The following is a 54,142-nucleotide window of genomic DNA, read 5'->3' as shown; positions in this document are numbered from 1 at the left end:
TTTCCTCGTGGGGTCGCTGGGCATCGCCACGAAGCAGTTGTGGCTGCTGTACGTGGGCTACGGCCTGCTGGGCGGCATCGGTCTGGGTATCGGGTACATCTCCCCCGTCTCCACGCTGATCAAGTGGTTCCCGGACCGGCCGGGTCTGGCGACGGGGTTGGCGATCATGGGGTTCGGTGGTGGGGCGATGGTGGCCTCTCCCCTGTCGCGGCAGTTGCTGTCGTTCTACGACCCGGGCTACGACCCGTCGAACGCGGGTTCGACGGCGTCGGGTAGCGCGCTGGTGTGGTTGTTCGTGACGCTGGGCCTGGGCTACTTCGTGATCATGATGTTCGGTGTGGCGAACGTGCGGGTGCCGGCCGAGGATTGGCGTCCGGCGGGCTTCGATCCGGCGTCGGTGGCGGCGAAACCGCTGGTCACCACGGCGAACGTGTCGGCGGCGAACGCGGTGAAGACCCGGTCGTTCTGGCTGTTGTGGGTGGTGCTGTTCTGCAACGTGACGGCGGGCATCGGCATCCTGGAGCAGGCCAGCCCGATGATCCAGGACTTCTTCCGGGACAACGGGACGTCGGCGGTGTCGGTGGCGGCGGCCGGTGGGTTCGTCGGTCTGCTGTCGCTGTTCAACATGGCGGGCCGGTTCGTGTGGTCGTCGACGTCGGACGTCATCGGGCGTAAGCCGATCTACCTGGTGTATCTCGGCGTGGGCATGGCGATGTACGCGTTGCTGGCCCTGTTCGGGCACACGGCGACGGCGTTGTTCGTGCTGTTCGCCTGCGTGATCCTGTCGTTCTACGGTGGCGGGTTCGCGACGGTGCCGGCGTACCTGCGGGACCTGTTCGGCACGTACCAGGTGGGTGCGATCCACGGCCGGTTGTTGACGGCCTGGTCGGCGGCGGGTGTCGCGGGGCCGTTGATCGTGAACGGGTTCCTCGACGCGCAGGGCAAGCCGGGCACGTTGACGGCGGCGGCGTACCGGCCGGCGCTGTTCACGATGGTGGGTGTCCTGGCGGTGGGCTTCGTGGCGAACCTGCTGGTGCGGCCCGTGCCACAGCGCTACCACGAGCCGGCGGAGCAGGACGCGGACGTGGACGAGAACGAGGCGACGGCGGGAAGTGGGACGCGATGAGTGACGACAGTCGTAACGGGCAGCAGGCCCGGTTGTGGATTTCCTGGCTGGTGGTGGCGGTGCTGCTCGGCTACGGGGTCGTGCAGACGGTGATCACGGCGGCGAAGCTGTTCACGCACTGAGAGCGGTGAGCCGGGGCGCGTGTCGCGCGCCTCGGCTCACAGGCCGCCGGAGACCCGCAGCACGGTGCCGGTGGCGTAGGAGGCGTCCGGGCTGAGGAGCCAGGCGATGGCGGCGGCGATCTCGTCGGGTTCGCCGGCGCGGCCCATCGGGATGCGGCCGGCGGCGCGGTCGGCGCGGTCGGGTACGCCGGAGTCGGTGTGGATGTCGGTGCGTACGAGGCCGGGGGCGACGCCGTTGACGCGGATGCCGCGCGGGGCGAGTTCCTTGGACAGGCCCACGGTGAGGGTGTCGGTGGCGGCCTTCACGGCGGCGTAGTGGACGTACTCCCCCGGGCTGCCGAGGGTCGCGGCCGCCGAGGAGACGTTGACGATGGCGCCGCCGTCGGTGAGGCGGCGGGCGGCCTGTTGGGCGCAGAGGACGTACCCGATGAGGTTGACGTCGACGACGCGGCGCAGGTCGTCGACGCGCAGGTCGGTGAACGGGCCGATGAGGCTGGTGACGCCGGCGTTGTTGACCAGGCCGGTGAGGGGGCCGAGTTGCGCGGCGGCGTCGAACAGGGCGGTCACCTGGTCGGGGTCGGTGGTGTCGGCGCGTACGGCGATGGCCTGGACGCCGGTGGCGTGCAGGTCGGCCAGGACCGCTGCGGCGGCGGTGTCGTCGCGGCGGTAGCACAGGGCGAGGTGGTGGCCGGCGGCGGCGAGACGGCGGGCGGTGGCCGCGCCGATCCCGCGGCCGCCGCCGGTGATGACGGTGACGGGTGCCACGGTGCCTCCGGTGCTGTCGGGTGGGTTGGGGCGACGCTACCGCGACCGACGCGGGTGAGTCGTCGAGGGTCACACGCGGCGGGGGTGGTCGACGAGTGTCGGCGCTGCGGGTGTGATCGCTTACGCTCACCGCGCGTTCGATCGGACAACGGAGGTGCGCGGTGGCGGGTGTGGGTGTCGGCGATGTCGTGGACGACTTCGAGCTGCCGGATGAGACGGGCACGCCGCGGCGGCTGTCGGAGTTCCTGGCGTCGGGGCCGGTGGTGCTGTTCTTCTATCCCGGGGCGATGACCCGCGGGTGTACGGCGGAGAGCTGCCACTTCCGGGACCTGGCGGCGGAGTTCACGGCGCTGGGCGCGTCGCGGGTGGGTATCAGCCGCGACGACGTGGCCAAGCAGGCGGAGTTCTCGAAGCTGCACGGCTTCGACTATCCGCTGCTGTCGGATGTGGACGGCACTGTCGCGAAGGCGTTCGGGGTCCGGCGGCGGGTGCCCTTGGGGGCGCTGAGCACGAAGCGGATGACGTTCGTCATCGGTACCGACCGGCGGGTCATCGAGGTGATCCACAGCGAGGTCAGCATGAACGACCACGCGGATCGGGCGTTGCGGGCGCTGGGTGGCTGAGCCCCGTGCGGTGGGTGTCGCAGCGAGCTGGTATCAAGACAGCAATCAAACAGGTGTACGGAAGAGGGTTGTGATGGATGCCGGCCAGGGTTTGTCCACTGACGAGGTGCAGAGCATCCGGGAGGCGTTGGCGGCGGGCCGTAAGCCGAGGGTGGTGTTCACCGCGGCGGCGGGGCAGATCGCCGGTCAGGTCGGTCAGGTCGTCGAGTTGACCGATCCGGAGGTGTCCGACGAGTTCGTCGTGGTGCGGTTCGGCCGCGACGAGTTGCCGTTCTCCCCCGCCGATCTGGCGGTGGCGCCCAAGGGCGCCGGTCGTCGGGTGGCGGAGCCGAAACCGGAGCCGGAGCCGGAGGTGACGCCCGTGCCGGCCGCGCCGGAGTTCGTGTTGGACACGCCGCGGGTGCCCGCGCCGCGACAGGAGGAGCCGAAGGTGGAGCAGGCCGAGAAGCCGCCGGCGCGGCGGGCGGTCAAGGCCGCGAAGCCCAAGAGCCCCGCGGGCCTCACGGTGACGCTGGCGTACGCCGACGGGGAGTGGACCGTCGCCGCGCAGCAGGGCAGCAAGGCTCTGGCGAAGCCGTACGTGGTGAAGCCGGCCGAGGCGTTGAAGATGGTGGCGCTGGTGGACGTGCCCGGTGTGCAGGAGGCGGTGGAGCAGATCATGGGCGCCGAGCGGGCCGAGGCCGAGCAGCAGGCGGAGAAGCTGCGCGCGGAGCTGGCCGAGATCGAGGCCCGGTTGGCGGAGCTGCGCGAGGCGAGCTGAGGGTGCTCACCGGCCGGCGTGGTGTTCCACCAGGCGGGTGAGCAGGCGGGTCAACTGGCCGCGTTCGGCGCTCGTCAGGGGTGCGAGCAGGTCGTCCTGTACGCGGGCGACGGTGTCGGCCATCCGGTGGGCTTCGCGGGTGCCGGCGTCGGTGGGGCTGATGACGTTGCGGCGGCGATCGGCCGGGTCGGGGGCGCGTACCACGAGCCCTCGACCGGCCAGGTCGTTGATGGCGGCCACGACGTCGCTGCGGTCGATGCCGCAGCGGCGGCCCAGGTCGGCCTGGCTGGCGGGGCCGTCCTCGGTCAGTGTGGCGAGTAGCCGGAAGTGGTAGCCGCGTAGGTCGTGTGTGGCGAAGCCCGCGCTGACGAGCCGGCCGGCGTGTGCGGCGGCCTGGTTGAGCAGCCAACTCGGGGCGGTCCGCAGCCCGGCGGGTGACTGCGGGGCGGTGGCGTCCATGGCGGGAGCCTAACAGTAATCGTTGGCACGACCCACAAACCGTGTTACGTTGGCTCCACCAACGTTGGTTTGGCCAACGTTTTCGAAGGAGGCATCGTGTCCACTCTGAACGGTCAGGTCATCGGTCAGGCCCACTTCGCCACCCGGGCCCTGCTCGAACGTGCCGTCGCACCCCTGGGCGTCGACTTCGACCAGGTCCTCGCGCTCAACGCCCTCGCCGCCGGCCCCGTCGCGCGCCCGCAGCTCGTGCGACGCATCGCGACCGCCCGCAGGATCGCCGAATCGGTCGTGCACGAGGCGATCGTCGGCCTCGTCGACGCCGACCTGGCACGGCTCGACGACAGCGCCGAGCCGCAGGTGCGGCTCACCGACGCCGGCCACGCCGCCCAGGTCCACGTCACCGAGGCCGTCGGGGGCATCACCGCCCGGCTGTACGCGGACATCCCCGCCGCGGAGTCTCGCACCGCGGCGCAGGTCCTCACCCTCGTCACCGAACGCGCGAACGCCGAACTGGCGGCGATCCCGGTCTGAGCACGACGCCGTCACCAGGCGGCCGGTTCCGCCTCCTCGGGTGCCGGCCGCCTGCCGTTAAGGGCGCTGCCCGAGCTGCGCCACCACGGCCCGCTGCAGCACCGCTGTCGTGCCCAGCACCGTCCCGGCCGGCCCGTCGGCGGTGTCCGCCACGAGGTAACTGCGCTCACCCAGGTAGTCGAACGTCCGCTCATCGAAGATCCACTCGTCGCGGCGGTTCCGCTCGGTGTGCGCGACGGCTATCCCCCGCCGCCCGGCCGCGTCGGTCACCCCGTGCACCACCTCGACCCCGGGGATCTTCGCCGCGGCCCGGTAGAGCGCGGCGCTCGTGCGCGGTGACACCAACGACTCGCGCAGGATGTCGCCGATCGCGGTGAACGCCGCGCCGTCGCGGCTGTTGCCCCGGCCCCGCTGCGCCCGCTCCCGATACAGCTTCGCCAGCAGGGCGTCCGGGTCGTCGGGCAGGTCGACGAGCACCGCGTTCGGCGTCACGTCCGGGAGGGTCTCGCGTCGCGGGATCACACCGATGATCGGCGCGTCGAAGAACGGCTGCCGCAGCAGGCCGTCACCCCGCTCGTCCCGGGGGATCCAGATCTCCCGCTCGTGCACCGGTTGCAGCCGCGCCGGACCGTCACCGAACTCGGCGAAGGCGCCCTCGCTCCTGATGTAGACGTAGCCGCCCTCGCTGGGCGGCGGCAGGGGCTTGTCGGCGGCGGCCACGGCCATCCGGTTCAGCAGCAGCGTCGCCCCGGCACGTTCTCCCTGCTCGACGGGGACGACCAGTGGCGCAGCATCCGGCGCCCACGGCTGCGCGATCACCCCCGCGACGGCCAGCACACCCGCGACCGGCACGAGCACCAGCACCCGTCGGGGCCGCCGCGCCGGCCGCCGCGCCTCGGTCAGCAGATGGCGCCGCAGTACCTGTCGGCGCGCCGACGGCAGAGCCGGCACGGACGGGGCGAGGGGCTCTCTCATCGGTACTCTCCCTGCTCGACGGGGACCATCCGGGTGCCGGTCAACTCCTGCTGCGCCAGCGTCCGCAGCCGGGCCCGGGCCCGCGACAACCGGGAGCGCACGGTCCCGACGGGTACGCCCAGCGCCTCGGCCGCGGCCGCGTAGTCCAGCTGCGACCACACGCACAGCAGGAACACCTCCCGTTCCGCGCGGCGCAACGCCCGAAGGGCAGCCATGGCCGCGGCCACCTGATCGCGTCGTGCATCCGGTCGACCACCTCGTCGGCGAAGTCCGGCACGGTGTCGCGTACCGGCAGCCGCCGTAACGCCTCCCGGTGCCGGCGCGCCGCCCGGCGGCGATTGCGCAGCACATTGGTCGCGATGCCGAGCAGCCACGGGCGCAGGCTGTCGCCGGCCGGGCGCAGGGACTCGCGGACCCGCCACGCCTCGAGGAACGTCAGCGACACCACATCCTCGGCGTGCGCCGGGTCGCCTCCGCTCCAGAGCGCATGTCGATGAACCGCGTCGGCGTGCTCGTCGAAGAGCTCACCCAACGCCTCGGAGTCCCCGGCCCGGATCCGGGCCCGCATCTCGGCTGTCACACCTGTATCTGTCCGCTGCCGCCGGCAAGTTCCCACAAGCGGGGCGCGAATCTGACCGGCACCCGGGAAGGGCCGGTCAGAAGTAGTCGAGCAGCTGCGCCAGTCCTCCAGCGGCCAGCAGGTCGAGCACGGCCGGGTCGACGGCCGGAGCGTGGTGCAGCAGCCCGGCCTGCGCGACCGCGTGGGCCCGCGCGGCCCCGGCATAGAGCAGAGCGAAGCCGCGGATGTCCAGCCGCAGGTCGGCCTCGCCGTCGACGCGGGTCAGCTCGGCGGTCCCGTCGGCCACGGCCAACCGCCAGGTGCCGGTGTTCCAGTCGGCGAGCGGATCGGTGAGACGGAAGTCGACGACGCCCCGGGTGTGCACGGGCCATCCGCGTGCGCTTACCGCCCGGGCGACGTCCACCGGCCGGTGCATCCACAGGTCCCGCTCGTGGTCGCGGGCCGCCTCCAGCGGCAGGACGGTGCTGACGGCATCACCGTCGAGCGGGCACAGCCGCACCGTCGGGGCGACGCTGGCCCAACTGCCGAGCACCCCGACGAGTTCCCGGGCCGCCTCGGCGGTGGTGGCCAGGGCCTCGTCGACGGTGAGGACCGAGTCGGCCCCGTAACCCCGACCACGCTGCCAGGTGGCGTAGCCGACCAGGTCGCCGTCGGCCTCGACGAGGGTGAGCCCGTCGCCGGGGAGCTTCGCGTCGGCGGCGAAGAAGTCGAACAGCTCACCCCGACGCGTGAGCATGCCGTTGCGGTGCCGGGCGACCCGCTCGTACAGGTCGGCGACAGCGCTCAGGTCGGCGAGCGTGCCGGCGCGGACGCTCAGGTGCGACGCGGGCCGGTGCCGGGGCAGCGCGGCAGTCGCGAGGTCGACGGTACGCAGCACACCGCCGGTCTCCCAGCCGCAGGCCCGGTAGGGGGCGGCGACGGTCGGATAGAGAGCGCTGATCGCCGCTCCCCGCTCGCGGGCACCGGCCAACAGGGCGGTGAGCAGGGCCCGGGCCACGCCCCGGCCCCGCGCCTCGGGGGCGACCGCCACACCGGCGACGTCGGCCGCCGCGACGGCCCGCCCGGACCACCACTGGTCGTGGTGCAGGTCGACGGCCTTGCCGACCAGCCGGCCGCCGTCGTCGAACGCGCCGTAGCGGGTCAGCCCGGGCACCTCCACGGTGGTGTGCGGAGATCGCTGTGCGTCGGAGCCGAAGGCGAGCCGGCCCAACTCCCAGGCCGCGTCGAGGTCGTCGGTGGTGAGTTCACGAACGTGCATCGGCACACCGTAGCGGGGCGGCCAAAGGCCAACAGTCGATATACCGCCGGGCGAACCCCGCCGATCATGGAGTTGTGGTGGGTGACAAAAGTCGGCGGGGGGGGTCAGTGTTGCGGGATGTTGGCCACGCCGATGCGCTTGCGGAACACCCAGTACGTCCAGCCCTGGTACGCCAGCACCACCGGAGTGAAGATCACCGCCACCCACGTCATGATCTTCAGGGTGTACGGGGTGGAGGCGGCGTTGGTGGCCGTCAGCGTGCCCGCCGCGTCGAGGGTGGACGGCAGCACGTTCGGGAACAGCGCCGCGAACAGGGTCGCCACGGCCAGTCCGATCGCCGCGGCCGTACCGGCGAACGCCCAGCCCTCTCGTCGTACCCGGGCGGCGGCCAGCGCGCCGAGCAGCGCGAGGGCCGCGCCGACGGCGAGCACGACGGCGGCCGCGCTGGAGCGGATGCTCAACGTCCAGGTCAGGAAGCCCACCGTGAGTACGGCGGCCCCGACGCCCAGGCGCACCGCGAGGGCGCCGGCGCGCTCGCGGATGTCGCCGGTGGTCTTCAGGGCCAGGAACACCGCGCCGTGGGTGAGGAACAGCGCGAGGGTGGTCGCGCCACCGAGCAGGGCGTACGGGTTGAGCAGGTCGACGAGGCCGCCGACGTACTCGTGGTCGGCGTCCAGCGGCACACCGCGCAGGATGTTGGCGAAGGCGACGCCCCACAGGATCGCCGGCAGCAGCGAGCCGACCACGATGGCGGCGTCCCAGCGGCGCTTCCAGGACTCCTCGGGGCGCTTGTGCCGGTACTCGAAGGCCACCCCGCGGGCGATCAGGGCCAGCAGGATCAGCAGCAGCGGCAGGTAGAAGCCGGAGAACAGGGTGGCGTACCACTCGGGAAACGCGGCGAACATCGCGCCGCCAGCGGTGATCAGCCAGACCTCGTTGCCGTCCCAGACCGGGCCGATCGTGTTGATCAGGACGCGGCGTTCCCGGTCGTCGCGACCGAGCACGGGCAGCAGCATGCCGACGCCGAAGTCGAAGCCCTCCAGGATGAAGTACCCGGTGAACAGCACGGCGACGAGGAGAAACCAGATGGTGGTCAGGTCCACGATGGGCTCCGGGGGTCAGTAGGCGAAGGCGAGCGGACGCTCGGCGTCGTCGGTGTCGTCGGCGGGGGGTTGTTCGCTGACGTCGGGTACGCCGGCCCTGGCGTAGCGCAGCAGCAGCTTGACCTCGATCACGGCGAGGGTGGCGTAGATCAGCGTGAACGCGGTGAACGAGGTGAGGACCTCGGTCAGCGAGACGCTGCGGGACACCCCGTTGCGGGTGAGCATCTCGCCGAAGACGATCCACGGCTGGCGGCCCATCTCGGTGAAGATCCAGCCGAACGAGTTCGCCAGCAGCGGCAGCACCGGCATGGCGAGCCCGGCGCGCAGCAGCCACCTGCTGCTCGGGGTGCGGCCCCTGCGCTGGGTCCAGAGCACCAGCAGCGCGATCGCGCCAGCGGCCATCCCGAAGGCGATCATGAAGCGGAAGCTCCAGTAGGTGACCGGGATGATCGGGGTGTAGCTGCCCGCGCCGTACTGGGTGGCGTACTGGGCCTGCAGGTCGTTGATGCCGTGCACGGTTCCGTGCGGGTCGCCGGTGCCCAGGTACGACAGCAGGTACGGGATCTTGAGGGCGAACACCTCGCGGCTGCCGTCCAGGCTGCCGATGGTGAGTACGGAGAACGAGGCGGGGCTCTCGGTGGTGTAGAGCCCCTCGGCGGCGGCCATCTTCATCGGCTGCACGTCCGTCATGATCTTGCCCTGGATGTCGCCGGTGAACAGCACGGCGGCGGAGGCGACCAGGACGACCCAGGAGCCGAACTTCGTGGCGAAGCGGTACGCGCCGGTGTCGGCCGAGTCGCGGTTGCGGATGACGTGCCACAGACCGACCGCGACGATCAGCGAGCCGGCGACCAGGAACGAGCCGGCCAGGGTGTGCGGGAAGGTGATCAGGGCGACCTTGTTGGTCAGCACGGCCGGGAAGTCGGTCAGTTCGGCGCGTCCGCTGTCCGGGTTGATCCGGTAGCCGACGGGGTTCTGCATGAAGGAGTTCGCCGCGAGGATGAAGTACGCGGACAGGTTGGTGCCGATCGCGGCGGCCCAGATGCTGGCCAGGTGTGCGCGCTTGGGCAGCCGGTCCCAGCCGAAGATCCACAGGCCGATGAAGGTGGATTCGAGGAAGAACGCGACGAGCGCCTCGATGGCCAGGGGCGCGCCGAAGATGTCGCCGACGAAGCGTGAGTAGTCGCTCCAGTTCATGCCGAACTGGAACTCCTGCACGATGCCGGTGACCACGCCCATGGCGAAGTTGATCAGGAACAGCTTGCCGTAGAACTTGGTGAGCTTGAGGTAGCGCTCGTTGCCGGTGCGGTGCCACATCGTCTGCAGGATCGCCACCAGCACGGACAGGCCGATGGTCAGCGGTACGAAGAGAAAGTGGTAGACGGTCGTGACACCGAACTGCCACCGGGCGACGTCCAACGCGTCCACCTGTTACCCCCAACTATGCGTACTACGAGACGTAGTAAATACTACTGCTCGTCGTAGAGGATTGGGCAGGGTCGGGCGGCCCGAACCGGCCCGGGACCAATGACCCTGATCACCCCCGGGCATCCGGCCGACCCGCCCCCGCCGGACCGTTGCGCCGTGCGACGATGGCGCGCTGATGAACACCGCGCACTCCCCCTGGCAGCCACCACTGCTCTGGCGCGCCGCCCTCGCCGTGGCCCGCGCCCTGGTCGGCCTGCTCGCCCGCCTCGAGGTCAGCGGCGACGTCCCCGCGCACCTGCGCCGAGGCCCGCTCGTACTGGCCGCCAACCACATCAGCCCGTTCGACCCCGTCGTCATGATCGCCGCCTGCCGGACCCGTGGCGTCGCCCCGCGGATCATGGCGACCGCCGGGCTGTTCCGCGCTCCCGTGCTCGGGGCCGCCATGCGACACGTCGGGCACATCCGCGTCGACCGGGGCACCAGCGGCGTACACCAGGCCCTCGACGAGGCGGCCGACGCCGTCGCGGCGGGCTCGGTGATCCTCATCTACCCCGAGGGGCGCATCGGCCTGGACCCCGGCATGTGGCCCGAACGCGGCAAGACCGGTGTCGCCCGGCTCGCGCTGGCCTGCGGCGCTCCCGTCGTCCCGGTCGCCCAGTGGGGCGCGCACGAGGTGCTGCCCTACCGGGCGCCGAAGGGAATGCTGCGCGGCATCGCCCGCGCGCTGTGGCGTCGCCCGGTGATCCGGGTGCACTTCGGCGAGCCCGTCGACCTAGGCGAGTCGAACGCCAGCACCCCCGGAGCGGCCCGCCGGGCCACCAACCGGGTCGTCGACGCCCTCACCGACACCCTCGCCCCCCTACGCCCCGACGAACCCGACCGCCCCCGCCACGTCGACCCGGGCCGCCCCACCGACACGAGCCGCACCCACCGCCGCACCCCCTAACCCCCACCCCGCCCCGCCCCCGCCCTGCCCCCTGCCCTCCTGCCCCCTGCCCCCTGCCCCCCGCGATCTTGCACTTCCTGTCGAGACATAACGCCCCGAGTCGCCCATAAAGACAACACAAACCGCAAGATCGACGCAGCTCTGGCCCCGAGCACGACGACCCCTCCGCCCGGCCCCCGCGATCTTGCACTTTCTGCGGCGACATAAAGCACCAAACCGCCCATAACAGCGACACAAAGCGCAAGATCGACGCAGGCGGGGATCGGCGGCCCGGGATCGGCGGCCCGGGAGGCGCGGGCTCCCCCGGGCAGGGGAGGCGGTTGGCTCGGCGTGGGGATCAGGAAGGGGCGGTCGGCGGCGAGGCTGGACTCGTCAGCCCACCGCGCGCAAGGGAGTGTTCGATGGTCAGGTTCGTATCGTGTCTGGCAGCAACAGCGGCAGCAACAGCGGCAGCCGCGCTGGTCGCGGCCGGGTCGTCGCCGGCCTGGGCGCAGGCCGCCAGCACGTCACCTCCGGGCGGGACCACTGCGATGGTCGTCGGGGCGGGACAGTTCGTGTACGACGAGCCCAACACGGTGGGGCACCGGATCTGGTTCGGCGTCGTGGCGGTCGTGGCGGCCGACGGGTCGACGCACGGGCAGTTCCGCTACCGGCACGAGCTGCCGGACGGCACCGTGGCCGCACAGGGCAGGGCCGACGTGACGTGCCTGCGGGTCACCGGGAACGTCGCGGTGTTCACCGCGATCGTGCCCGAGGGCGTCGGGCCGGTCCGTAACCACGGCTACTACGTGAAGATCATCGACGGTGGTCGGCAACCCGACGTGATCGTCGACGCCCAGGCACAGAACGGGACCGAGCCGCCCCCCACCGGTTGCATCGACCCCGAGACGGAACTCCCACCCGAGGTACCCGCACGACCCCGGTACCCGATCCTCGCCGGCGGTTACGTGGTGCGCGCCGACACCGCCCGTTCCTGAGCACCTGGCGCTCCCGTCCCACGGGGGTGACGGGGGCGCCAGGGTCCGCGGGCGGACGAATGTCGCCGGCAGGCCACCTACACTCCACCGGCCGCGGGCATACTGCGTCGCGTGCTCAACCGATCCGCCTACCTCGACGCGCCCGCGCCGCTGGCGTTCGCCCACCGCGGCGGCGCCGCCGAGGGCGACGAGAACACCACCGCGGCGTTCGCCCGGGCCATCGGGCTCGGTTACCGGTACGTGGAGACCGACGTGCACGCCACCGCCGACGGCGTCCCGGTGATCTTCCACGACCCGACGCTCGCGCGGGTCACCGGTGAGGCGGGACGCATCGCCGACCTGAGCTGGGCCGACCTCGCGTCGGTACGCGTCGGCGGCGCTGCCGTCGTACCCCGGCTCGACGAGGTCCTGGACGCCTGGCCGCAGGTCCGCTTCAACATCGACGTGAAGGCCGACGGCGGCGTCGCGCCGACGGTCGCCACCCTGACCCGGGTCGGCGCGGCCGACCGGGTGCTGCTCGCCTCGTTCAGCGACGCCCGACTGGCCCGACTACGGGCCCTCACCGGGGGACGTGTCGCCACCAGCCTCGGCATGCGCGCCGTCGCCCGTCTGAGGCTGGCCTCGCTGCACGGCCGGCCGTTGCGGCTGCCCCCGTCGGTGGTCGCCGCGCAGGTCCCCCCGCGTTACGGGCGGGTGCCGGTGGTCGACCGCCGGTTCGTCGACTACTGCCACCGGCTCGGCCTTCAGGTGCACGTCTGGACGATCGACGAACCGGGCCAGATGCACGACTTACTGGATCGTGGTGTGGATGGCATCATGACCGATCACGTCGGCGTGCTGCGCGACGTCTACCGCAGCCGCGGCCACTGGGCCGCCTGACCAGCACCGAAGGAACCCCCGATGGCCGAGACCGTGACCCCCACGGTGGACGACACCCCGCCTCCGGCGAGCACCCGCCGCGAGCGCCGCGGCTGGTACATCTACGACTGGGCGAACTCCGCCTTCCAGTCCACGGTGATCACCGTGTTCCTCGGCCCGTTCCTGACCACCGTCGCGGAGACGGCCGCCGGCTGCGAGCTGGGCGCGGACAGCTGCGACGGGTACGTGCACCCGCTGGGCATCCGGGTCGCGGCCGGGTCCTACTACCCGTACCTGATCTCGCTGTCGGTGTTCCTGACCGTGTTCGCGTTGCCGGTCATCGGGGCGATCGCCGACCGGTCCGCGCACAAGAAGCGCCTGCTCGGCGGGGCCGCGTTCACCGGCGCGGGCGCGACCATCGCGATGGCCCTCGTCACCGGCGACCGGTACCTGCTCGGCGGCGCGTTGTTCCTGGTCGCCAACATCTCCTTCGGCGCCGCGATCGTGGTCTACAACTCGTTCCTGCCGCAGCTCGGCGGCCCGGACGAACGGGACGGCATCTCCAGTCGTGGCTGGGCGCTGGGCTACCTCGGCGGTGGCCTGCTGCTGGCGGTGAACCTGGCCACGGTCTCCCTGCTCAGCGAGGACGGCAACCCGCAGCGCACCCTGGACCTGGCCCGCTGGTCGATCGTGTCCGCCGGTGTGTGGTGGGCGGTGTTCACCCTGGTGCCGCTGCGCTGGCTGCGCGACCGTCCCAGCGCGGAGGCCGTGGCCGCGCGGGGCAACGTGCTCACCGACGGGTTCCGGCAGCTCGGCCGCACCGTGCGCGGGATCAGGGCGTACCCGCTGACGCTGTTCTTCCTGCTCGCGTTCCTCGTCTTCAACGACGGCATCCAGACCGTCATCACGATGGCCAGCCAGTACGGCACCGAGGAGTTGCGGCTGGAGCAGAGCACCCTGATCGTCACGATCCTGCTGGTGCAGTTCCTCGCCTTCGGAGGCGCGTTGCTGCTCGGCGCGCTGGCCCGGCGCATCGGGGCGCGCAAGACGGTGCTGATCAGCCTGGTGCTCTGGACCGGTGTGATCCTCGGCGTGTTCTGGCTGCCCGCCGAGGCGCCGCTGCCGTTCATGGCGCTCGGCGCCTGCATCGGCCTGGTCCTGGGTGGCAGCCAGGCGCTGAGCCGGTCCCTGTTCAGCCAGCTCATCCCCGCCGGCAAGGAGGGCGAGTACTACGGCTTCTACGAGATCAGCGACAGGGGCACGAGCTGGCTCGGCCCGCTCGCGTTCGGCATCGTGTTCCAACTCACCGCCTCCTACCGCGTGGGTCTGGTCTCCCTGGTGGGCTTCTTCGTGGTCGGTTTCCTGCTGCTGTTGGCGGTGCCGATGCGCCGGGCCATCATCGCGGCCGGCAACACGCCACCACGGGTGCTCTGAGCACGTGCGACGCACCTGACAGATCCGGGCCGGTCGATCGGCTAGGCTGCCCGACCGTGACCGACGACGCCGCTGCCACCCCGACCTGTCTGGCCCACCCGTTCCCTGGCCAGCCGCACGCTCCCGCCGGCTGCGCGGCCGCGCGTGGGCTCGACGGGCGACCGGTGCACGCCGCGGCGCTCAAGTTCTTCTGGGGGCCGATGGACTGCGGCAAGTCCACGATGGCGTTGCAGATGAACTACAACCACGCCCGCCAGGGCCGCCGGGGGCTGGTCACCACCCGCATCGACCGGTCGCTGGGCCCGCAGGTCACCACGCGCATCGGCCTGGCCCACGAGGCCATCGAGGTCACCGACGACCTGGACCTGCGGGCGCTCGTGCGCGGCCGCTGGGCCGACGGGGTACGCGTCGACTACCTGATCTGCGACGAGGCGTGCTTCTACACGGTGGAGCACGTCGAGCAGATGGCCGAGCTGGTGGACAGCTACGACGTGGACGTGTTCGCGTTCGGCCTCGCCACCGACTTCCGGTCCTGCCTGTTCCCTGCCGCGCAACGACTGTTCGAGCTGGCCGACGAGGTGGCCCGCATCCAGGTCGAGGTGCTGTGCTGGTGCGGCCGGGAGGGGCTGCTCAACGCGCGGGTCGTCGACGGTCGGGTGGTCCGCGAGGGCGCGCAGGTCGTCATCGGCGACACCGTCGAGACCGCTGACGTGCGCTACCAGGTGCTCTGCCGGCGGCACTACCGCAGCGGTGACCTGGGCCCCCGAGACTGAGGCGCCCGCCGGACCCGGAGCCGATCCGCGATGATCACCGCGACGGTCACCGCCGTCGCCAGCGCCGCGCACGTCACCACCGTGGCGCCCAGCCCCACGCAGACCGGTATCAGCGTCAGCAGCACCACCACCGCGGCGATCCGGCTGGTCGGCAACGCCCGCCACAGCACCGTCTTGTAGGCGGCGTGCCCGGCGAGGAACAACGCCGGACCACCCAGGGTGAACAGCGCGGCGACCGTGGTGGCGGGCGCGCCGGGCTCCCGCAGCAACACCTCGTCGCCGGCGGAGGCGACGATGACCCCGGCGACGATCACCGGGTGCAGGTAGTTGAACGCGACCCGGCTCAGCGCGCCGGTGCGCTCGCCCGCCCCCGCGATCACCTCCGTCGCGGCCGGGGCCGACCGGGCGAAGTACACCCACCACAGGGCCACCGAACCGGCGAACGCCAGCAGGAACGCCCCCGACGTCTCCAGGTCCACGTGCGAGGTGAGGGTGCTCCCGGTGACCAGGATCGACTCACCCAACGCGATCAGGACGAACGCCGCGCACCGTTCGGCCAGGTGCCCACCCTCGACCATCCACCGCTCGGGGCGGCTGCGGCCCCGCCCCGGCAGCGGATAACCGATCAGCAGGCCGACCACCTCGAGCACGACCACCGCCGCCCACAACGCCTCCCGGGCGACCCCGCCGGCCAGGCCGCCGAGCACGACGAGCACCGACGTACCGGTGATCCACGGCAGCGACTGTTGGAACCCGGCGACCAGCCACGGACTGCCCCGCACTGCCCAGAGCGCGAACAGGGTCCGGCCCACCTGCACACCCACGTAGACCACGGCGAAGAACAGGCCGGTCCCGGCGAACGCCTCCGGGATCGCCGCCGACAACGCCAGGCTGCCCAGCGCCACCCCGAGCAGTACGGCGCGCACCGGCCCCTGGTCCGGTTGCAACCAGTTGGTCAGCCAGGTGGTGTAGACCCAGACGAACCAGACCAGCGCCAGCAGCAGCGCCGTACGGGCGGCGCCTCGCCAGTGCGGGTGGGCGATCAGGTAGTGGGACAACTGGGTGATGGTGAAGATGAAGACCAGGTCGAAGAAGAGTTCGGTCGACGTGGTCGGCTGCACGCCCTGACGCGGTCGCAACAGCTGCGGACGCACCGGGACGGCGGCTGGCTCAGAAGGGGTCACCGCACACCCGCCAGTCCCCGCCCTCGCGGACCACCGGCAGGCGGCGTTCCTCGCTGACGCCGCCGTCGCGGGTCACCTTCACGGTCACCGTGCCGCGCGGACGCCCACCCTTGGTGGACACCGACACGTCGGTGATCTCGTAGTCGGTCACCATCGGCGGGGTACGCACCCAACTGGTGAAACCGATCGCGCTCCACCGGGTCCGCGCGTCGGCGCACAGCCGCTCGTACGCCTGATCACTGTCACCGAGGGCCACCTCGTTGAGGAACCTGTCGGCGGTCTCCCGGATCGGGCCGGCCGCCTGCCGTACGGTCTGCAGGTTCCACGCTCCCAGCCCGGCCACCCCGACGCAGCACAGCGCCATGCCGAACCCGGCGAAGGCCAGCCCGGCGCGCATCGGGCGGCCCCGCCGGGCCGGTCGGTTCCACGACTGGCCGGCACCCACGACTACCGACCGTAGAGAACGCCGTCGCGGTGAGGCGCGGCAAGCCGGAAACTGGGCCTTCTTTCGGCGCGGCGACGCATCGTCTACCGTCGGCGCACACCCCCGTAGCGCCAGGGAGCCGATCGATGAGCCGCTTCGTGCAGCCGGTACCACCCCCCGCCGACCCGTACGCCGGTGACGCCCTGCTGCGGTCCTGGCTGGAGCGTCACCTCGGCGCGGAGGGACACGCCGCCGCGAAAGGGCGCCTGGCCGACCTGGCCGCCGAGGTGGCCGGGCCGCTGCGCGCGGCGCACGCCGACGCCGAGGCGCACCCGCCGACGCTGGTGCGCTACGACCCGTGGGGCGCTCGCGTCGACCGGATCGAGGTGTCCTCCGGCTGGCAGGCGCAGCGGGCCGCCGCCGCCCGACACGCCGTGGTGGCGCTGCCCTACCTGCCCGACGCGCGGGGCACCTGGGGCGCGGCCGCGCGGGTCGTACAGCACGCGCTGCTGCACCTGTACGGACCGGAGTCGGCGACGTTCTCCTGCCCGGTGGCGATGGCCGACGGGGCTGCGGCGCTGCTCAGCCTGCCCGACGTGGACGCTGGTGTCCGTGACGCGTGGCTGCCCCGGCTGGTTTCCACGGACCCGGACACGGCCATCACCAGCGGGCAGTGGATGACCGAGTCGCAGGGCGGCTCCGACCTGGGCCGGTCCAGCACGATCGGCCGACCCGCGGCGGACGGTTCGTGGCGGCTCACCGGCGAGAAGTGGTTCTGCTCGGCCGCCGACGCGGCGATGGCGGTGGCTCTGGCCCGCCCCGAGGGCGCCGGGCGGGGCAGCCGGGTGCTCGCGCCGTTCCTCGTTCCCCGCTACGCGGCGGACTCGCCGCTGGCCACCGGCGCGACGCCGGACGCGCCCGCCCCCGGCGTCGTCGTGCACCGGCTCAAGGACAAGCTCGGCACCCGGGCGCTGCCGACCGCCGAGATCGGGTTGCGCGACGCGTACGCGGTGCCGCTGGGCGACCCGGCGGTGCCCGGCCTGGTCCGGGCGATGACGCTGGTCGTGGTGACCCGGGTGCACAACGCCGCCGCCGCGGCCGGCGGGATGCGACGCGGCCTCGCCTACGCCCGCGCGTTCGCCGACGCGCGGCACGTCGCGGGCGGCCCACTGGCCTCCTCGCCGCTGCACCGCGCCACGCTGGGCACCCTCGCGGTCGACGCGGCGGGCGCGTTCGCCCTCGCGGGGCACGCGTTCGCGCTGCTCGGGCGGGTCGAGGTCGGCGCCGACCCGGAGGCCTCCGCGGAACTGCGCATCGTGGCGCCGCTGGCCAAGCTCGCCACCGGCCGGCTCGCCGTCAGCTCCGCGAGCGAGTACGTGGAGAGCTTCGGCGGCGCCGGCTACGTGGAGGACACCGGTGTGCCCCGGTTGCTGCGCGACGCGCAGGTGCTGCCGATCTGGGAGGGCACCACCAACGTGCTGTCCCTGGACGTGCTGCGCGCGTTGACCCGGGAGGACGCCGGGACGCCGCTGCTGAGCCGGCTGACCGCCGCTGTCGACCTGGCCCGGCCGCTGTCGCCCGCGTTGGCCGACACCCTGGCCACCGCAGCCCGGCAACTGGGCGAGACGATCACGGCGGTGACCGCCGAGCCGGGCACGGCAGCCGTGCTCGCCGGGGCTCGAGGGCTGGCGCTGCGCCTGGCGTACGCGCTGACCGCCGCACTGCTCGTGGAGCACGCCGCGTGGGGTGACGAGCAGGCGGAGTTGGCGGCGCGGCTGTGGGCGCGGCGGTGGCTGCGACACGAGGACATCGCCGAGGACGCCCACCACCACCTGGACCTGCTCTGCTGACACCTCGACGTGGATTGTCGGGGGTGCCGGGCAGACTGCCGGGCATGACGACAACCGCTGACCTCGCGATGGTCAACCTGGACAGCTCCGACCCGGCCGGGCAGGCCGCCTTCTACCATCGGGTGTTGGGCTGGGAGGTCGCCCACAGCCAACCCGAGTACGCGATGATCCGCAACGGTGGCGTGTCCATCGGGTTCGGCCTGGTCGAGGGCTACCAGCCGCCAGCCTGGCCGGATTCGGCCGGGCAGAAGCGTTACCACCTCGACCTCTACGTCGACGACCTGGCCGTCGCCGAGAAGGAGTTCGTCGCCGCGGGCGCGTCCAAGCCGGAGTTCCAGCCCGGGGAGACCTGGGTGGTGCTTCTCGACCCGATCGGGCAGCCGTTCTGCCTCTGCCGCCGACCGCAGGGCTGACGCGGCCTGACGCCGCACGCCGCCGCAGGGCTGACGCGGCCTGACGCCGCACGCCGCCGCAGGGCTGACCAGCGGTGCTCAGCGCAGCGGGCCTCGGGCCACGGCGTCGCGCATCGCCGCCGGATCGCCGACCGGGACGTACTCCAGCCACCAGGTCGCCCCGGCGGCGGCCAGCTCACGGCGGTAGGCCCGCTCGGCGCGTTCGTCCGGGCGGCGGCGTCGGCCGCCGATCGCCACGTCGAACGGCTGGCCGTCGGCCCGGGTGGCGGGCAGCGCTTCGACCAGCTCGTGGACCTCGTCGGGGGTGAAGTCGGCCCAGCCGTCGGTGTCGGTCAGCTTGTAGGGCACGATGCCGTCGGCGCGGGCCGCACGCCGTCGCACTGCCCCGGCCTGGGTGCTGCCGCCGACCCAGACCGGCACCCGGGGCGACTGCACGGGCGGTGGACGCAGCGCCACCTTCTCGGCGCGGTAGTGGACGCCCTGGTGCTCGACCCGTTCTCCGCTGAGCAGGCCGGTCAGCAGGTCCAGGCCCTCGTCGAGCATCGCGGCGCGCACGGCCACCTCGGTCGGCTCGCCGAACGCGGCCAACCCCCGGTCGCCGGGGTCGCCGACGCCGACCGCCACCGTGGCCCGGCCGGCGCTCAGGTGGTCGAGGGTGAGCACCTCACGGGCCAGCTTCGCCGGACGGCGTCGGGGCAGCGCGGTGACCGTGGTGCCGAGGCGCACCCGCTCGGTGCGCCCGGCGATGGCCGCGAGCACCAGCCACGGGTCGTAGGTAGACGGGTCGTCGCCGCAGTAGTGGATGACGTAGTCCTCCAGGAACACCCCGTCCCATCCGGCGCGCTCGGCCAACTCGCCCAGCTCGACGAGGGTGGCGACGGCGATATCGTCGCCACCGCAGGGGATCTCCAGGCCGTGTCTCATCCGGTGACCGTAGGACGGGGGTACGACGGTCAGGCGCGCCGGCGCGACCGGGCGGCCCACACCGCGTACGCCGGATCGCGGTCGAGGTTGTGGCGGTCCCGGTCGTATCGGCGGGTGGTCCGCGGGTCGGCGTGCCCCATGGCGTCCTGCACGTCTTCGAGGGGTACGCCCTCGGACCGGGCGGTGGTGGCGAAGGCGTGCCGCAGCGAGTGCGGGGACAGTCGCGCCCAGGCGGGGATGCCGGCGGCTCGGGCGAGGCGACGGACCATCCGGAACACCGAGTGCCGGTCGAGTCGTGCGCCGCTGGCGGTGACCAGCAGTGGCCCGGTCAGCTGCGTCACCGGCACGCCGGTGGCGGCCGCCCGTTGGGCCAGGTACGCGTCAACGGCGTAAGCGGTGCCCGGGGTGAGGGCGCGACGGCGCTGCTTGCCGCCCTTGCCGACGAAGCGCACGCTGCGGTGCCCGCGTTCGGTGCCAAGGTCGGTCAGGTCCAACGAGACCAGCTCACCGACCCGCAGGCCCAGGTCGGCCAACAGCGCGATCGCCGCGCGGTTGCGGGCCGCCGTCGGGCCGGTCTCGGCGTCGGCCGCGGTGAGCAGGGCGTCCACCTCCTCGGGGGTCAGCCCGATGGTGGCGGAGTGGTCCCGGTCGACGCGGGGTCGGTCCGCGCCGGAGACCGGGTTGGCCGGCACGCCGCCGAGCTTGACGAGGAAGTCGTACCAGCTCGACAGGGCCGAGAGCCGGCGTGCGACGGTCGCCGGGGTCAACGGCCGGCCGCTGCGGGCGACGAGTGTGGACTCCAGCGTGCGGGCGTACTCGTTGACGTGCAGGAACGTGGCCCGCAGCGGGTCCAGGTCGTGGCCGGCGCACCAGCCGAGGAAGGCGGCGACGTCGCGCCGGTAGGCGTCGCGGGTGTGCTCGGACAACCGGCGGTTGCGCAGCCACGCCTCGGTGACGTCCATCGGCGCGCTCGGCAGGGCCGGGCGGGCGGTGGGGCGGGCGAGCACGGGCGCGTCGGAGAACACCATGTGAAAAAGGTTCTCAGCAGCGGATGGGATTGCCACGCAGGCGCGCCGACGGCCGGCACCCCGGTGTGGGCGCCGGCCGTCGAGGCGGTGGCTCAGGCGTTGATCTTGCACTTTCTGCGGCGACATAAAGTACATACAGCCTCATCACGACAACCCAAAGCGCAAGATCGCCGGCCCCCTCCCCCACCACGCCATCCGTCGCATCGATCATGAAGTTATTGCCGGCTGGTTCGGCGTGTCTTGGCAATAACTTCATGATCGCCGGGGGCGGGGCGGGGCGGGGGGCGGGGCGGGGCGGGGGGTGGGGCGGGGGGTGGGGGCCGGGGCGGGGCGGGGGGTCAGGCGTTGATCTGTCGGTGTGCGTCGCCGTTGGCGGTGATGGTGACCCGGCGGGGCTTGGCCCGCTCGGCGACGGGGATGCGCAGCGTCAGCACCCCGTTTTCGTAGCCGGCCTCCAGCCGCTCGCTGTCGAGGGTGTCGCCCAGGAACAGTCGCCGGGTGAAGGTGCCCATCGGGCGTTCGGCGGCGACCAGTTCGACACCGTCGCCGGTGGGCCGACGCCGCTCGGCCCGCACGGTGAGCACGTTGCGCTCGACCGTGCAGTCGATGGTGTCGGGGTCGACGCCGGGCAGGTCGAACGCCGCGTAGAAGTTGTCCCCGTCGCGGTAGGCGTCCAGGTGCATCATCGCGGGACGGGCCGCCGTACCGAAGAACTGCTCGGCGAGCCGGTCCACCTCGCGGAACGGGTCGGTACGCATCAACATCGCTGTGCCTCCTCGGATCTCCTGGCCGAAGGTGATGAGTTGAGCCCGACTGACTCAACTTCCTCTTCTTATTTAGCGCCTTCCGAGCCGGGCGTCAACCTCTTCTCGAACCAGTGCTCGGCGTACGGACCCTGCGAGTACGCCGGGATCTCGACATAGCCGTGCCGGGCGTACAGGGCGCGGGCCTCGACCAGGTCGGAGCGGGTGTCCAGGCGAATGCGGTCCACCCCGGCCGCCCGCGCCCGCCGCTCGACGGCGGCCAGCAGCGCGGCGCCACCACCGGCGCCCCGGTGCGCGGAGCGGACGAAGACCCGGGTCAGCTCGGCCCAGTCGGCGTGCCACCGCAGCCCGGCGCAGCCCGCCAGGTCCGCGCCGCGATGCGCGATCAGGAGCAGACCCCCGGGGTACGTCAGGTCGTCGCTGGGCATCTCGGCGAGCGCGGCGTCGACCTCGCCGGGCAGATCGGGGCGGCAGTGGTAGCGCACCACCATCTCGGTCATGTACTCGCGCAGCAGGAGTGTCGCGTCCGGATGGTCGGGCCGGACGGCACCGGTCACCCACTGCCGGACGGCCGTGGTCACGCGTTGTCCTCAGTGCCTGCGGTCCGCCGGTAGATGCCCTGCTCACGGGTCAGCAACCGCTCGTCCACCAGGTAGCGGCGCAGCGTGGCGTGGTCCGACGCGCCACCGGCGCACCACGGCTTGAGCGCGTCGTCGACGGCCCGCTCCGGATAGCGCGTGTCCGCCGCGAACGACCGCTGCGCGATGTGGGCCAGCAGCGTTCGCCGCCTCCCGCGCTGCGCCGGCATGCCCACCAGGACGTACCCGCGCAGGAACGCGCGCAGCACCGGGTCCTCGGTCGACTCGGCGTCGTCGGTCGGGCGACTGTCGCGTGCCGCCGCCCGCAGCGACGCCTCGTCGACCGCGAGCGTGCCGTCAGCGCCGGTGACGAGGCCCGCGTCGGCGAGACGGCGGAGGCCGGTGAGCACGACCCGCGCGGCCAGGCCGCTGCGCTGGGCGACCTCCGCCACGCTTGTCGATCCCAGCGCGACCGCCGCGAAGATTCGTCGCCGTCCGTCGTCGGCCAGGGCCCCGGCCAGAGCGTGCGCAGTCATGCCGGTCACCCTCCCATCGGCGTACGCGCACCGCCAGGAGATTTCGAGGTACGCCCCGCTGGCTGCCGGCTACCCAGCGGTGGTCAGGAATTGCTCGTCTGGGACGCGTCGGCGGGTTGCTCGGCGACGAGGAGCACCCGGCGTAGCAGGTCGGAGAGCACCCGTCGCTCCGCCGGGGTCAGCGCGCCGAGCAGCCGGTGCTCCTCGGCCCCCTGGCTCTCCATGGCCGCGCGCCACGCGTCCATGCCCGCGTCGGTGAGTTCCACGTCCACCCGACGACGGTCCACGGTGGACGGGATGCGGCGGACGAAGCCCCTCTTCAGCAGGGTGTCGACGCGTGCGGTGATCGAGGCCGGGGCCACCGACAGATCCGCGGCCAGGTCGGAGGGGGCCGCACGCCCTTGCCGGCCGGCGAGGGCGTGCAGGGTCTCGTACTCGTGTGGGGGCAGGTCGAAGTCGGCGAGGACCCGTTCCTTGACCGCGCGCAGGTGTCGGATCACGCGGATCATCCGCACCACCGCGCCCTCGATGTCCCGGTCGAAGTCGGGCACTCTGCGCACCCGATCCTTCCGGCTGCTGTTCCTCGGCCGTACCGTCTCGGCGGTCGGGGACGCGGTGGTGCCCGCCGCTCTGGCCCTGGCCGTGCTGCGGGCCACCGGCTCCAGCGGGGCGTTGGCGGTCGTCCTGGCTGCCGCGATGGTGCCCCGGCTGCTCCTGCTGCCGCTCGGCGGTGTCGTCGCCGACCGGTTCGCCGCCCGCCGGGTCGCCCTGCTGGCCGACCTGGTGCGCTGCGGGACCCAACTCGCGGTCGGCGCGGAACTGCTCGGCGGCGACCCGTCGCTGACCACCGTCGTGGTGGCGTCCGCGCTCGGCGGCACCGCGTCGGCGTTCGCCATCCCGACCGCATCGCCCCTGGTGGCCGGCACCGTCGCGGCGGCCGACCGGCAACGGGCCAACGCGCTGACGGGAGTCACCGCCAACGCCAGCCGACTGCTCGGCCCGGCCCTGGCCGGGGCGTTGATCTGGGCCGCCGGGCCCGGTTGGGCGTTCGTGATCGACGGCGGGTCGTTCTCGCTCAGCGCCGCCCTGCTCGCGCTGGTCCGGGTCGAGCACGTGCCGGTGCCACGCCGATCGGTCCTGGCCGACCTGCGCCACGGCTTCGGCGAGGTACGCGCCCGCGACTGGTTCTGGACCAGCCTGCTGGGGCACGGCATGTGGAACGGCGCGGCCGCCGTGCTGATGACCCTCGGGCCGGCTGTCGCCATCGACCGTCTCGGCGGCGAGGTGACCTGGGTGCTGCTGTTGCAGGCCGGCGCGATCGGCATGCTCGTCGGCTCGCTGCTGGCCGGGCGGGTCCGGCTACGCCGACCGGTGCTGCTGGCCAACATCGGGCTGGCCACCTACGCCGTGCCGCTGTTCCTGCTCGCCGTGGCCGCGCCCGCCCCGGCCGTGATCGTCACGTACGCCGTGGCGCTGACCGCCCTCGGCTATCTCAACCCGGTCTGGGAGACCGTCGTGCAGCACCACTTCCCGCCGGAGGTCCTGGCCCGCGTCACCTCGTACGACTGGCTGGTGTCGCTGGCCGCCATGCCACTGGGCTACGCGCTGGCGCCGCTGGCCGCCGACTCGTTCGGCACGCCCGTACCCCTGGTTGTCGCCGGCCTGCTGGTCCTCGTCGCCTGCGGCGGCACCGTGCTCGTGCCCGGCGTGCGCCGGCTCACCTGGCCGACCGCCCACGAGCCGCAACCGGCCGAACCGGCCGGCGTGCGCTGACCAGGCCGGCCAAGGTGGACGGTCAGCCGGCGGCGCGGGCCATGGCGACGAAGCCGCGCCAGGCGTCCGGGCGGAAGGTGAGCGTCGCGCCGTCGCGGTCCTTCGAGTCACGCACGAGCACCACGCCCGGAAGGTTGTCGGCGACCTCGACGCAGTTGCCGCCGTTGCCGCCGCTTCTCGTGCTCGTACGCCACCGCGCCCCGGTCATGTCCATGATCCCGCCGCTTCTCTGAGAAGGTCCAGGGAACGTCCCCGGGGCAGCGCCTCGCCGCGAATCCGCTCCCACCGCCGTTCCAGGCTAACAAGCTCCGATGGCGCGTCGAGGATCTGCGCCTGCGCGGCGCTGTCGACGTGCGCAAGGCGCGAGCCGTCCGGCAGGTCGGCGATGGTGAACGGCCCGTCGAGCCCGGGGTAGCTGGGCGCGTCCGCCGGAACGATCTGGAGTTGGACGGTGTCCGTCTCGACGTAGCCGAGCAGGCGCGTGAGCTGCGCCGCCATCAGCGCCCGGTCGTCGCCGACACGGCGGCGGAGAACCCCCTCGTCGAGCAGGGCGATGAGCAGCGGTCCCTCGGTCTCCCGCTCGATAATCGACTGCCGGTTCAGCCGCGCCTCGGTGAACTCGTCGATCGCAGCCGCGGTCAGCACCCCGCCGCCCAGGGTGGCCCGCGCGTACGCCTCGGTCTGGAGCAACCCCGGCACCCACGCCAACTCGAACGACCGCAGCGTCACCGCCTCGCGTTCGATGTCGACCCAGGGTCGGAACCACACCGGTTCCCGGCGGCGGAGGGCGTCCGGCCACAGTGCCTCGGCGTCGCGGGCCAGCAGCTCGGCGACTGTCGCGCGGTGTCGACTCTGCGGGACGTGGCCCGGGTTCGCCCACCGGGCGACGGTCTTCGGGTGCACGCCGATCCGGTCGGCGAGGCTCTCGGCCGTGTGACCCGCCTCGGCGAGCGCGGCGACAAAGGCGTGATTCATACCGTTCCTTCCGGGGAGCAAAGGGGCTGCGCCACAGAAAACACGTAACGCTGTGTGCTTGTCCAGCGACTCCCGGGAAAGTGGGGTATCGACGGCGCGGCCGGCAGGGACCCGAACCCGGCGGACGCGTTCGCAGCGGGGGCCGCTGCCGCGACCGGAAGCGGCCCCCGCCTCCAGCAGCCGACCCAGGAGGAACGCGTGGCCCACACCGACGGAACGGCCCGGAGGCCGACACACTCCCCGTTGCGCCCGTCGTGGCGCTGCCCGGCCTGCGGCATCCTCTGGCCGTGCTCGACCGCGAAGCTGCGCCTGCTCGGCGAGTACCGCGAGGACCGCCCGGGTCTGGTGACGCACCTGGCGGCGGTCCAGAAGGAGGCCGAGGCCGATCTCGCCAGGCTCAACCCCGATGTGGCGCTACCCGACCTGACCCCGCGTTTCGTCGGCTGGGCGCAGGCCCGCTGAGCGGATGGCCTAGTCGGCGTCGTGCTCGGTGATGAGTGCGGGAAACCAGGTGACGTCCAGTGGGGTGCCGTCGTGGTTGCCGCGGTTGTCGTTGGCCATGTCGGCGACCCGCTGCGCGTCGTCGAGGGTGGTCAGCAGAGCGGCGCTCCCCGGCCGGATGCCGAGCTTGGTGCTGGCCTGGGTGTCCAGGCGGTAGCAGAGCCAACTGTGGAAGCGTCCGTCGATGAAGCCGAGCACCTCGAATCCGCGCGTCGTGCCGGGTGGGACAGCCGTGGGGTGCACGAGGTTCATCCGGACCGGATGCGGGAGGTCGTCGATCCACTCCTCAATGACGGTCATCAGCTCGGCGACCACTGCCGTCGGCACGCTCATGCTCAGCACGTGGACGGTGCGGGGGTCCGCCGGCGCGTGCCGGACGGCGTTCGCGGCCTGGCGCAGGGTCCGGTGCCAGGGCGCGAACAGCGACTGCTGCCACGGCTCGATGTCCTGGTCGGCGGGGAGGAAGTCGGCGAGGCAGTCGCTGACCGTGGGCACCGCGCTCGGTAGGTCGGCGGTCCAGCCCTCTCTGCCGGGCGTCCAGCAGAAGCCCGCGACGAACCCGGCCAGCACACAGTTCTCGGCGTCTGTCACCTGCTCATGATCGACGAAGCCGGCGTCCGGTGCCGAGAATTGTTCGGGCGGCCCTCGCGCTCAGGGAGTGACCGCAGGAGACCCGTCGGTGCGCAGTCGTGCGTGCTGGTGCATGTCGTGCCAGCCGTCGGCGTGCCGCATCGACTGACGCGCCACCCCCTCCACGGTGAAGCCGCCCCGCGTGGCGACCCGGCACGACGCCGCGTTGGCCGTCGAGTGGTTCAGCTCCAACCGGTGCAACCCCGCCTGCGCGAAGCTCCACCGGGTCAGCGCCTCCAGAGCCTCGGTGGCGAGCCCTCGACCGCGTGCGTCGGGCAGCAGCCAGTACGAAATCTGCGCCGACCCCTCGCTCAGCAGCACGTCCCGCAATCCGGTCTGGCCGACCGGCCGGTCGTCGTCCTCGACGATCGCCCAGCTCACGGCCGTCTCGGCGCGCCACCGGCCGGTCCACTGTGCCGTCCACGCCCTGGCCTCGGCGTCGTCGTCGAGCCGGAGCACGTGCCACCGCCGGATCGCCGGACAGTCGAAGGCGGCGCGTACGACCGGGGCGTCGTCGTCACGCCACGGCCGCAGCGCCAGCCCTGGACGTACCGGAAGGTGGGGTTGCTCCTGGGCGGCGAGACGCCCAGCGGGCAGGGCTGGGGTGACGAGCAGCGGCATCGGCCCATTATCGAGTAGTCGGTCTCACTCGCCGGTCGGGCCGCCCGCCAGCTCGGCGACCACGTCGAGGTGGCCCAGGTGGCGGGCGTACTCCTGCACGAGGTGGAACAGCACCCGTTCCAGCGACGCCGGGTCCGCGCCGTTCCAGCGCGGGCCCGGCGCACCGACCTCGGTCAGGTCGTGCGCCGTCACGACGGCCGTGGTGTGCGCGCCCTGCGCCCGCAGCGCCGCGACCAGATCGTCGCGGGTCTCGTCCGGGGCGACGTACCAGCGGTCGTCCCGACGATCACCCCACGGCTCGGCGACGTTCCGGCCCTCGAAGCCCCACTCGATCCAGCGCAACTCGACGTGGCGCAGGTGTGTGAGCAGCTCCAGAGGGGTCCACCCGGACGGCAGCCGGCTGCTGCGCAGCTCCGACTCGTCCAGCGCCGACACCTTGGCCACCATCGACTCCCGGAAGTAGTCCAGGTAGCGCAGGAAGACCTCGGTGCGGCTGCCGGCCGGTGCGGTCGGCTCGGGGAAGGCAGTCATGAGCCGCTCGGCAGGTCACGACCGCGCTGGCGCACGCCCGCGCCGCCGTACGGGTAGTCACCGATCGGCGGCGCGCTCGCCTCGTCCAGCAGCCGCATCTGCGCCGCGTCGAGGACGAGGTCGGCCGCGGTCAGGTTGTCGTCGAGCTGTTCGGTGGTCCGCGCTCCGAGGATCACCGAGGTGACCGCCGGTCGTGCCGCCAGCCAGGCCAGCGACACCGCCGACATGGACACGTCCCGGTCCCGCGCGATCTGGCCGACCGCGTCGAGCACCCGCCAGGTGCGCTCCTGCGCGTTGCGACCCGCGTACGCCTCGACCCCGCGCTGCGGGTTCTCGCCGAGCCGGGTGGCGCCGGTGGGCGTGGAGTCGCGCCGGTACTTGCCGCTCAGCCAGCCTCCGCCCAGCGGCGACCACGGCAGGATGCCGATGCCCTCGTTCTCGCAGACCGGCACCAGCTCGAACTCGATCTCCCGGGCCAGCAGGTTGTACTGCGGTTGCAGCGAGACGATCGGGGTGAGGTTGAGGTGCTGGGTGAGCAGGGCGGCCTTCTGCAACTGCCAGCCGGTGAAGTTGCTGACCCCCGCGTAGCGGATCTTGCCGGCGCGTACGGCGTCGTCGAAGAACCGCAGCGTCTCGGGCAGTGGGGTCAGCGGATCCCACGCGTGCGCCTGGTAGAGGTCGACGGCCTCGACGCCGAGACGTCGCAGGCTCGCGTCCAGGGCACGGGTGAGGTGCACCCGCGACAGGCCGGCGTCGTTCGCCCCGGGGCCCATCGGGAACCTGCCCTTGGTGGCGATGACGAGGCGGTCGCGCGTGTCGGGCCGTGCCCGCAACCAGCGACCGACGATCTCCTCGGAGACGCCTGTGGAGTAGACGTCCGCGGTGTCGAGGAAGGTGCCGCCGGCCTCGACGAACCGGTCGAGCTGGGCGAAGCTGCCCTCCTCGTCGGTCTCCGCGCCGAAGGTCATCGTGCCGAGGCACAGGGTCGACACCACCGTGCCGGTGGCGCCCAGAGTGCGGTATCGCATGTCGTCCTCTCGGTCGAGTTGCAAAACTGATCTTCGCACCTGGTCAGAGCGTGTGCACCCGGAGGCTTCGCGGGCACCCACGCGGCGGCGTCACGGGCGATGATGGATCGGTGAGCGAGCCCGCCATCGACACCGACCGACCGCACGCGCCGGCCCGGTCGTCCACATTGGTCGAGCTGCCGCAGCCCGGTCCGCGTACGCGGGGGCCGTGGCTGGTGGCAGCCCTGACCAGCGTGACGCTGCTCCTGCTCGCCGGGCGGTACGGCTATCACCGCGACGAGCTGTACTTCCTGCTCTGCGGCCGGCACCTCCACTGGGGTTACGTCGACCAGGGCCCGTTGGTCCCGGCGCTGGCCCGACTGCTCGACGAGATCGCGCCGGGCAACCTGGTGGTCCTGCGGACGCCGTCGGCGCTGCTGGCCGGGGGCGCGGTCCTGCTGGTCGCCGCCATCGCCCGCGAGCTGGGCGGCGGCCGGGGTGGGCAGAGCGTCGCGGCGGTGCTGGCCGCGCTGTCCGGCATCGTGCTCGCCAGCGGCCACCTGCTCAGCACCACGACCGTCGACCTGCTGGTCTGGCTCGCCGTGGCGTGGTGCGCGGTCCGGTTGCTGCGCACCGGCGACACCCGGTGGGCGCTCCCGCTCGGGCTGGTGCTCGGCGTGGGCATGCTCAACAAACTGCTGCCCGCGTTACTGGCCCTGGGCCTGATCGCCGGTGTGGTGATCGCGGGACCGCGTCGGCTGCTGCGGGACAGATGGGTGCTCGCCGCCGCCGGGATCGCCCTGGTACTGGCCGCGCCGAACCTGGTCTGGCAGGCCGCACACGGTCTCCCGCAGCTCGGCGTGGCCGCCTCGATCTCCGACGGCGACAGCTCCTACAGCGGCCGCCTCGACGCGTTCACCCTCCAGTTCGTCATCATCAGCCCCTTCGCCGTACCGATCTGGATCGCCGGTCTCGTCGCGTTGCTGCGCCGGCCGACGTGGCGGCCGTACCGGGCGGTGGGTTGGGCCTGGCTTGTCGTGTTCGGCGTGGTCCTGGTGGCCGGCGGCAAGGGCTACTACGACGCTCCCCTGCTGCTGGTCCTCGCCGCCGTGGGCGCGGTGGTGACCGCCGCGTGGGCGTCGCGCGGCTCGACGTGGCTGCGCCGTGGGGCGCTCGCGGTGGGCGCGGCGCTGTTCCTGCTGCCCAACGTCGTGCTGCTGCTGCCGGTGCTGCCGGCCGACCGGCTGCCTGCCTTCGTGGTCGACGTCAACTACGACGCCGGGGAGACCATCGGCTGGCCGGCGTTCACCGACTCACTCGCCGCCGTCCACCGCGGCCTGCCGGAATCGGAACGCGCGCGAGCGGTCATCCTGACCGGCAACTACGGCGAGGCCGGGGCGGTCGCGCGGTACGGCCCGGCCCGAGGGCTGCCTCGGGCGTACTCCGGGCACAACAGCACTGTCGACTTCGGTCGGCCGCCCGCCGACGCGGACGTGGTCATCGCGGTCGGCTGGGAGCGCCCCGACGCGTTGAACGGCTGGTTCGAGCAGTGTGCGCTGGCCGCTCGGGTGGACCAGCGGGTCGAGGTGGCCAACGACGAGAACGGCGGCCCGATCCACGTGTGCCGAGGGCTGCGGCGTCCGTGGGCCGAGATCTGGGACACCGAGGTACGCCACGCCGGCTGAGCCTGGTCAGCCGGCGGGTTCGCCGGTGAGCCAGGCGCGGACGGTGGTCAGGGCCTCGGGGCCGGAGTCGTCGTCCACGTCGCGGGCGAGGTCGGCGATCGTGATGGCGGCCAGCGCGTCGCGCCACGCCGTCTCGGCGGTCCACATCGCGCGAGCGATCGGGCACGCGCTGGTGCAGGCGCTGGGCGGGGCGGCAAGCGGGCCGCGCTGGCGGATCTCGGTGCACACGAAGGCGGGGCCCGGCCCGTCGATGGCGTGGACCACGTCGAGCACGCTGATGCTCTGCGGTGCGCGGGTCAACGCGTAGCCGCCCGACTTGCCCTGCACGGAGTGGATGAGCCCCGCACGGGCCAGCGACTGGAGTTGCTTGGCGAGGTAGCTGCCGGAGACGTCGTGCAGCTCCGCGAGCCGGGCGGCCGGGACGGGCCTGCTGCTGGTGGTCAGCACGACGCAGCAGTGCAGCGCCCACTCGACCCCGCCGGACATCTTCATCGCCTCACCCTAGCCACCCCTGATACTCGGACCTGTTCTGTCCGAGTATAGTTCTCGGATATCAGAAGTCCGAGTTTGACGGCGCCGCTGGGGTGCCGGGACGGACGGGACACGGAAGGTGAAACGGACATGAAGATCGCCGTGATGGGCGGGACGGGCCTGATCGGGTCCCAGGTCGTCCAGATCCTGCGGACCGCCGGGCACGACGCGTTCGGGCACTCCCAGTCGACCGGAGTCGACCTCCTCACCGGGCAGGGCCTGCCCGAGGCACTCAAGGACGTCGACGTCGTCGTCAACCTCACGAACTCGCCGACCTTCGACGACGCCTCGCCCGCCTTCTTCCAGAGCACGATGGACAACCTCCTGGGCGCCGCCGAGCAGGCCGGCGTCGGGCACGCGGTGATCCTGTCGATCGTCGGCGTCGACGAGGTGCCCGACCTGGCCTACTACCGCGCGAAGGTGCTCCAGGAGGACATCCTCAGGGCCAGCGCGGTGCCGTACTCAATCGTGCGCGCCACCCAGTTCTTCGAGTTCATGGACGCGGTCATGTCCTGGACCGCCGACGAGTCCGGCGTACGCCTGCCGAGCACTCCCGTGCAGCCGATGGCCGCGGCCGACGTCGCCCAGGCCGTCGCCGACGTGAGCGTCGGCGCGCCCCTGCGGGGCGTCCGCAACGTCGCCGGCCCTGACGTGTTCGCACTCGACGAACTGGGTCGGATCACCCTCGCCGCGCACGGCGACCAGCGCGCCGTCACCACCGACGACACCGCCGGGATGTTCGCCGCCGTGCCGGGCGACGTGCTGATCGGCAACGAGGACGCCGTACTCGCGCCCACCTCCTACCGGGAGTGGCTGGCGCGCTGACCCGTGGTTGGGGCGTCCCGGGATGCGGGGCGCCCACCGGTCGCGCGGACTAGGCTCGGTCCATGGTCACGGCGGGTCTGCTCCTGGCGGCCGGCACCGGCCGTCGGCTAGGCCAACCCAAGGCCCTCCTGCCGTATCGTGGCCGCCTCCTCGTGGACCATGCCGCCGAGATCCTCACCGCCGCCGGTTGCCAGCCGGTGCTCGTGGTGCTGGGCGCGCAGGCCGACCAGATCCGTGCCCGAACGCGGCTGCCCGACGTGGTGGTCAACGACGACTGGGCGACGGGCATGGGCTCGTCGCTGCGGGCAGGGCTGGCCGCGTTGGCGTCCAGCCCTGCCGCCGCCGTCGTGGTCACCCTCGTCGACCAGCCCCACCTCACCCCCGAGGCGGTACGCCGCGTCGCCTGCGACGCCACCGCCGAATCCCTCACCATGGCCACCTACCGCGACGGGCGGCGCGGACATCCGGTGCTGCTCGGGCGCGAGCACTGGGCCGGAGTCGCCGGCGCGGCGACCGGTGACCGGGGCGCGCGCGACTACCTCCGCGCTCACGCCGCAGCCGTACGACTGGTGGACTGCGCCGACGTCGCCGACGACACCGACGTGGACCTACCCGACGAGGCCGCCGCCCTCCCCCGGTAGCCGCGCCGTCGGAACCTCGTACGCTGCGCCACATGCTCTCCGGCGTTCACGGGTTGTCCCGCCACTTCACCCCCGACAGCCTGCGGGAGCACCTGCTCGTCCGCTCCACCCGAGCCGAGACGGGCTGCCTCATCATCACCGGCTACGGCTCCCAGCGCGGTGTCCACCAGAAGGTCGCCGGACGCGCCTGGGCGCACATCGCCGCCTACGCCGTCTTCGTCGGCGACTACGACCCCGACCTCGAAGTCGACCACAGCTGCGGCGTCCCCGACTGCATCGAACCGACCCACCTGCGCCAGGTCACGCACGCCGAGAACTGCCGAACCCGCGAGCGCAACCCGCGCTGCCGCAACGGCCATGACCGGGAGATCGACCCCGGTACCGGCACGTACCGCCGGGTCTGCCGCGGCTGCAATCGGGACGCGCAGCGTCGGTGGCGACAGCGTCAGGCCGCCGAGGTCGCCGAGGCCCGCCAGACGTACGGGCACAGCTAGGGAACTGCGCCCGCACGTCGTGGACGCCGCCGTCAACCAGCTTCCCGCTCCGCCCCGACGGTGAGGGCGTGCCCGGTCGTCGAGTCGACGTGCCCGGGGATCTCGTCGTGGCGATCACCCACAGTCGGTGTCCCGGTGGGCTCGAACATGAGGATCGCGGCGCCCGACGGGGAGTACGGCCTGTGCTCCGTCCCTCGGCGGACCGTGAAGACAGCGCCCTGCGGGAGCAGGACCGTGCGCTCGCCGTCGGGCTCGCGCAGGGAGATGCGCAGCTCACCGTCGAGGACCAGGAAGAACTCGTCGGTGTCGTCGTGGACGTGCCAGATGTGCTCGCCTTCGACCTTGGCGATCCGGACGTCATAGTCGTTGACGCGCGTGACGATGCGGGGGCTCCACAGGGCGTCGAAGGAGGCCAGAGCCTTGCCGAGAGAGATGGGTTCGCTGCTCATGGGCCAATCCTCAGCCGTTTCCTACGACCCTCGTGAGTGCTAGGAATTGCACATGGCGAAAGAATCGTCGCAGGCGGCTGACGTGGTGGGCGTACACCGGGTCGTCGTGATCGTGGACGAGAACTCGAACCCCTTCGAGCTCGGCTGTGCGACCGAGGTCTTCGGTCTGCGCAGGCCGGAACTCGGCCGCGACCTCTACGAGTTCCAACTCTGCTCCCCCGAGCCCCGCACGCTGATGCGGGACGGCTTCTTCACGCTCACGGGAGTCGCCGGCCTGGAAGCGGCCGACGCGGCGGACACCCTGATCGTTCCGAACCGCCCCGACACCGAAGTCCCACGCCGTCCCGCGGTCCTCGACGCCATCCGCCGGGCACACTCGCGCGGTGCGCGCCTGGTCGGCTTCTGCAGCGGCGCCTTCACACTGGCCGAGGCCGGAGTTCTCGACGGACGCCGGGCCACCGCGCACTGGCAGTGGGCAGACTCCTTCCGGGTCCGCTTCCCGTCTGTCCAGCTCGAAACGGACGTGCTGTTCGTGGACGACGGCGACATCCTGACCGCGGCAGGGAGCGCGGCCGCGCTCGATCTTGGGCTCTACGTGGTCCGCCGCGACCATGGCGCGGAGGTCGCCAACTCCGTGAGTCGGCGGCTGGTCTTCGCGGCGCACCGGGACGGTGGGCAGCGGCAGTTCGTGGAACGTCCCATGCCCAACCTGCCGGACGAGTCCCTGGCGCCCGTCCTGGCCTGGGCTCAGGAGCGGTTGGGTTCACCGCTGACTGTTCCTGGCCTTGCGGCACGTGCGGCGGTCAGTCCGGCGACGCTGCATCGCCGCTTCCAGAAGCAACTGGGCACGACGCCGCTGGCGTGGCTCACCGGGCAACGATTTGCGCTGGCGTGCCGGCTGATCGAGCGAGGTGAGTCCCGGTTCGAGGTGGTCGCGCGACACAGCGGGCTCGGCACCGCTGCCAATCTGCGCGCGCTGATGCGCCGCGAAACCGGCATCACACCGTCGGAGTACCAGCGCCGGTTCGGGTCGTCGGCGACCTGACCGCAGGTGGCTGCCGGCGACCGCTCACGCATGCCGCATCGGTGGAAAACAACAGCCTGAGCACTTACGCATCTTAACTGTCATTATGATGCGTGTGCGGTATGCCCTGTTTGTGCGCATGGATTAACGGATTATTGTTACCGGCAATCCGATAATCGAGCGCGAGCCGGAGCTTGGAACGCGGTGGCGTCGCCACCCGCACTCGTCGAGGATGTCCGGCACGAGCGGCCCCGGCGCGAACGCGGTCAACGAGCAGGAGGAGACGCTGCACGGGGTCTTCACCGACCGACGTTTCAGCGGAGTCATCGACTGGGATACCGCCTCGCCCGGGCGCCGGGCGTGGGACCTGGCGTATCTCGCCTATCGGCTGGTGCCGCTGGCGGATCCCGAGAACGGTGACGCCATCGACAGTCACCTGGGCGAGCGGGCGCGTCGTCTGCGCGTGCTCTGCGATGCCTACGGCTCGGAGCTGGGACCAGCGCATATCCTCCAGGTCGCAGTCGATCGACTACACGATCTCGCCGTCCTCACCGAGAGTCGGGCTGATCAGGGACAGGAGAACATCCGCAGTCACGTCGGGCTCTACCGACGCGACGCGAGTTGGATCACCGCGCATGCCGACGACTTGGGCCGAGGCATCGCCTGAATCAGCCAACCACGACGACGGAGGGGCCATGGCCTTACGGTTCGAACATCGTCCGGCCGACACGGACGCACGCATCGTCGACCGCGTGTGGCGCACCACCAGCGACGCCGAGGAGACGATGACGTCGGTGGCGCGTACGTGCTGCCACCTGATCGTCACGCGGACGGCCGGGCAACTCCTCGTCACGCTGCGCGGGCCGGAGACCAGGGCGACCACGGCACCGGTCCCACCGGACGCCGAGTTCCTCGGGGTCCGGCTCACGCTCGGTGCCGTCCTCCGGCCGCACCCCGCGACCTCGATCGTCGACAGCCACGTGTCCTTCCCGGTGACGCGCTCGGGTCGGGTGGTCATCGGCGGTGCGGACTGGGAGACGCCGACGTACGGGAACGTCGAGCAGTTCGTCCGACGCCTGCGCCTCGCGGGGCTGTTGGTGCCGTCACACCCGGCGGGCGCGGAGGTCGACCGTCACCGGTCCACGCGCACCCTCCAGCGGTACCACCGTGCAATGACCGGACTGTCGCAGACCGCCGTGACCCAGATCGACCGCGCGAACGCCGCAGCCACCATGCTGCGCGACGGCCTCGACTGGCGGGCGGTCGTCGACACGCTGGGCTACTTCGACCAGGCTCACCTGGCGCACGCGTTGCGCCGCTTCGTCGGACACACCGCGCGAGGGCTGGGAACGGGCAACAGTCCGGCGATGTCGTTCCTGTACAAGCCGGACCCGCGACCCGGCAGCTAACCTCCGTCGGCCGGCCACCAGGTGGCGGCCGGCCCGATTCACACAGACGGAGGAAACCGTGCTGCTCAGCGTCAACATCTTCGTGAGCCTCGACGGCGTCATGCAGGGGCCGGGCGCCCCGGACGAGGACCGCTCGGACGGATTCGAGCGGGGCGGATGGCTCGTCCCGCACATGTCCGCGCACACCAACGAGGTCATCGAGGGCTGGTTCCGTGCGGCCGACGCCTTCCTCTTCGGCCGCACGAGCTACGGCCTGCTCGGCGGGTACTGGCCGAAGGTCACCGCGCCCGACGACCTGATCGCCACCAAACTGAACACCCTGCCGAAGTACGTCGTCAGCGAGACGCTGACGGACGAGGAGGCCGACTGGAGTCCGACGACGGTGTTGCGCACCGACATCGTCGACGCGGTGCGCCGGCTCAAGGAACGTCCGGGCGGGGAACTCCAGGTGCACGGGAGTTGGCAGCTCGTGCAGACGCTGCACGAGGCCGGACTCGTCGACCTCTACCGGCTGCTGCAGTACCCGGTCGTCGTCGGAAGCGGGAAGCGACTGTTCCCGGACGGTACGACGCCCGCCACGTTCGCGGCGTCCGAGGACAGCGTGCGCGTGCTGCCCGGCGGCGTCGTGTCGCTGACCCTGACTCCGACGGCCCTCGGTGACCTCTCGACGGGCGCCTACACGGTTGACGGGGGGCGCTCGGTGCCGGTACTCGGCTGACACCGACGAGTGGCGCAGGTCGTGGGGACGCGGCCGTCCCTGAAGGCAAACAGGGGTGCTCAATTCGTGGTTCTGATCGAGATCCTGTCGAGCTGCTGCCGAAGACCGTTCGCTTCGTCCCTGCGGCCAACTCCTTCCAGCACATCGGCCAGCGTCCGGTACGCGGAGAGTGCTTGGCCTGCGAACTCTTCCGGCATACGTTTGGCCAACGATCCGTAGAGCTGAGTCGCCTCGGTGATCGCCTTCAAAGCTTCGGACAGATTCTGCTTCACGTCTGCGCACACCGTGGCGTACGTCCACAACGACATGGCGAGGTCGGGTAGGTAGGCGTCCGGGTTCGTCTTGGCCAGCCGTCGCCGGATGGCCACGATTTCCCTGGCCGGGACTATGGCCCGTTCGCGGCGGCCCAGCGCGAACAGGATGCTGCCGACGCTGGTCAACGAGGTGGCGAGGTCGGCTAGGTAGGCGTCCGGATCTACCTCGGCCAGCCGCCGCCGGATGGCCACGGCTTCCTCGGCCGGGGCCAGGGCCTGGCCAGGGCGGCCCAGCTCGAACAGGTAGGCGCCGAGGTTGGTCAACGAGTCGGCGAGGTGGGGAAGGTGGACGTCCGGGTTCGTCTCGGCCAGCCGCCGCCGGATGGCCACGGCTTCCTCGGCCAGGGCCTGCTCAGGGCGGCCCAGCGCCGACAGGCGGAGGCCGAGGTTGTTCAGCGACAGGGCGAGGTCGGGTAGGTAGGAGTCCGGATTCGCCTCGGCCAGTACCCGGTAAGTGCCGGCGGCTGCCTGAGTCGCGGCCAGCGCCTGCTCACGGCGGCCCAACCGGGACAGACAGTTGCCGAGGTTGGTCAACGACAGGGCGAAGTCGGATACGTAGACGCCCGGGTTCGTCTCGGCCAGCCGCCGCAAGATGGCCACGGCTTCCTCGGATGGGGCCAGGGCCTGCCCGGGGCGGCCAAGCTCGGACAGGCAGGCGCCGAGGTTGGCCAACGACAGGGCGAGGTCGGATAGGTAGGCGTCCGGGTTCGCCTCGGCCAGCTGCCGCCAGGCGGCCACGGCCTCCTCGGCCACGCCCAGAGCCCCCGCTAGGCGGCCCAGCCGGGCTAGGACGGCAGCGACGTTGTTCAGCGACGCGGCAAGAATGGGTAGGTAGGCGTTCGGGTCTGCCGCGGCCAGCCGACGGACGATGGCGGCGGCCTCCTGAACCAGAGCCACGGCCTGCTCGCCGCGACCCAGCTCGGACAGGCGGAGGCCGAGGTCGTTCAACGAGGTGGCGATGTTTTCCTGGTAGGCGTCCGGGTCTGCCTCGGTCAGCCGCCGCCAGATGGCCACGGCCTCCTCGGCCACGGCCAGAGCCTCCTCCCGGCGGCCGGCACGGGCAAGGCGGAAGACCTGATTGGACTGCAGAACGGCTTGCTCGGCGGGATCAGTGGTGTGGGCGAGACGGTGTGCGGTCAGCACGCTGGTGACGGCGGCCGCGGCGATGTCATAGTTTATGTGCCTGTCGGCCGGTAGCAGAGGTTCGATGCGCTCCAGCACCTCGATACTCACGGATCGGCTGGTAGCGAGAGCGGTCAACGCGGTGCCGCCCGCTCTGATCGCGAGATCGGGATATTTGCGTAATAGCGGGTAGAGGAGAGTGCTGCCCACGTGGGGCCAGCGGTCAGCGGCTGCGGCGAGGAACGTGACCGATCGGGAGAGCACCGAGCTTGTCGAGTCGTCCTGGGAGCGGGCGGTCAGGAGAGCGGTTGCGGTGGCGGGTGCCCAGTTCTGCGCGGGGTAGTCGATGTGGTGTCCCGGCAGGGTGAGTGCGAGGAAGTCCTCGGTGAGCCGGTCCGGGTAGAGGGGTTCCAGGACGGTTGGCTGGTTGGGTTCGGCGGGTGGATAGCAGACCGTGTGGTCGCGGAGGACCTGTTCGACATCTGGTCCGATACCGAGGTGTTCGAGAAGCTCGGCGCCGGCGGTGCGGTCGAGTGCGCCGGTGAGGGCAGCGGTGAAGACGGCGTGGTTCATCACGTCGCCCGGGGTCCGATAGCCGCTCCCTGTTCCCGTGATGCCGTCGTGGTAGAGCCGTCGCCAGTGCAGTTGTTCCCGATTGAGCAGGTACCGGGTCAGGGCGTCCATGCCTTCGGGAGGCCGCTCGCCGCTGACAGCGGCGTCGACGGCGACCAGGGCGGCCATGTGTACGGCGAGGGTGAGCCCGAACTCGGGACTGTCGAGCTGGACCGAGGGCAGGATCGTGGTAGGGCGGGGATGCCGGTAAATGGCGGCGAACCGATCGCGGGCCGCGGTGAACATGGTGAGTCGGGCGTGATCGGTGGGCAGGTCGGGGAGCCGCTGGGCGCTCGTGTGGCCCCGATAGTTGTCGAGGATGGCGCTGATCGCCGGCCACGTGTCCAGGCTGCGGCCGATCATGAGAACTCGGGTGGGGACGCCGACCTGGTGAAGGAGGGCGTTCTTGAGCAGCCAGGTGAGGTTGCTCAACAGCCACCGGTCGGCGTAGTCAACCACGAGAAGCAGCCCCGCGGTCCCGGTCAGGGCGAGGTCGTGGCTGCCGGGCTCGGGCCGGTCGGCGTCGGGGCCGTGGAACGCGGCAACCACTCTCCAGCCGGCGATGAGCGACTCGGCGGCGAGTTGGGCGGCGAGACGGGTCTTGCCCTGCCCACCGGGCCCGTGCAGCCAGCGCACACTCAGCTGCGGCGGTCCGCTGTCGCGCCACTGCCGCAGGTCGGCGAATTCTTGATCGCGGCCGGTGAACGGCACCACGGCGCGACGGGCGTTGAGCATGCGGCTGGGCATCTGCCGCAGCCAGTCCACGTCGGCGTCCGGTTCCGGCTGCCAGTTGGCCAGCAGGTAGAGCGGTTCGCCGTTGGCGAAGACATGGATGTCGGCGTTGATCACGCCGTAGGCGAACCCGCCGACCGACGTGACCTGCTGGAAGGAGGGTTCTGGTCCATCTGCCGTGACCACGCGATCCATCGACTCCCGCTCACGCTTCCGTCAACGGTGGCGCCTCGTGGTAGATGATGTTGCCGTTCTGGACGCCGAACGCGAGTCCGTGGTCACGGGCCACAATGTTCTGGATCTGCACCTTCTGCTCGGCGGGTAGCCGAGCGGTGAGCTCGGTGACAAGAGCCTGCAGGTCGTCGATGACGGTCGGGTCGTCTTCGACGAGATCCTGCAACCGGGTCAGCCATTGCGGCTGCTGCTGGGCCCGGACCTCGACCTGCTTGTCCGGCGGTGCCTGCTCCACGGTGGCCGCCAGCGCGTCGAGCCGACGCGCGGCCTTCGCCTCCTGGTCGGCGCGACCGCGTCCGAACAGCCGGATGAACCCCGGGCGAGCCAACCCGTTCCACACGTCCGTAGCGGCGGCGGTCACCAGCGTCGTGGCGCCGATGGCCAGCACCGCCTGAATATCCGGGGTCACGTCTCTCCTCGCCGGCGGTAGGCGCACTCTCGTTCTGTGGCGACCGAGTTGGCGTCACCGCCTCGAACCCGAGAACCGAAGCCGATCGACGCACCGAACGTCCAGATCGACATCCTGGCACCATCGTGGAGCGCCGTCGCCACCTGCGTAAATACCCGGACAGGACACACAACTTCGCGGTCGGTCATGGTTCGATATCGTGGCGTCAGCCCCGGGGCAGGCTCCGGCCGTCGGGCAGCGTTCGACCGCTCAGCAGCGCCACCAGAGAGCCACTGTCACCACGGACGACCTCACCGCTCCCCCAGCGCCGATCCGTGTCGGTCGCTTCGAGTCGGACACCGGCCAGGTCTATTCCGAAGATGGCGCCGCTTGCGTTGGTGAGAGTGTCCAGGACGCTGCGGACCGCGCCTGCCGGTGCGACCGTGGGCCGGTCGAGAGCGATCGTCACGTCCAGGGAGTGGATGACGGCGTGACTCAGCGCGCCCGCGGCACCGCCGCCCGGCGGCTGCCAGGCGTGCAGTGTCGGCGATCGGAGTTGATCGAGGAGGTCGGTGCGGGGCAGCGCCGCGCCGCGCGTGGCCATGCTGTTGGAGAGCACCGTGAAGTCACCGCCGGCTGCGGCCATCTCGGTGGCGAACTCCACGGGCGTCAGCCGCACAGGCATCGTGACGTGCGCGACAACGTGCCGCACCAGCCACGTCTCACACAGCGAGGGTGCATCCCAGGTGTCGACGGCAGCGGTCGCGAGAAGGTCGGCGAGTCCTCGGTAGGTCAACGCGACCCAGGGCTGCGGGTCCGTCATGACTGATCCTTTCGCGTGAGCTGCGCGAGGCGTTCCGCGAGCTTGTCGAGCGAGGTGGTGAAACCGGCGCGGGCAGCGGGCGTACGCATCGTCTCGGGCACGTGCCGCTGGTGGATGACGACCGCGGTTTCGCCATCGCCGAGGTCGTGAAACGTGCTGGTCGTGTGCATCCCGGTCGCCGGCTCGACCCAGGCGAGCAGCTCGGGCGCAACGATCTCGGTGAACGTGGCGACCATCCGGTAGCTGCCCTGGTCTCCGATCATCAGGGTCTCGAACCGACCCCCCGGCCGGAGGTCGACGACGATGCCCTCGACCGGTGTCACCATGCCGCGCGGTCCCCAGAACTGCGCGAGTTCGTCGGGCTCGGTGAGGCACCGCCACACAAGTTCGCGCGGCGCGCGGAAGACCCTCCGGTAGACGAGTTCGCCGTCACCCACGGACTTCAGCCTTCCTGCAGGTGGGCGAGATGCGTCTCCAGGCGGTCCAGGCGATCCGCCCAGGCCTGGCGGCTCTGCTCGATCCAGGACAGCGCGGCCTCCAGCGCCGCAGGTTCGAGGCGACACGGCCGGCTCTGCCGGTGCCGCCCCTGACTGATCAGGCCGGCCCGCTCGAGCACACGGATGTGCTGCGACACGGCCTGCATGCTCATCGCGTACGGCTCGGCCAGCTCCTTGACCGTCGCCTGGCCGGTGGTCAGCCGAGTCACGATGTCGCGCCTGGTCCGATCGCTCAGTGCCGTGAACAGCGCATCAAGCTGCTGGTCGTCGAGGGTCACGCTCATGACCCTTATCCAAGCAAAAGCTTTATAAAGCGTCAACTTGAATAAGGGTCATGAGCGTGACTCGTCCTCACGGCATGGAACTGCCGAACCACCGGGCGAGATGGTCGTCGAGGTTCCGCTGCTCGTCGCCGATCCAGGCGACGTAGCCGTCGGGACGCAGCAGGAGGCACGGGACGTCGACCGCCGCTCCGGCGTCCTCGAGATGATCGACCCGGTCCTTCCAGCCGTCGACAGTCAATCGACCGGTGCGGTCCAGCAGCAGGCCACGCCCGCGGTGCAGCAGACCGTAGAGGTTGCCCTGTCGCAGGTCGACGTCGGGCAAGCGGCGGCCGAGCAGATCGGGGCCCTCGCCCACGTCGTAGCGGATGGCGGTGCCGGCGATCTTCTCCAGGAGATGGCGGTTCACCTCGTCGAAGTCCATCAGCTCGGTGAGCAGCCGGCGTACGGCCCGCGCGCCCGGTTCGTCGGCCAGCAGTTGTGTCTGGGCGCGGGTGTTGTCCAGCACGTCGGCGGCGACCGGACGGCGTTCGGCCTGGTAGGTGTCCAGCAGGGTGTCCGGTGCCCACCCGCGGATCTGTGCGGCCAGTTTCCAGCCGAGGTTGACCGCGTCCTGAAGTCCCAGGTTGAGGCCCTGCCCACCGATGGGTGGGTGGATGTGTGCCGCGTCGCCGGCCAGCAGGACCCGCCCGACCCGATACCGTTCGGCCAGCCGGGTGGCGTCGCCGAAGCGGGACACCCAGCGCGGGGAGTGCACGCCGAAGTCGGTTCCGACGACGGCTCGCAGCTGTTGCCGGAAGTCCTCGATGGTGGGTGGTACCGCGCGGTCGCTGAGGCCCGCGGCGGGGACGACGATGCTGTAGAGGCCGACACCGACGGGTCGGACCCAGAATCGGTGCTGCGTTCCGCCGACCGCGGCGACGGTGGCGGCGATTTCCTCTGGTGAGACGCCCGCCTCCATCTCGCCCATCAGCGTCTCGCTGCGCGACGGCTCGCCGGGGAAGCCGACGCCGAGGAGCTTGCGCACCGCGCTGCGGGCACCGTCGCAGCCGACGAGGTACCTGGCGCGCAACTGTTCCCCGTCGGACAGTTCGACGGTCACACCCTCGTCGTCCTGCGCGAGACCGGTGACCGCCCGGCCGCGCCGGACCTGCGCGCCCAGATCGGTGGCATGTTCCGCGAGCAGACGTTCGATGACCGGCTGCCGGATGCCCAGCAGGTAGGCGTACGGGGAGTCGAGCCCTGAGGGCGCGGGTTTGTCGATGGCGGCGAAGAAGCCGGCGGCCGGACGTCGCCTGCCGTGCGCGAGCATGCGGTCCAACAGGCCGCGCATCGCCAGCACCTCGAGGCTGCGGATGTGCAGGCCGACGATGCGGACGGCGGACGGTGGCTCGGTCTCCTTCTCGACGACGAGGACCCGCACGTCGTGCAGGCGGAGTTCGGCGGCGAGCATCGCGCCGGTCGGCCCGCAGCCGACGATGATCACGTCGACGGGATGCCGGGAAGGATCGAGGTGTGCGGAGGACACAGGATGGGCCTTTCGAGAGTGCCGTGGTGAGAAGGCGCTCCCGGCGACACCTGCGTCAGTCGCCCGACCGTGACGGTAGGGGGAGCACCCACAACGAACCAGCGTTCATGGGTCTCACCTCCTCGGGCGGTGTCTCGGTCGACTGCAAGGTACAAGCCCAGCGGGCGCAGGTCCAGCCTTTATGCCGTTCACCGCAGCATGGCGTGGGTCATCCGGCGCGTGGCCACCCACATCGCGATCGAGCCGAACGCGACGAGGTAGAGCGCCGCGCTCAGCAGGTGCCAGCTGAGGTGGCCCAGCGCCGGCTCCCGGACGAGCTCGATGCTGTGGTAGAGCGGCAGGGCCTGGATGAGGGGCCGGACCGCCTCCGGATAGACCGACAGGGGATAGAACGTCGTCGCGAACAGGTACATCGGCAGCATGAACAGCTGGATGTACTGGAAATCGGGGAAATCCCGCAGGTACGTCGTGACGGCCAGCCCGCCCGCCGCGAACGCGTACGCGATCAGCAGCGAGGCCGGCAGGGCCAGCAGCACCCAGGCCGAGGTGACCAGCCCTCCGATCGCCATGATGACCAGGAAGCCGATCGACGTCAGCAACGCGTTGATCATCGCGCTGGTGACCTCGCCGACGGCGATGTCGGTGACCGAGAGCGGCGTCGGCAGGATCGCCTCGTAGGTCCTCTCGACCCTCATCCGGGTGAAGACCCCGATGCTGGTCAGGTTGAACGCCGTGTTCATCGCGGTGGTGGCCAGGATCGCGGGGGCCACGTAGGCGGCGTACGGCACCTCGACCCCGGGGACCGTGCCGACGAGCAGCCCGACGCCGACCCCGATCGACAGCAGGTACAGGAGCGGTTCGACGAGCGCGTTGAGCAGCGGGGTGATCGACCGCCGGTAGATCATGAAGTTGCGTTCGATCAGCGCGAGCGCTCGACGGCGGGTCCAGGCGGGTACGACGACGCTGGTCATGGTGTCTCCACGAAGCTCTGGACGGCGGCCGTCACGGGTGCAGCCGGCGGCGGTAGGTGACGCGGGCGGCCAGGAAGCCGCCGATCGTGAGCGCCAGCAGATAGACGATGTGGACGGAGCTGCCGGTGATCGTGGCCGTGCCGAGGCTCACCGTGCGGCACAGCTCCACCCCGTGCCACAGCGGCAGCAGGTAGGACACCGGCCGGATCCACTCGGGCAGCTGCGAGACGGCGAAGAAGGTGCCGGAGAACATGTAGAGCGGCATGATGACGAACCGGAACACCGTGTCGATGTGGCGCAGCGTGCGTACGCCGACCGCCCACGCCGCCGCCGGCGCCCCGAACGCGAGCCCGGTCAGCGTCGCGCCGAGCAGGGCTCCGAGGGCCCACCGGCCCTCGACCAACCCGAACGCGGCCATTACGACGATGAAGGCGCCGCTGGTGATGAGCAGCCGTACGGCGATGAAGAGCAGGTGCCCGGCGGCGAGCTGCTCCGGCTCGATCGGTGTCGGCGTGGCGCCCCGGTAGGCCCCGAAGCCGGCGGCGCGGGCGACTCCCCAGGACGCCTCGAGGAACGCGTTCTGCATCGCCGCGGCGGCCAGCATGCCCGGTGCGAAGAACGCCGCGTAGGAGACGCCGGCGATCTGGGCTGGCGCGTTGTCGTCGACGAGGGCGCCCAGGCCGGCGCCGATGCCGATGAGGAACAGCAACGGGTTCAGCACGTTGATCACGATCGTGCCGCGCCAGGTGCGCCGGTAGCGGGTGAGCCAGTATCCGAATGCGTGCAGCACCAGTGGTTCCTTCAGCTACTCGATGAGCGATCGGCCGGTGAGCGTGAGGAACACGTCCTCCAACGTCGCGCGGCGGACCAGGGCGGTGAGCGGGGTGAGCGACAGGGCGTGCACGGTGGCGAGGGCGGCCTCGCCGTCGGCGCAGTAGACGAGCGCCCGGTCCGCGAGCAGTTCGACGCGCCCGTCGGCAGCCGAGCCGCCGGTGGCCAACACCGATGTCCGTAGCTTTTCGGCGGCGGTTTCCCGTTCGTCGAGGCGGAAGCGGAGTTCGAGGACCTCCCGGGTGGCGTATCTGGTGATCAGGTCCCGTGGGGAGCCCTGCGCGACGATCCGACCGTGGTCGACGACGATGAGGCGGTCACAGAGCTGCTCGGCCTCGTCCATGTAGTGGGTGGTGAGGATGAGCGTTACGCCCTCCTGCTTGAGCTGGAAGAGCCGGTCCCACAGGATGTGTCGGGCCTGCGGGTCGAGGCCGGTGGTCGGTTCGTCGAGCAGCAGGATGTCGGGTTCGTTGATCAGTGCGCGGGCGATCGTCAACCGCCGCCGCATGCCACCCGACAGCGTCTCCACCTGGTCGCCGGCCTTCTCCCGGAGCTGGGCGAAGTCCAGCAGCCGGGTCGCCCGCTCGCGGATGACGGCCCGCGCGAGCCCGAAGTACCGCCCGTAGATGTGCAGGTTCTCCCGGACGGTGAGCTCGTTGTCGAGGTGGTCGTCCTGGGTGACGACGCCCAGGCGGGCGCGGATCTGTGGCCCCTGCGTCATCGGGTCCATGCCGAGGACGCGCAGGCTGCCGCCGCTGATCGGCGACGTCGCGGCGATCATCCGCATGGTGGTGGACTTGCCGGCGCGCAGCCGCCGAGGCTCGTGAGCTGCTCACCGCGCTCTGGGACGAGATCGGTCCCGGCGGTGACGCCCTGCACCGCTGCACCCTGGCCCACCACCTCGCCGACCTTCAGGACACCCTCGACGCGGAACTGCGCTGGGACGAACGCGCCCTGGCCGCCGTGTCCGAGCTGACCGACGAACGTGCCCAGCGGCACCTGCCCTCGCTGGAGGTACGGGCGTTCCTGCCCTCGCTGTACCTCAACCTCGCCTACTGCCACCGGCGACTCGGCAACCCCGATCCGGCCCGCGAGTACCTCGCACGGGCCCGCGCGCACCTGGCACAGCTACCGGACGACCCGTACGGCGAGATGATCCGCGCCGCCGTCGGCGACTTCGTCGCGGACGACCCGACCGACCACCGGCGGCGGTAGCGGTCCGCTCCGCGCACGGCGGGGCGGGTCGTCACTCTCCCGCTGCGACGGCCGCCCGGTACGCCTGCGGCGACCGACCGTAGCGAGCACGAAAGAGGCGACTGAAGTGGGCCTTGTCCGCGAAACCCCACCGGGCGGCGATGAGGTGGACCGGCTGCCGCGCGTACAGCGGGTTGCACAGATCCCGTCGGCACCGCTCCAGACGCTTGGCCCGGATGGGTTCGGCGGGCGTGGTCGCCTCGCCTTCGAACAGGCGGTGCAGCGACCGCAGCGAGATGTGGTGGGCGGCGGCGACGGTACGGGGGCTGAGTTCGGCGTTGTCGAGGTGACGGTCGACGAAGTCGACGACGCGGGCACGTAGGGCGGTGTGCCGTGTCTCCGGCGACAGGATGCCCTCGATGTCGAGGCGTTGGGCGAGCGTGGCGGTGAGCAGGTCCAGCGCCACGCCGCCCAGCATCTCGGCCTGGTTGGGCTCGTACTGCTCGGGGTGCGCCGCGATGCCGCGTAGATGCTGGACCAGCAGCCCGCCGACGCCGAGGTGGGCCGGCATCGGCGTGGCCAGCAGACGATGGAGTCGGTCCGGCGGCAACGGCAGCGCCGCGTAGGGGATCTGCACGGTGATCGTGGTGGCGAGGCCGGGGCTGTCCGCCAGGTGCCGGGCGATGTGCGGACGCGCGGTGTCCAGCAGGGTGAAGTGCCTGGCGGCGACGAGCGTCGTCTCGGTGCGGTCCTGGACCAGGACGCTGCGACCCGTCAGTGGCAGCGTGAGCTGGTAGATGTCCGTCTCGGTTCGGCGGACCAGTCCGGCGGGCCGGGCGGCGTGCAGCGACGGGTACCGCAGCGAGGCCAACCGGATCCGGCCGAGGTCGATGGCCTGGGCGTACGCGACGAAGTCGTCCAGCCGTGCGCTGGTGATGTGCACGGGCGCCGTCTCCTGGGCGACCAGGGCGTACCAGTACTCGAACCGTTCCGGCGGCGGCAGTACCGTCGTGTCCACCACCAGGTTGGGCAACATCGCGTTCGCCTCCCCGTGCGCGAGGATGGATTCTTGCACGCATCGACTGTCACGGTGCTGAGCGAAGGAGCGACCATTGTCCCCGGTGACCAGCGCCGACGTGCGCGACGCGGCCGACGAGATGATCAGGGTGCTCACGCCGCACCGCGACCGCGACTGGTCGGTACCCGCCGGCACGTTGACGTGGAGCTGCTGGACCACCGCGGCGCACGTCGCGCACGACCTGCTCGCGTACGCCGGTCAGGTCACCGGCCTCGCGACGGACGCCTACCTCCCGTACGACCTGCGGGTCCGCCCCACGACGAACCCTGCGCGGGTGCTCGAGGTGGTACGTGCCTGCGCGGGGCTGCTCGCGGTCGCCGTCGACGCCGCCGCACCGACGGCGCGGGCCTGGCACTTCGGTCCCTGCGACCCGGCTGGCTTCGCGGCCATGGGGGTTGCCGAGACGGTCCTGCACACCTACGACATCACCACCGGCCTCGGCGTGCCGTGGCAGCCGCCGCAACGGCTGAGCGCGCTGGTGCTGCGGCGACTGTTCCCGGACGCCCCGCCCGGCGACGCGCCCGACGTGCTGCTGTGGATGACCGGCCGGGGCGAGCTGCCGGGGCGGGAACGGCGCACGTCCTGGAATTGGCGCGCCGCGCTGGACTGACCCATCGTGACGGCGGGCGGGCGACGCGGTGGCCGAGGGACCGTCGAGCACCGCGTCGCCCGCGCCTGTCCTGGGAAACGCCGTCGGTGCCCGAAAGGGTTGCCGACGGCGTGCACCGTCTCGGTCAGGTCCAGCTGATGCCACGCTTGCGAACGCCGCGCATGCGCTTCTCCTCTCCCCTCAGGGCGACCCCGTACTCGCCCGACGACCTCAGCGTCGACGACCGCCCACCTCGGCGGTAGGGCTTTCGACGTTCGGAGTCGTTCGGCCCTGTTCGACGGTGTGCCCGAACGGCCCTGAGCGGGTGGCACGCCGCCACAGTGGACCGAGAGCGAGGACCGCCACCGCCCCCGACGCTCCGCTGCACCCGATCACCGTGGTGGCCGGCCAACGGTCGGCGGCCAGACCCGCCAGGACCATCGCCGTCCCCTGCAGGCCACTGAGGCCGGTGATGGCGACCCCGAACGCGCGTCCCCGGTACACCGCCGGCACCGCCCGGCCGAACAGGGCGTTCAGCGGCACGGCGAAGGCGCTCGCGGCCCCGGCCAGCGCCAACAGCACCAGCACCACCCACAGCGGCGGGACGGTCCACGCCGCCGTGAGCACACCGGCGGACAGCGCGGCCAGGGGCAGGATCAGCCGTGGGCGGGCCGCCGGCGGGCAGAGCCGGGTGAGGGCGACTCCGCCGAGCGCCATGCCCGCCGGCGCGGCGGCCAGCAACAGCCCCACGGTGGCGGCGTCGCCGCCGTACTGCCGGGCCAGCGGAACCATCAGCCCCTCGGCGGCGTAGGTGAAGGCGCTGGCCGTCCACAGGACGAGCACGTAGGCGCGCAGCCGGGGGTCGGCGACGATCAGCCGCAGGCCGTCCGCGCGACCACGGCGGGCAGGGTTCGGCGGCGTCCGGGGCGCCGGGCGTGCCCGTACGCCGAGGGCGATCAGCAGGGCGGAGACGAGGAACGTGGCGGCGTCCACCAGCAGCGCGCCGCGCAGTGACAGCAGCGCCACCAGACTCCCGCCGACGGCGAAACCGACCACCTGCACGACCTGGGCGCAGATGTTGTCCACGCCGTTGGCCACCGCGTACCGGTCGCCGTCGAGCACGTCGGGCAGCAACGCCGCCCGCGCGGCCACGAACGGCGGCCGCATCAGGTTGACCGCGAAGAGCATCGCCACCAGGGCGGGCGCGGGAAGCGCCGGCAGCGCCGCCACCGGGACCAGGGCCGCGCGGGCGAGGTCACAGACGATCAGGACGCGCCGCCGGGGAAACCGGTCGGCGAATCCGGACAGCAGCGGGCCCCCGACGAGCCAGGCCAGGTAGGAACTGGCGTACGCGGCGGCAGCCAGCGCCGCCGATCCGGTCCCCCGGTAGACGAGGTACGCCACGGTGACGGCCGTGAGCTGGTCTCCGGCCAGGGACAACACGTACGCGGCGAACAGGTGGCGGTACTCGCGTACCGCGAACACCTCGGCGTACGTCGCGGCGCGCTCGCCCACGTCGCCCCCGTATCCCGTGCCTGCCGTCAGGTCACCCGGTCCCGACCGTAGCGACGCCGCCGGGCACGGAACCGGCACGAGGTGTTCGGGACCGTACGGATCTGTTCGGTGGGGCCGAGGTCAGCGCCGGCGACGCCAGCGCAGCCACCAACTCCGGCGGGCTCGACGCGCCGGGGCGACGGCGGTGCCCGGCTCGGTGATGGTGGTGGCCTCGGGACGCGTCCGTTCGGCGCGCCAGCGATGCACCACCTCGTCGGCGTTCACCGGCCGGACCGCCACCCGGGGACCGTCGGGGTTGCGCAGCCAGGCGACGATCTGCCCGTTGAGCTGCCCCACGAAGGCCCGCACGGACTGCTCGGTGGGCAGGTCGCGGACCTCGTCGGGGACCTGCTCGACGCGTCGGCGCAGTTGCAGCGCAGTGGGCAGCAGCAGGTCGCTGGGCAGCTTCTCGCGCTCCAGGAAACTCTTGATCCACCACGACTCGTCGTACGGCATGCCGCGCCCGGGGATCGGCTTGCCCATGCCGGCCAGGTTGTCGAACTCGCCGCGTTGCACGGCCCCCCGGATCTGCGCCTCCACGGCTGCGTCCCACGCCTCGGTCACGCTGCGGCACCTTCCCTGACCACGCTGACGCCGCCGCCGGCGGGCGACACGTGCTGTAACGGATCAGCGCGGCCGGGCCGTCGACAATTCCCGCTCAGCCGGGGTCACGGTGCCGGCGCAGCATCCCGGCGGCCAGCGGCGCGGCGTCCAGGTCACCGGCGGCGAGGCGCGCGGCGAGGGTACGGCGTACCAGCCGGTCGGCCAGCGCGGGCGCATGCCGGCCGACGGCCAGCTCCAGCCGGCCGCGTCGGGTGGTCGCCACGTCCCGGGGCGCCCGTCGGGCGGTGGCGGCGCGCAGGATCGCCGCGACGACACCCTCGACGGGCTCGGGGCGGGACACTCCTCGCAGGGACAGGCCCGCCTCGGCGGTGCTGTCGTGGATCGGTGAGGCGACCATGCTGGGGTAGACGACACTCACCCCGACGTGGGTGCCCACCTCGTGGCGCAGCGCGTCGGCGTACGCGACGAGGGCCCGCTTGCTGACCCCGTACGCGGCGGCGAGGGGCAGCGGCAGCACTGCCATCCGGCTCGCCACGAAGATCACCCGCCCGCGTGCGGCGACCAGTGCCGGCAGCGCGGCGGCGGTGGTCCGCCACGCGGCCAGCAGGTTCACCTCCAACTGCTGGCGGACCACCTCGTCGGGCGGCAGCTCGGCCGGGGCGGGACCACCCACCCCGGCGTTGTTGATCAGCAGGTCGAGCCCTCCGAGCCGTGCGACGGCCTCTCGCACGGCGGCGGGGACGGCCGCCGGGTCGGTCAGGTCACAGCCGAGCACCGGCAGTTCGTTGTCGTCGCGGGCGTGCAGGTCGAGCCCCACCACCCGGGCGCCACCGGCGCGCAGCGCCACGCTGAGGTGCCGACCGAAGGTGCCGCTCGCCCCGGTGAGGAGGACCCGCCGACCGGTCAGGCTCGTCACCGCCGGGCTCCGGCGTTCAGCTCCCGGGTCAGCTCGGTCAGGTACGCGTCGAAGTCCACCCGCATCGCCGGGCGGCGGTGACCCCAGCGGGCCGTCGCCGCCCGTAGCTCGGCCCGGCAGGCGGCCCGCTGCCGCGCCGGGTCGGGCAGGGCGTACCGGCCGGCGAGCTGCGCGGCGATCAGCTTGGCCTGTGCCTCGACCAGCGGGAACGCCGAGCCGGTGGACTGCATCAGCCCCACGAACGTCAGCCCGGGGGCCTCGGGGTGGAACACGTGCCGATACAGCGCGAGGGTGTCGGCCCCGCCGCCCAGCAGCTCGGGCGGCAGGAACCCGATCTCCACCCGGTAGCCGGTGCACCAGATGATGAGGTCGACCTGGTCGGCGCGACCGTCGGTGAACTCGACCCGGTCGCCGTCCAGGGCGGCGACGCCGGGGCGGGCCTCGACGTCGCCGTGGGTCAGCCGGGACAGCAGGCCGTCCGAGAGCGTCGGATGGTCCTGCAGGAAGCCGTGCGTCGGCGCGGGCAGGCCGTAGCTGGCGGGGTTGCCGACGGCGGTGGCGAGCATCGTCTGGCTGATGCGTTGGCGCAGCCGCCACGGAAGCCGGCGGGCCAGCGCGCCGTTGAGGGTGTCCGAGGGGCGACCCAGCAGGTACTTGGGCACCACCCAGACGCCCCGGCGCAACGACAGCAGGGTCCGCTCGGCGACGTACGAGGCGTCCACCGCGATGTCCATCGCCGAGTTGCCGCCGCCGACGACCAGGACGCGTCGGCCGGCCAACTGCTCGGGGCCACGGTAGTCGTGGCTGTGGATCTGCTCGGCGGTGCTGGTGCCGGGGTACGGCGGGTCGGGCAGCCGGGGCACCCGGTTGTGACCGTTGGCGACGACGACGGCCTCGACGGTGACCTCGACCGGTCCCTCCGGCCCGGTGGCGACGACAGTCCACCCGCCGTCGGATCGCCGGGTGACCCGCTCGACGGTGTGCCGCAGGCGGATCGCGTCGCGCAGCCCGAACCGGTCGGCGTAGTCGGCCAGGTAGCCGGCGACCCGCGTGTGGTCCGGGTAGTCGGGCCAGTCGGCGGGCATCGGATGGTCGGCGAACTCGGTACGGCCACGGCTGGTGTTCAGGTGCAGCGTCCGGTACGCGGGCGAGTCCGGAGCCCCGTACACCCAGAGGCCGCCGACCTGGTCGGTGGCCTCGAAGCAGACCACGGCGACGTCGGCGTCGCGCAGTGCCTTGACGGCGGCGAGGCCGGCCGCGCCGGCGCCGATCACCGCAACCCTGGGTCCTGCCCGCATCGTCGCCCCCACATAATCCAACGTCCGATGGATAATCGTTGGGCGGCGGCGGCCCGTCAAGAGCCGGTCGGTCCGTACAGCGCGGTCAGGAAGCGGTGCACGAAGGCCCGGAACTCGCGGCGCTCCCGGGCGGCCGGCGCGCCCCCGGCCAACGCCACGACGTGTCCGTGGGTGGCCCAGACCAGGCTGCGCACAGTGATGTGCGGGGTCGGCTCGGCCAGCGCGCCGGCCGCCGCGGCGGCGGTCAACAGCTCCGCCACCAGCCGGTAGAGCGGCTCGGCGTAGCGCTGGTCCAACTCGGCGTGCCGCTGCGGCTCCAACCAGCGTCGCAGCCACAGCGCGGTGGTCTCCGGGTGGTCCTGGAGGAAGTCCACGAACACGTCGACCAGGTCGTGCAACGCCCGTCGGGCCGCGTCCGGGCCCGCGTCGAGAGCTGCGCGGGCTCGCTCGGCGGCCTCGGTGAGGACCTGCCGCTCGACGGCGAACACGCGCGCGAAACACGCCTCGTAGAGGGCTGCCTTCGTACCCGTGTGGTGGGCGACCGTGGCGACGTCGACCCCGGCGGCGGCGGCGACCTCCCGCAGCCCGACGGCGTCGAAGCCACGCTCGGCGAACAGCGCGGTCGCGGCGGTGAGCACCACCTCGCGGGTCGGCCGGGTCTCGTCGCGCCGGGGCCGGCCCGGGCCGCGTCGGGGCATGGTCATGGCCGCCATTGTGCCCCTAGAATCCAGCAACTGTTGGATTGTCGAGAGGATGCGGCGATGACCGGGCTCGACCGGCGGCCCGCGGCCGCCACCGACGCGGCACTGCCCCGTGGTCCCCTGGCCGGGTTCGCCGCCGGGTCGCTCGGCATGGGTGTCTGGGTGACCGTGCCCGGCCTGCTGCTGCTCTACTTCCTCACCGACATGCTGGCCGTCGGGCCGTGGTTGGCCGGTCTGGCGCTCCTGCTGCCGAAGATCGCCGACGTGCTGCTGCACCCGTGGGTCGGGCATCGCGCCGACGTCGAGCGGGCCCGCCGGGGCGACCGGCGACGGCTGCTGCTGCTCGGCTGCGCCCTGCCGGTCGCGTTCGCGGCGCTGTTCGCGGTGCCCGGCGGCCTGACCGGCGGGCCCGCCGCGGCGTGGGTGGCGGTGGCCTTCGTCGCCGGCAACCTGCTCTTCGCCGCCTACCAGGTGCCCTACCTGGCCACACCTGCCGACCTTCGCATCGGCTACGACGAACGCACCCGGCTGATGGCGTTCCGGATGGTCGTGCTGACCCTCGGCATCCTGGCCTCCGGGCTGCTGGCCCCGCTGCTGACCGGCGGCGACGCCGCGACCCGGGGCGGCTACCAGCGCATGGGCGTGGTCCTGGCCATCGGGATGCTGGCCGCCATGCTCGTCGGCGTGGCCGGCATCGCCCGGCTGCGCGGCGCCGCGCCGAGCACCACCGCGCCGGGACACGGCGGGTGGCGGGCGCTGCGCACCGCCCTGCGCGACGGGCAGTTCCGCTGGCTGGTCGCCGCGTACCTGGCCATGTCCACCACCACCCACCTCGTCCTGGCCGCGGTGCCCTACTACGCGGAGTACGAGCTGCGCGCACCCGGCATGACCACGGTGCTGGTGGCCGCGTTCGTCGCACCGGCGCTGCTGGTCACGCCCGCCTGGCTGGTGCTGGCCCGCCGCGTCGGCAAGCAGCGGGCGCTGCTCGGCGCGCAGGGCGCGTTCGCGGTCGGGTCGCTCGTGCTGGCGGTGGGCCGCCCCGCCGGCCTGCCGGTGCTCGTCGGCGCGGTGGCGGTGCTCGGGGTCGCGTTCGCCGGCATGCAACTGCTGCCGTTCTCGATGCTGCCCGACGTCATCCGCGCAGCCGGGGACACCACCGGGGCGGGCACCTACACCGGCGTGTGGACGGCCACCGAGGCCACCGGCGCGGCCCTGGGCCCCTACGCGTACGCCCTCTGCCTGGCAGTGAGTGGTTTCGTGGCGTCGAGCGCCGGTGAGTCACCGACGCAGCCGGACGCGGCGCTCGCGGCGGTCCGCTACGGCTTCGGGCTGCTGCCGGCGGTGGCGATGCTCGCCGCGCTGCTGCTGCAGCGCCGCTACACCCTGGACGCGACGGCCCGGGCGGCGACCTGAGCGGCCGGCACTAGACTTCGCCCTCGATGGACGCCCCGCTCACCCCCACCGAGACCCGCCCGTGCGCCCACTGTGGACGGCCGGTGCCGCAGCGTGTCGGCGCGGGCCGGCCCTTTCGCTACTGCCGCGACAACGACGGCGCCTGCCAGCGCGCCTCGCGCAACAGCCGGATGCGCCGTTGCGCTGCTTGGTGGACCAGCAGTCGTCGATGTTGACGTAGCGGTATCCGGCCGCGGCCATGCCGCTGGAGACCAGCGCGTCGGCCGTCT

General features: G+C 72.0%; 61 protein-coding genes and 4 pseudogenes (1 of these 65 cut by a window edge). 26 read left to right on the top strand and 39 right to left on the bottom strand.

Annotated features, from left to right (window positions below):
- Positions 1-1,126 carry the 3' portion of an OFA family MFS transporter gene (locus tag ABZV06_RS19120; RefSeq protein ID WP_355244717.1) on the top strand. The gene continues 290 nt to the left of window position 1, outside the view, so 1,126 of the gene's 1,416 nt are visible here — the last part of the coding sequence; the start codon falls outside the window, past its left edge; the stop codon is at positions 1,124-1,126.
- A complete protein-coding gene (locus tag ABZV06_RS19115) occupies positions 1,123-1,248 on the top strand; it encodes a hypothetical protein (protein WP_355244720.1) in 126 nt (41 codons plus the stop codon). The genes ABZV06_RS19120 and ABZV06_RS19115 overlap by 4 nt, the downstream gene beginning before the upstream one ends.
- Before the next feature lie 36 nt (positions 1,249-1,284).
- On the opposite strand, the gene ABZV06_RS19110 is transcribed toward ABZV06_RS19115, so the two are convergent.
- Entirely contained in the window at positions 1,285-2,013 is a 729-nt protein-coding gene (locus ABZV06_RS19110) for an SDR family oxidoreductase (RefSeq protein WP_355244722.1), read from the bottom strand.
- Between the two features lie 161 nt (positions 2,014-2,174).
- On the opposite strand from ABZV06_RS19110, the gene ABZV06_RS19105 reads away from it, so the two are divergent.
- Together ABZV06_RS19105 and ABZV06_RS19100 are read left to right on the top strand one after the other, a co-directional pair.
- Positions 2,175-2,636 (top strand): peroxiredoxin, encoded by a 462-nt coding sequence (locus tag ABZV06_RS19105; RefSeq protein ID WP_355244725.1) that lies wholly within the window; start codon positions 2,175-2,177, stop codon positions 2,634-2,636.
- Between the two features lie 73 nt (positions 2,637-2,709).
- A complete protein-coding gene (locus ABZV06_RS19100) occupies positions 2,710-3,396 on the top strand; it encodes a hypothetical protein (RefSeq protein ID WP_355244728.1) in 687 nt (228 codons plus the stop codon).
- A gap of 6 nt (positions 3,397-3,402) precedes the next feature.
- On the opposite strand, the gene ABZV06_RS19095 is transcribed toward ABZV06_RS19100, so the two are convergent.
- Positions 3,403-3,855 carry a MarR family winged helix-turn-helix transcriptional regulator gene (locus ABZV06_RS19095; protein WP_355244731.1) on the bottom strand — a complete coding sequence of 151 codons (453 nt, stop codon included), beginning with the start codon at positions 3,853-3,855 and terminating at the stop codon, positions 3,403-3,405.
- Positions 3,856-3,951: 96 nt separating this feature from the next.
- Here ABZV06_RS19095 and ABZV06_RS19090 point away from each other — a divergent pair, with 96 nt between their 5' ends.
- Positions 3,952-4,386: a hypothetical protein gene (locus ABZV06_RS19090; RefSeq protein ID WP_355244734.1), complete on the top strand. Its 435-nt coding sequence runs from the start codon at positions 3,952-3,954 to the stop codon at positions 4,384-4,386.
- Between the two features lie 57 nt (positions 4,387-4,443).
- Here the strand turns inward: ABZV06_RS19090 and ABZV06_RS19085 are convergent, their stop codons facing one another.
- The 6 genes and pseudogenes from ABZV06_RS19085 to ABZV06_RS19060 all read right to left on the bottom strand — a co-directional run bounded on the left by ABZV06_RS19085 (position 4,444) and on the right by ABZV06_RS19060 (position 9,730).
- Positions 4,444-5,361, bottom strand: coding sequence for a CU044_5270 family protein (locus tag ABZV06_RS19085; protein WP_355244737.1), 918 nt, complete (start codon positions 5,359-5,361; stop codon positions 4,444-4,446).
- Positions 5,358-5,576: a sigma factor-like helix-turn-helix DNA-binding protein gene (locus ABZV06_RS19080; RefSeq protein WP_355244740.1), complete on the bottom strand. Its 219-nt coding sequence runs from the start codon at positions 5,574-5,576 to the stop codon at positions 5,358-5,360. Before ABZV06_RS19080 ends, ABZV06_RS19085 begins: the two co-directional genes overlap by 4 nt.
- Positions 5,577-5,737: 161 nt before the next feature.
- Positions 5,738-5,929: pseudogene (locus tag ABZV06_RS19075) on the bottom strand (sigma factor); the annotation flags it as partial.
- A gap of 88 nt (positions 5,930-6,017) precedes the next feature.
- The gene (locus ABZV06_RS19070; RefSeq protein ID WP_355622945.1) at positions 6,018-7,199 is read right to left on the bottom strand and encodes a GNAT family N-acetyltransferase; all 1,182 of its coding nucleotides are present in this window, start codon (positions 7,197-7,199) and stop codon (positions 6,018-6,020) included.
- A gap of 104 nt (positions 7,200-7,303) precedes the next feature.
- Positions 7,304-8,302, bottom strand: a complete 999-nt coding sequence (cydB, locus tag ABZV06_RS19065) for a cytochrome d ubiquinol oxidase subunit II (protein WP_355244746.1) — start codon at positions 8,300-8,302, stop codon at positions 7,304-7,306.
- Between the two features lie 15 nt (positions 8,303-8,317).
- Positions 8,318-9,730 carry a cytochrome ubiquinol oxidase subunit I gene (locus ABZV06_RS19060; RefSeq protein ID WP_355244749.1) on the bottom strand — a complete coding sequence of 471 codons (1,413 nt, stop codon included), beginning with the start codon at positions 9,728-9,730 and terminating at the stop codon, positions 8,318-8,320.
- A 175-nt stretch (positions 9,731-9,905) separates the two neighbouring features.
- Between ABZV06_RS19060 and ABZV06_RS19055 the strand changes: the two genes are divergently transcribed.
- The 5 genes from ABZV06_RS19055 to ABZV06_RS19035 all read left to right on the top strand — a co-directional run bounded on the left by ABZV06_RS19055 (position 9,906) and on the right by ABZV06_RS19035 (position 14,718).
- Positions 9,906-10,676 (top strand): lysophospholipid acyltransferase family protein, encoded by a 771-nt coding sequence (locus ABZV06_RS19055; RefSeq protein ID WP_355244752.1) that lies wholly within the window; start codon positions 9,906-9,908, stop codon positions 10,674-10,676.
- A gap of 401 nt (positions 10,677-11,077) precedes the next feature.
- Entirely contained in the window at positions 11,078-11,653 is a 576-nt protein-coding gene (locus ABZV06_RS19050) for a hypothetical protein (protein ID WP_355622942.1), read from the top strand.
- A 111-nt stretch (positions 11,654-11,764) separates the two neighbouring features.
- Entirely contained in the window at positions 11,765-12,532 is a 768-nt protein-coding gene (locus ABZV06_RS19045) for a glycerophosphodiester phosphodiesterase (protein WP_355244757.1), read from the top strand.
- A 21-nt stretch (positions 12,533-12,553) separates the two neighbouring features.
- The gene (locus ABZV06_RS19040) at positions 12,554-13,945 is read left to right on the top strand and encodes an MFS transporter (RefSeq protein ID WP_355622939.1); all 1,392 of its coding nucleotides are present in this window, start codon (positions 12,554-12,556) and stop codon (positions 13,943-13,945) included.
- 164 nt (positions 13,946-14,109) lie between these two features.
- The gene (locus ABZV06_RS19035) at positions 14,110-14,718 is read left to right on the top strand and encodes a thymidine kinase (protein ID WP_355244901.1); all 609 of its coding nucleotides are present in this window, start codon (positions 14,110-14,112) and stop codon (positions 14,716-14,718) included.
- On the opposite strand, the gene ABZV06_RS19030 is transcribed toward ABZV06_RS19035, so the two are convergent.
- Together ABZV06_RS19030 and ABZV06_RS19025 are read right to left on the bottom strand one after the other, a co-directional pair.
- Complete coding sequence (locus ABZV06_RS19030) at positions 14,685-15,839, bottom strand: low temperature requirement protein A (protein WP_355622936.1); 1,155 nt, start codon at positions 15,837-15,839, stop codon at positions 14,685-14,687. The two genes, ABZV06_RS19035 and ABZV06_RS19030, sit on opposite strands and share 34 nt — an antisense overlap.
- 49 nt (positions 15,840-15,888) lie before the next feature.
- Positions 15,889-16,299 carry a hypothetical protein gene (locus ABZV06_RS19025; RefSeq protein ID WP_355622997.1) on the bottom strand — a complete coding sequence of 137 codons (411 nt, stop codon included), beginning with the start codon at positions 16,297-16,299 and terminating at the stop codon, positions 15,889-15,891.
- 173 nt (positions 16,300-16,472) lie between these two features.
- Here ABZV06_RS19025 and ABZV06_RS19020 point away from each other — a divergent pair, with 173 nt between their 5' ends.
- Both ABZV06_RS19020 and ABZV06_RS19015 read left to right on the top strand, forming a co-directional pair.
- Positions 16,473-18,176 carry an acyl-CoA dehydrogenase family protein gene (locus tag ABZV06_RS19020; protein WP_355244763.1) on the top strand — a complete coding sequence of 568 codons (1,704 nt, stop codon included), beginning with the start codon at positions 16,473-16,475 and terminating at the stop codon, positions 18,174-18,176.
- 44 nt (positions 18,177-18,220) lie between these two features.
- A complete protein-coding gene (locus ABZV06_RS19015) occupies positions 18,221-18,589 on the top strand; it encodes a VOC family protein (protein WP_355244766.1) in 369 nt (122 codons plus the stop codon).
- Positions 18,590-18,667: 78 nt separating this feature from the next.
- Here the strand turns inward: ABZV06_RS19015 and ABZV06_RS19010 are convergent, their stop codons facing one another.
- The 6 genes from ABZV06_RS19010 to ABZV06_RS18985 all read right to left on the bottom strand — a co-directional run bounded on the left by ABZV06_RS19010 (position 18,668) and on the right by ABZV06_RS18985 (position 22,970).
- Positions 18,668-19,513, bottom strand: a complete 846-nt coding sequence (locus tag ABZV06_RS19010; protein WP_355622933.1) for an LLM class flavin-dependent oxidoreductase — start codon at positions 19,511-19,513, stop codon at positions 18,668-18,670.
- 29 nt (positions 19,514-19,542) lie between these two features.
- Entirely contained in the window at positions 19,543-20,541 is a 999-nt protein-coding gene (locus tag ABZV06_RS19005; RefSeq protein WP_355622930.1) for a tyrosine-type recombinase/integrase, read from the bottom strand.
- A 338-nt stretch (positions 20,542-20,879) separates the two neighbouring features.
- Positions 20,880-21,305, bottom strand: a complete 426-nt coding sequence (locus ABZV06_RS19000) for an Hsp20/alpha crystallin family protein (RefSeq protein WP_355244774.1) — start codon at positions 21,303-21,305, stop codon at positions 20,880-20,882.
- Between the two features lie 68 nt (positions 21,306-21,373).
- Positions 21,374-21,886 carry a GNAT family N-acetyltransferase gene (locus ABZV06_RS18995; RefSeq protein ID WP_355622927.1) on the bottom strand — a complete coding sequence of 171 codons (513 nt, stop codon included), beginning with the start codon at positions 21,884-21,886 and terminating at the stop codon, positions 21,374-21,376.
- Entirely contained in the window at positions 21,883-22,419 is a 537-nt protein-coding gene (locus ABZV06_RS18990) for a DUF2087 domain-containing protein (protein WP_355622924.1), read from the bottom strand. The genes ABZV06_RS18995 and ABZV06_RS18990 overlap by 4 nt, the downstream gene beginning before the upstream one ends.
- Positions 22,420-22,502: 83 nt before the next feature.
- Positions 22,503-22,970, bottom strand: a complete 468-nt coding sequence (locus tag ABZV06_RS18985) for a MarR family transcriptional regulator (protein ID WP_355622921.1) — start codon at positions 22,968-22,970, stop codon at positions 22,503-22,505.
- Here ABZV06_RS18985 and ABZV06_RS18980 point away from each other — a divergent pair.
- The gene (locus ABZV06_RS18980) at positions 22,948-24,192 is read left to right on the top strand and encodes an MFS transporter (RefSeq protein WP_355622918.1); all 1,245 of its coding nucleotides are present in this window, start codon (positions 22,948-22,950) and stop codon (positions 24,190-24,192) included. The two genes, ABZV06_RS18985 and ABZV06_RS18980, sit on opposite strands and share 23 nt — an antisense overlap.
- Positions 24,193-24,214: 22 nt before the next feature.
- On the opposite strand, the gene ABZV06_RS18975 is transcribed toward ABZV06_RS18980, so the two are convergent.
- Together ABZV06_RS18975 and ABZV06_RS18970 are read right to left on the bottom strand one after the other, a co-directional pair.
- Complete coding sequence (locus tag ABZV06_RS18975; protein ID WP_355244786.1) at positions 24,215-24,406, bottom strand: DUF397 domain-containing protein; 192 nt, start codon at positions 24,404-24,406, stop codon at positions 24,215-24,217.
- Positions 24,397-25,167: a DUF5753 domain-containing protein gene (locus tag ABZV06_RS18970; RefSeq protein WP_355244789.1), complete on the bottom strand. Its 771-nt coding sequence runs from the start codon at positions 25,165-25,167 to the stop codon at positions 24,397-24,399. The genes ABZV06_RS18975 and ABZV06_RS18970 overlap by 10 nt, the downstream gene beginning before the upstream one ends.
- Positions 25,168-25,365: 198 nt before the next feature.
- Here ABZV06_RS18970 and ABZV06_RS18965 point away from each other — a divergent pair, with 198 nt between their 5' ends.
- Positions 25,366-25,629, top strand: coding sequence for a flavin reductase (locus ABZV06_RS18965; RefSeq protein WP_355244792.1), 264 nt, complete (start codon positions 25,366-25,368; stop codon positions 25,627-25,629).
- A 9-nt stretch (positions 25,630-25,638) separates the two neighbouring features.
- On the opposite strand, the gene ABZV06_RS18960 is transcribed toward ABZV06_RS18965, so the two are convergent.
- Genes ABZV06_RS18960 through ABZV06_RS18945 form a run of 4 tightly spaced genes read right to left on the bottom strand, consistent with a single transcriptional unit; the run spans position 25,639 to position 28,478 of the window.
- Complete coding sequence (locus tag ABZV06_RS18960) at positions 25,639-26,259, bottom strand: hypothetical protein (protein ID WP_355622915.1); 621 nt, start codon at positions 26,257-26,259, stop codon at positions 25,639-25,641.
- A gap of 60 nt (positions 26,260-26,319) precedes the next feature.
- Positions 26,320-26,919 (bottom strand): GNAT family N-acetyltransferase, encoded by a 600-nt coding sequence (locus ABZV06_RS18955; protein WP_355244798.1) that lies wholly within the window; start codon positions 26,917-26,919, stop codon positions 26,320-26,322.
- A 24-nt stretch (positions 26,920-26,943) separates the two neighbouring features.
- Positions 26,944-27,450, bottom strand: coding sequence for a DUF664 domain-containing protein (locus ABZV06_RS18950; protein WP_355622912.1), 507 nt, complete (start codon positions 27,448-27,450; stop codon positions 26,944-26,946).
- On the bottom strand, positions 27,447-28,478 hold the full coding sequence (locus tag ABZV06_RS18945; protein ID WP_355244801.1) for an aldo/keto reductase: 1,032 nt from the start codon (positions 28,476-28,478) through the stop codon (positions 27,447-27,449). The genes ABZV06_RS18950 and ABZV06_RS18945 overlap by 4 nt, the downstream gene beginning before the upstream one ends.
- A gap of 110 nt (positions 28,479-28,588) precedes the next feature.
- Between ABZV06_RS18945 and ABZV06_RS18940 the strand changes: the two genes are divergently transcribed.
- Entirely contained in the window at positions 28,589-30,142 is a 1,554-nt protein-coding gene (locus ABZV06_RS18940; protein ID WP_355622909.1) for a glycosyltransferase family 39 protein, read from the top strand.
- A gap of 6 nt (positions 30,143-30,148) precedes the next feature.
- Here the strand turns inward: ABZV06_RS18940 and ABZV06_RS18935 are convergent, their stop codons facing one another.
- The gene (locus ABZV06_RS18935; RefSeq protein ID WP_355622906.1) at positions 30,149-30,634 is read right to left on the bottom strand and encodes an Rrf2 family transcriptional regulator; all 486 of its coding nucleotides are present in this window, start codon (positions 30,632-30,634) and stop codon (positions 30,149-30,151) included.
- Between the two features lie 129 nt (positions 30,635-30,763).
- Between ABZV06_RS18935 and ABZV06_RS18930 the strand changes: the two genes are divergently transcribed.
- The 3 genes from ABZV06_RS18930 to ABZV06_RS18920 all read left to right on the top strand — a co-directional run bounded on the left by ABZV06_RS18930 (position 30,764) and on the right by ABZV06_RS18920 (position 32,633).
- Positions 30,764-31,498 (top strand): NAD(P)H-binding protein, encoded by a 735-nt coding sequence (locus ABZV06_RS18930; RefSeq protein ID WP_355622903.1) that lies wholly within the window; start codon positions 30,764-30,766, stop codon positions 31,496-31,498.
- A gap of 62 nt (positions 31,499-31,560) precedes the next feature.
- Positions 31,561-32,139 (top strand): nucleotidyltransferase family protein, encoded by a 579-nt coding sequence (locus tag ABZV06_RS18925; protein ID WP_355622901.1) that lies wholly within the window; start codon positions 31,561-31,563, stop codon positions 32,137-32,139.
- A gap of 32 nt (positions 32,140-32,171) precedes the next feature.
- Positions 32,172-32,633: an HNH endonuclease gene (locus ABZV06_RS18920; RefSeq protein ID WP_355622899.1), complete on the top strand. Its 462-nt coding sequence runs from the start codon at positions 32,172-32,174 to the stop codon at positions 32,631-32,633.
- 32 nt (positions 32,634-32,665) lie between these two features.
- On the opposite strand, the gene ABZV06_RS18915 is transcribed toward ABZV06_RS18920, so the two are convergent.
- A complete protein-coding gene (locus tag ABZV06_RS18915) occupies positions 32,666-33,082 on the bottom strand; it encodes a cupin domain-containing protein (protein WP_355244819.1) in 417 nt (138 codons plus the stop codon).
- 52 nt (positions 33,083-33,134) lie between these two features.
- Here ABZV06_RS18915 and ABZV06_RS18910 point away from each other — a divergent pair, with 52 nt between their 5' ends.
- From ABZV06_RS18910 to ABZV06_RS18895, 4 genes are all read left to right on the top strand, one after another.
- The gene (locus tag ABZV06_RS18910; RefSeq protein WP_355622896.1) at positions 33,135-34,127 is read left to right on the top strand and encodes a helix-turn-helix domain-containing protein; all 993 of its coding nucleotides are present in this window, start codon (positions 33,135-33,137) and stop codon (positions 34,125-34,127) included.
- 211 nt (positions 34,128-34,338) lie between these two features.
- Positions 34,339-34,773, top strand: coding sequence for a phosphotransferase (locus tag ABZV06_RS18905; protein ID WP_355622893.1), 435 nt, complete (start codon positions 34,339-34,341; stop codon positions 34,771-34,773).
- A 28-nt stretch (positions 34,774-34,801) separates the two neighbouring features.
- Positions 34,802-35,515, top strand: coding sequence for an AraC family transcriptional regulator (locus ABZV06_RS18900; protein ID WP_355244828.1), 714 nt, complete (start codon positions 34,802-34,804; stop codon positions 35,513-35,515).
- Between the two features lie 58 nt (positions 35,516-35,573).
- Positions 35,574-36,233, top strand: a complete 660-nt coding sequence (locus ABZV06_RS18895) for a dihydrofolate reductase family protein (RefSeq protein WP_355244831.1) — start codon at positions 35,574-35,576, stop codon at positions 36,231-36,233.
- Positions 36,234-36,292: 59 nt separating this feature from the next.
- On the opposite strand, the gene ABZV06_RS18890 is transcribed toward ABZV06_RS18895, so the two are convergent.
- From ABZV06_RS18890 to ABZV06_RS18850, 9 genes and pseudogenes are all read right to left on the bottom strand, one after another.
- Positions 36,293-39,208 carry a tetratricopeptide repeat protein gene (locus ABZV06_RS18890; RefSeq protein ID WP_355622889.1) on the bottom strand — a complete coding sequence of 972 codons (2,916 nt, stop codon included), beginning with the start codon at positions 39,206-39,208 and terminating at the stop codon, positions 36,293-36,295.
- Between the two features lie 10 nt (positions 39,209-39,218).
- Positions 39,219-39,656, bottom strand: a complete 438-nt coding sequence (locus tag ABZV06_RS18885; protein WP_355244837.1) for a hypothetical protein — start codon at positions 39,654-39,656, stop codon at positions 39,219-39,221.
- 205 nt (positions 39,657-39,861) lie between these two features.
- Positions 39,862-40,458 (bottom strand): maleylpyruvate isomerase family mycothiol-dependent enzyme, encoded by a 597-nt coding sequence (locus ABZV06_RS18880; protein ID WP_355622886.1) that lies wholly within the window; start codon positions 40,456-40,458, stop codon positions 39,862-39,864.
- Complete coding sequence (locus tag ABZV06_RS18875) at positions 40,455-40,895, bottom strand: SRPBCC domain-containing protein (protein ID WP_355244843.1); 441 nt, start codon at positions 40,893-40,895, stop codon at positions 40,455-40,457. Before ABZV06_RS18875 ends, ABZV06_RS18880 begins: the two co-directional genes overlap by 4 nt.
- A gap of 5 nt (positions 40,896-40,900) precedes the next feature.
- Positions 40,901-41,239, bottom strand: a complete 339-nt coding sequence (locus ABZV06_RS18870; protein ID WP_355244846.1) for a metalloregulator ArsR/SmtB family transcription factor — start codon at positions 41,237-41,239, stop codon at positions 40,901-40,903.
- A 67-nt stretch (positions 41,240-41,306) separates the two neighbouring features.
- Complete coding sequence (locus ABZV06_RS18865; protein ID WP_355244849.1) at positions 41,307-42,764, bottom strand: FAD-dependent monooxygenase; 1,458 nt, start codon at positions 42,762-42,764, stop codon at positions 41,307-41,309.
- Positions 42,765-42,952: 188 nt separating this feature from the next.
- On the bottom strand, positions 42,953-43,735 hold the full coding sequence (locus tag ABZV06_RS18860; RefSeq protein WP_355622884.1) for an ABC transporter permease: 783 nt from the start codon (positions 43,733-43,735) through the stop codon (positions 42,953-42,955).
- A gap of 31 nt (positions 43,736-43,766) precedes the next feature.
- A complete protein-coding gene (locus ABZV06_RS18855) occupies positions 43,767-44,525 on the bottom strand; it encodes an ABC transporter permease (RefSeq protein ID WP_355622881.1) in 759 nt (252 codons plus the stop codon).
- 15 nt (positions 44,526-44,540) lie between these two features.
- Positions 44,541-45,371, bottom strand: a pseudogene (locus ABZV06_RS18850) (ABC transporter ATP-binding protein); the annotation flags it as partial.
- Between the two features lie 8 nt (positions 45,372-45,379).
- Between ABZV06_RS18850 and ABZV06_RS18845 the strand changes: the two are divergent.
- Positions 45,380-45,781 (top strand): annotated as a pseudogene (locus ABZV06_RS18845) (hypothetical protein); the annotation flags it as partial.
- 31 nt (positions 45,782-45,812) lie between these two features.
- Here ABZV06_RS18845 and ABZV06_RS18840 read toward each other — a convergent pair.
- Positions 45,813-46,835 carry a helix-turn-helix domain-containing protein gene (locus tag ABZV06_RS18840; protein ID WP_355622878.1) on the bottom strand — a complete coding sequence of 341 codons (1,023 nt, stop codon included), beginning with the start codon at positions 46,833-46,835 and terminating at the stop codon, positions 45,813-45,815.
- Between the two features lie 46 nt (positions 46,836-46,881).
- Here ABZV06_RS18840 and ABZV06_RS18835 point away from each other — a divergent pair, with 46 nt between their 5' ends.
- On the top strand, positions 46,882-47,448 hold the full coding sequence (locus ABZV06_RS18835) for a maleylpyruvate isomerase N-terminal domain-containing protein (protein ID WP_355244863.1): 567 nt from the start codon (positions 46,882-46,884) through the stop codon (positions 47,446-47,448).
- Positions 47,449-47,658: 210 nt separating this feature from the next.
- On the opposite strand, the gene ABZV06_RS18830 is transcribed toward ABZV06_RS18835, so the two are convergent.
- From ABZV06_RS18830 to ABZV06_RS18810, 5 genes are all read right to left on the bottom strand, one after another.
- Complete coding sequence (locus ABZV06_RS18830; RefSeq protein ID WP_355244866.1) at positions 47,659-48,942, bottom strand: MFS transporter; 1,284 nt, start codon at positions 48,940-48,942, stop codon at positions 47,659-47,661.
- Positions 48,943-49,062: 120 nt separating this feature from the next.
- Positions 49,063-49,545 (bottom strand): DUF1992 domain-containing protein, encoded by a 483-nt coding sequence (locus tag ABZV06_RS18825; RefSeq protein WP_355244869.1) that lies wholly within the window; start codon positions 49,543-49,545, stop codon positions 49,063-49,065.
- 94 nt (positions 49,546-49,639) lie between these two features.
- The gene (locus ABZV06_RS18820) at positions 49,640-50,461 is read right to left on the bottom strand and encodes an SDR family oxidoreductase (RefSeq protein WP_355622875.1); all 822 of its coding nucleotides are present in this window, start codon (positions 50,459-50,461) and stop codon (positions 49,640-49,642) included.
- Positions 50,458-51,759, bottom strand: a complete 1,302-nt coding sequence (locus ABZV06_RS18815) for an NAD(P)-binding domain-containing protein (protein WP_355622872.1) — start codon at positions 51,757-51,759, stop codon at positions 50,458-50,460. Before ABZV06_RS18815 ends, ABZV06_RS18820 begins: the two co-directional genes overlap by 4 nt.
- 56 nt (positions 51,760-51,815) lie before the next feature.
- Positions 51,816-52,463 carry a TetR/AcrR family transcriptional regulator gene (locus tag ABZV06_RS18810; RefSeq protein ID WP_355244878.1) on the bottom strand — a complete coding sequence of 216 codons (648 nt, stop codon included), beginning with the start codon at positions 52,461-52,463 and terminating at the stop codon, positions 51,816-51,818.
- Between the two features lie 57 nt (positions 52,464-52,520).
- Here ABZV06_RS18810 and ABZV06_RS18805 point away from each other — a divergent pair, with 57 nt between their 5' ends.
- Both ABZV06_RS18805 and ABZV06_RS18800 read left to right on the top strand, forming a co-directional pair.
- Positions 52,521-53,873 (top strand): MFS transporter, encoded by a 1,353-nt coding sequence (locus tag ABZV06_RS18805; RefSeq protein ID WP_355244881.1) that lies wholly within the window; start codon positions 52,521-52,523, stop codon positions 53,871-53,873.
- A gap of 26 nt (positions 53,874-53,899) precedes the next feature.
- A pseudogene (locus tag ABZV06_RS18800) lies at positions 53,900-54,049 on the top strand (serine/threonine protein kinase); the annotation flags it as partial.
- Positions 54,050-54,142: the final 93 nt, after the last annotated feature.

The organism is Micromonospora sp. NPDC005172, from assembly GCF_040608555.1.
Classification (GTDB): domain Bacteria; phylum Actinomycetota; class Actinomycetes; order Mycobacteriales; family Micromonosporaceae; genus Micromonospora.
This window is presented reverse-complemented; position numbering and strand designations above follow the sequence as displayed.

Coding starts and splice junctions, on each gene's coding strand:
- ABZV06_RS18950 (WP_355622912.1), bottom strand. CDS start 27,450: ATGACTGCCTTCCCCGAGCCGACCGCACCGGCCGGCAGCCGCACCGAG.
- ABZV06_RS18880 (WP_355622886.1), bottom strand. CDS start 40,458: ATGACGGACCCGCAGCCCTGGGTCGCGTTGACCTACCGAGGACTCGCC.
- ABZV06_RS19010 (WP_355622933.1), bottom strand. CDS start 19,513: ATGAGACACGGCCTGGAGATCCCCTGCGGTGGCGACGATATCGCCGTC.
- ABZV06_RS19100 (WP_355244728.1), top strand. CDS start 2,710: ATGGATGCCGGCCAGGGTTTGTCCACTGACGAGGTGCAGAGCATCCGG.
- ABZV06_RS19025 (WP_355622997.1), bottom strand. CDS start 16,299: ATGCGCGCCGGGCTGGCCTTCGCCGGGTTCGGCATGGCGCTGTGCTGC.
- ABZV06_RS18915 (WP_355244819.1), bottom strand. CDS start 33,082: ATGAGCAGCGAACCCATCTCTCTCGGCAAGGCTCTGGCCTCCTTCGAC.
- ABZV06_RS18805 (WP_355244881.1), top strand. CDS start 52,521: ATGACCGGGCTCGACCGGCGGCCCGCGGCCGCCACCGACGCGGCACTG.
- ABZV06_RS18945 (WP_355244801.1), bottom strand. CDS start 28,478: ATGCGATACCGCACTCTGGGCGCCACCGGCACGGTGGTGTCGACCCTG.
- ABZV06_RS19085 (WP_355244737.1), bottom strand. CDS start 5,361: ATGAGAGAGCCCCTCGCCCCGTCCGTGCCGGCTCTGCCGTCGGCGCGC.
- ABZV06_RS19000 (WP_355244774.1), bottom strand. CDS start 21,305: ATGTTGATGCGTACCGACCCGTTCCGCGAGGTGGACCGGCTCGCCGAG.
- ABZV06_RS18900 (WP_355244828.1), top strand. CDS start 34,802: ATGGCCTTACGGTTCGAACATCGTCCGGCCGACACGGACGCACGCATC.
- ABZV06_RS19115 (WP_355244720.1), top strand. CDS start 1,123: ATGAGTGACGACAGTCGTAACGGGCAGCAGGCCCGGTTGTGGATTTCC.
- ABZV06_RS18910 (WP_355622896.1), top strand. CDS start 33,135: ATGGCGAAAGAATCGTCGCAGGCGGCTGACGTGGTGGGCGTACACCGG.
- ABZV06_RS19005 (WP_355622930.1), bottom strand. CDS start 20,541: ATGGTGTTCTCCGACGCGCCCGTGCTCGCCCGCCCCACCGCCCGCCCG.
- ABZV06_RS19020 (WP_355244763.1), top strand. CDS start 16,473: ATGAGCCGCTTCGTGCAGCCGGTACCACCCCCCGCCGACCCGTACGCC.
- ABZV06_RS19055 (WP_355244752.1), top strand. CDS start 9,906: ATGAACACCGCGCACTCCCCCTGGCAGCCACCACTGCTCTGGCGCGCC.
- ABZV06_RS19080 (WP_355244740.1), bottom strand. CDS start 5,576: ATGGCTGCCCTTCGGGCGTTGCGCCGCGCGGAACGGGAGGTGTTCCTG.
- ABZV06_RS18990 (WP_355622924.1), bottom strand. CDS start 22,419: ATGACTGCGCACGCTCTGGCCGGGGCCCTGGCCGACGACGGACGGCGA.
- ABZV06_RS18930 (WP_355622903.1), top strand. CDS start 30,764: ATGAAGATCGCCGTGATGGGCGGGACGGGCCTGATCGGGTCCCAGGTC.
- ABZV06_RS19040 (WP_355622939.1), top strand. CDS start 12,554: ATGGCCGAGACCGTGACCCCCACGGTGGACGACACCCCGCCTCCGGCG.
- ABZV06_RS18925 (WP_355622901.1), top strand. CDS start 31,561: ATGGTCACGGCGGGTCTGCTCCTGGCGGCCGGCACCGGCCGTCGGCTA.
- ABZV06_RS19095 (WP_355244731.1), bottom strand. CDS start 3,855: ATGGACGCCACCGCCCCGCAGTCACCCGCCGGGCTGCGGACCGCCCCG.
- ABZV06_RS18975 (WP_355244786.1), bottom strand. CDS start 24,406: ATGGACATGACCGGGGCGCGGTGGCGTACGAGCACGAGAAGCGGCGGC.
- ABZV06_RS19050 (WP_355622942.1), top strand. CDS start 11,078: ATGGTCAGGTTCGTATCGTGTCTGGCAGCAACAGCGGCAGCAACAGCG.
- ABZV06_RS18905 (WP_355622893.1), top strand. CDS start 34,339: ATGTCCGGCACGAGCGGCCCCGGCGCGAACGCGGTCAACGAGCAGGAG.
- ABZV06_RS18935 (WP_355622906.1), bottom strand. CDS start 30,634: ATGAAGATGTCCGGCGGGGTCGAGTGGGCGCTGCACTGCTGCGTCGTG.
- ABZV06_RS19015 (WP_355244766.1), top strand. CDS start 18,221: ATGACGACAACCGCTGACCTCGCGATGGTCAACCTGGACAGCTCCGAC.
- ABZV06_RS18870 (WP_355244846.1), bottom strand. CDS start 41,239: ATGAGCGTGACCCTCGACGACCAGCAGCTTGATGCGCTGTTCACGGCA.
- ABZV06_RS18920 (WP_355622899.1), top strand. CDS start 32,172: ATGCTCTCCGGCGTTCACGGGTTGTCCCGCCACTTCACCCCCGACAGC.
- ABZV06_RS18980 (WP_355622918.1), top strand. CDS start 22,948: ATGTCCCGGTCGAAGTCGGGCACTCTGCGCACCCGATCCTTCCGGCTG.
- ABZV06_RS18970 (WP_355244789.1), bottom strand. CDS start 25,167: ATGAATCACGCCTTTGTCGCCGCGCTCGCCGAGGCGGGTCACACGGCC.
- ABZV06_RS18860 (WP_355622884.1), bottom strand. CDS start 43,735: ATGACCAGCGTCGTCGTACCCGCCTGGACCCGCCGTCGAGCGCTCGCG.
- ABZV06_RS18815 (WP_355622872.1), bottom strand. CDS start 51,759: ATGCGGGCAGGACCCAGGGTTGCGGTGATCGGCGCCGGCGCGGCCGGC.
- ABZV06_RS18890 (WP_355622889.1), bottom strand. CDS start 39,208: ATGGATCGCGTGGTCACGGCAGATGGACCAGAACCCTCCTTCCAGCAG.
- ABZV06_RS18955 (WP_355244798.1), bottom strand. CDS start 26,919: ATGCCGCTGCTCGTCACCCCAGCCCTGCCCGCTGGGCGTCTCGCCGCC.
- ABZV06_RS19070 (WP_355622945.1), bottom strand. CDS start 7,199: ATGCACGTTCGTGAACTCACCACCGACGACCTCGACGCGGCCTGGGAG.
- ABZV06_RS18810 (WP_355244878.1), bottom strand. CDS start 52,463: ATGACCATGCCCCGACGCGGCCCGGGCCGGCCCCGGCGCGACGAGACC.